The sequence below is a fragment of the Nosocomiicoccus ampullae genome (genome assembly GCF_001696685.1).
GTDB lineage: Bacteria > Bacillota > Bacilli > Staphylococcales > Salinicoccaceae > Nosocomiicoccus > Nosocomiicoccus ampullae_A.
The window spans coordinates 239,391-297,061 of record NZ_MBFG01000001.1 but is presented as its reverse complement, the minus strand read 5'-3'; the positions used below and the strand labels follow the sequence as shown (position 1 = coordinate 297,061).

Sequence of the window (57,671 nt, the reverse complement as noted above, 5' to 3'; positions counted from 1 at the left end):
AGTCTAATACGATTAAATGAATTCTTTTAAACATAATTAACCTTCTTCCTTTATTTTCGCGGATGAAATTTGTCATACATTTCTTTCACTGATTTTTTAGAAAGATGTGTATATACTTGTGTTGTTGAAATGTCTGTATGACCAAGTAGTTCTTGAACAATTCTTAAGTCTGCACCATTTTCAATTAAATGTGTTGCAAAAGTATGTCTGAATGTATGTGGTGTGACATTTTTTGAAATACCACTCAGTAAATTATACTTTTTAATCATCTTCCATACGCCTTGCCTTGTAAAACTATTACCACGATTTGTTAAAAATAATGCATCCGTATCTTTATCTTTTAGTAGATTGATTCGTATATCGACTATATATTCTTGTAATAACTCTGCGACGTAATCCGTAATTGGGATAATACGTTCCTTTTGGCCTTTACCGACAACAGTAATAAAACCCATTTCACTATTTACATTGATCGTATTCATTGAAATGAGTTCTGAAACACGGATACCTGTTGCATAGAGTAGTTCCATCATAACTTTATCTCTAATGCCTGATGTCGTAGGTTCCGGTGTATCTAGTAGCTGTTCCATCTCTTCAATCGTTAAACTGTCAGGAAGTGATTGTTCGATTTTTATACTACTCAAAAGTGCAGCAGGATTTTTATCTGTTTTCCCGTCATTAATTAAATATTGATGGAAATTTCTTAACGTTGACTGGAGTCGTGCAAGTGTTTTCGAGCGTTTGCCTTTTTCTTTTTCTTCTTTTAAAAAGTTAATGATATCAGTAGAAGAAACTGTACTAAAAGTAAGGTCTAATTTATCTAAAAAATCGCGATATAAATTAAGGTCTTGTGCGTAAGAGTCTAAAGTACTGTTAGAAAGACCGCGTTCTATTCTTAAAAACGACAGATAATCTTCTATATCTCTTTCGTTATTTTTCATTAATGTCTTCCTTCATTTGGCATTCGTGACATACACCGTGAAATGTCAAACGATGATTCAGTACTTTAAAATTAAACTCGTGTTCGACGATTTGTTCAACGTCATATAAAAGATCATCTTCAACTTCAATAATCTTTCCACACTTTACGCAAATTAAATGATGATTAAAGTGCTTTGCACCAGGCTCTTTAAAATCATACCTTGAGACACCGTCGCCGAAATTTGCTTTAACAATAATTTTTAGATCACATAGTAATTCTAATGTACGATATACAGTTGCAAGACCAATTTCAGGATACTTTTCTTTAACGCGTTGAAACACATCTTCTGCACTTAAATGTTTACTGTTATTTTCAAGTAATACGCGTAACGTGACTTCCCTTTGAGGTGTCAGTTTATAACCTGATTGTTGTAACTGTTCTTTAACTGTTTTCAATTTAGTTTCCACTTGCACCACTCCGATTTTCATAGTTAATTATACTAGAAATGGTGCTTATTTAAAATAGTTTAAATAAAAACGACTGTTTTATGTTCTTATTTATAATTGTTTGAATATAAAACGTGTTGAACTGCGATTAACGTTTTCGCATCTCTAAACACGTTTTCTTTCATTAAGTGTTCTAGATCAGTTATTTTAATTTTTTCAATTTCTAAAAATTCATCTTCATCTAATTTTTGTTCTTCAAGCTCTAATTGATCTGCTTCAAATAAATAGATGATTTCATTAGAAAATCCTGGAGATACATAAAACTCTTGTAAATATTGAACCTCTTTAGCGACTAGACCCGTTTCTTCTTTTAACTCTTTTATAGCTGTTTGTTCAGGTGTATCTTTCGGTTCTATCTTACCAGCAGGAATCTCTAATAAAACTTCTTCTGCCGCAATTCTATACTGTTTTACAAAATACATATATTCATCGTGCACAGCGATAATTCCTACTGCACCTTGATGATACACAACTTCTCTACTACTCGTTTCTCCGTTTGGTAATTCAACATCGTACACAGTAACATCAATAATTTTTCCTTTATAAATATCTTTATGCGATAGTTTCTTTTCAACTAATTGATCATCATTTTGATTCATCTTGTATTACCTCACTATATTCAGTAGTTAAATTGAGTTATACTTATATATATATAATATTGTAAACGTTAGGAGTGACATTTTGAAACATTTTGTTACTAAAGATAAGCAATCCATTTCACAATTTGCACTAGGTACGATGAATTTACCACTAGATGACCGTGAAGAGTTAAGTGAGATTATTAGATTAGCATTTGAGTCCGGTATTAACTACTTCGATACTGCGGACTTATATCAATATGGGAAAAATGAAGCTGTTATTGGTTCAATTTTATTCGATTACGGACAGTTTTTTGATTATAATATCGGAACAAAAGTAGGTAATGAATTTGATGCAGCACTTCGTGAAAAAATTAAATGGAATCCAAGTGCAGAATATATTAAACATGCTGTTAGTCAGTCAAAACTTCGTTTATCACGCGATGTGATTGACTTATTAATGTTACACGGTGGAACTGTTCACGATAATATGGATGAAACAATCCGTGAGTTTGAATCATTAAAAAGAAAAGGCGACATTAAAAGTTACGGTATCTCAACTACGCGTAAAAATGTCATTGACTACTACACTGAAAATAGTGATATATCAGTACTGATGGCACCACTAAACATTATCGATAATCGAAGTGAAGAATATCTATCTGACGACTATGTATTTTTAGCCAGAGGTCCGTTAATGCAAGGACTCCTCACTGAAAATTATGATGTAGCACTTAAAACAAAGTTTAAACATGGTTATATGGGATATTCACAGGATGAATTAAGAGAAATTATATTAATGATCAAAGAATATGGCTACCCTCTTGAAGCTATCGCTTATAAATATTTAATGAATAAAAATGTCGTAATCGTACAAGGTGTAAGTACTGTTTCTCAGCTCAAGAAAAACTTACGCCATTATGAAACAGCAAAAACTATACGAGACGAAGTAATTGAAGACATTTGTTCTAAAGTTGAGAAGAAACATTACAAAGAACATAGAGATCCAAAAACAGTAACACATCAAGAAGATAACGATAAAAAGAATGTTTTGAAGAAATTACGTAAAAAAATAAGTCAGCCATAAAAAAATGGCTGACTTATTTTTTTCTAGCAATTTCATATTTAAAATAATCGTGTGCAATCGACACATTTGAAGGTAACGTTTTAATAAAGTTCGAAATAAATTCCTCCTCATATCGATTACTAATATGTGTGAATATATAGTGTTTCACACGTAAATCTTTTTGAATACTTAACACGTCATGTATTTCAGAATGATAGTAACTATACGCCTTTTCGTATTCATGATCTAAAAATGTCGCTTCATGAACAACGCAGTCCGCGTCTTTTAGTAAATCGAAATATACTTCACTTTGAAGCGGTCGTGTATCTCCATGAATACATACTTTTCTCCCTTTTATTACAGGCCCTAAAAAGTCGTTCGTATCATAAATAACACCATCATGTACAAACGTATCACTATCTTTTATTTCACTATAAATTGGGCCAGGACGTATACCAATTTCTTTTAACTTTAGAACGTTTAACGCACCTTTTTGATCATTTTCTTTAAATACATATAAAAAACTTTCTATATTATGATCAAGTGTTTTTACCTCTATAGTAACATCTTTAATCGAGATAAAAGATCCATCTTCAATTTCCACTATTTCAACTGGATAATTCAATATTGTCTCACTTACTTGAAACGTCGTTGTTAACCATTCAGAAAGTCCTTTTGGTCCGTAAATTTTTAGTGGTTTACCTTCTCCACCTTGATGCGCACGGCTCGATAAAAAACCTGGTAAACCGTAAATGTGGTCACCATGTAAATGCGTAATAAATATATGGTTAATTTTAGATGGTTTAATAGACGTATTTAGTAAACGATGTTGAAATGCTTCTCCAACATCAATTAAAAAATATTCGTTGAGCTCATCAACCATATCTAAAATTATCGCTTGAGTATGTCGTTTTTTTGAAGGTAAGCCTGCCGCAGAACCTAATATATTAATATACATAGTAACCTCCATATAAAAGTAATCTAATTATATCATAGTCATCTTGTCTTTTAGACCCCTTCGTGGAATAATATATAAAGGAAAGTAAGGTGACATTATGGACTCTATTCAATTTATAGAACAGTTTATTGTATTCATAGAAGATCATTTACGTGAAGACATAGATTTCGATGAAGTGTTAATGGAAATGGATGTTGAATCGAAAAGTTTTTTAACGCTATTTACTGCTCTCGTTGGGATGTCTCCAGCAGACTATCAAAAACGCCGTCAATTAACTGAAATTGCTTTAGAGGTTTATGATGGTCATCGACGTTTAACAGATATTATAAAATACTATAACCATAAAGATTTAGCGCAGTTTAAAGATGATTATCAAAAATTCTTTGGTATAAGCGTGTATGATACTGATAAATTTATCGAAGAAATGCCTCTACAATACCGTATTTCATTTGAAATAAACCCTACGACAAAACGTGAACCTTTTTCTGAAACACGTTCACTTGATGGGTATCGATTAATTGGTGTCGAAGAATTTTTCAATATGAATAGTTATAATGAGAAAAAGAAAACTCGATACTTAAACTACTTACTAAATAGCGGTATTATTAGCGAAATATTAAAGCATAATAACGGACCAATTAAAGGGTTATTCGTAATGGAACGATATAGTTACGGAGAAATTCAAGTATTCGTCGGCACAGCATCAGATATGAATACACCTTTTACAACGACGTATACACCTAGTGGTTTATATCAAATTTTTGAGTCGGACGGTCAATTAGACGTCGAAACAAAAAAACTTTACGAGTATATATTTAGAAGATGGCTCGTAAAAGAGCACGTTGAGCTAGACTTAACATTTTCAATAGAATTAATAAAAGGACTTACACACTCGATTGACGATTCAGTCATTGTACAAGTATGGCAGTCCATAATTGATTAAAAAAGGCGACATATGTCGCCTTTTATTATTTAGTTGCTTGTATCTCAACCATTTTAATAATAAGTTCTGTGATTTTATATAATTCTTCGAGTGGCATTCTTTCTGATGTCGTATGAATCTCTTCATATCCTAAGCCTAAAATGACTGTGTCGATTCCTTGGCCTGCAAAGATGTTACCGTCACTGCCTCCACCTAAAGAAATAATATTGGGTTCACGACCAATTTTTACGGAAGCATCGCTTGCGAGTTTTACAGCTTCTGATTCTTCCTCTGAATGCAGTGCTGGATACATTAAGTCAATGTCAACATCGACTTCTCCACCGAGTTTATGCGCTGCTTTTTTAAATTCAGATTCAATATGTGCTGTTTGTTTTGCAAGACGATCCTCTTCTAAACTTCTTGCTTCAAGTAACACATATGCATAGTCTGATACGATGTTCGTCGCTTCCCCACCTTTAATAATACCAACGTTTGATGTCGTCATTTCATCGACGCGACCAAGTGTCATATTACTTATCGCTAGCGCTGCGATATTAATTGCAGATACACCGACTTCTGGTTCGATTCCCGCGTGAGCTTTTTTACCATGAATGTGTGCTTCAATTTTATTTTGTGCAGGTGCACGGTTTACAATTGTACCCACTTGACCTGTTCCGTCTACTGCGTAACCGATTTTACTTTTAACAACTGAAGTATCAAAAGCTTTTGCTCCGACAAGACCAGTTTCTTCTCCAACTGTTACGATAACTTCAATATCACCATGTGGGATATTATTTTCTTTAATTGATCGAATTGCTTCAATTACTGCAGCGACTCCTGCTTTATCATCCGAACCGAGAATTGTCGTACCATCAGAGTACATATATCCGTCGCGAACTTCGGGTTTAACTCCGTTACCTGGTTTAACAGTGTCCATATGAACCATAAAACAAATCGGTTCTATTTCTTTATTTCCTTCAAGCGTAAAGAATAAGTTCCCCGCACCGTAACCTGTTTCAGACTGTGTATCATCTTCAAAACCTTTTAATTCTAACGCATCGAACTCTTTAAATAAACGATTAGCTATCTCTCTTTCATCACCAGATTCTGAATCGATCATTACGAGTTCTTTTAATAGTTCTACTAATCTTTCTTTGTTCATTAATTACACTCCTAGTTGAAAATTATTACTTGAACAAGTAATATAAAATTATATAATTTGAGAAAATGAGGGTTCACAATATGCCGAAAAAAGCACAAAACATTATCATTTGGGCAATGATTATCCTAATCGTTGTTTCAGGTTTATTAATGGGATTAAGCTATCTCACAGCACTATAAGAAAAAGTGGTCCATCAATGGACCACTTTTTTAAATGTCATCGCCGTGTTCCATAAACCATGCTTGCAGATCTGTAATGACACTCATGACATCGTGACCTTCAATTTCATGTCTCTCTATCATATCTACCACTTTTCCGTCTTTGAAAAACGCAAAACTTGGAGATGACGGTAAAAAGTCTGGTGTACGTTCACGAACTGCTTCAGTTGCATCTTTTTCTTGTCCGGCAAAAACTGTATATAAATGTGTTGGTTTTTTGTCGAAGTTTAGTGAGTGAATCGCTGCTGGACGTGCGATACCACCTGCACATCCACATACTGAGTTAATCATCACAAGTGCAGTACCTTCTTTGTCTAACGCTTCATTAACTTCTTCTGGCGTTAAAAGTTGTTCGTATCCAACATCTGTGAGTTCTTTTCTCGCATTTTCCACTAAATCTTCCATATATATTTTAAAATCTAAATCCATAGATAGCACCTCTTTACTGTAATAATTAAAGTGTAATGTTAAATATTTTATTTGTAAAGATTAAAGCGTTGTTTCACTATCAATAGACTCAATATTTTTCTTAACATCTTGTAAAAATTTACCTGCATCTACACCGTTCAGTACTCTATGATCGATAGATAAACAAAGGTTTACCATATATCTTGCTGCGAGCATTTCATCGATAAAAACAGGTTTTTTAACGATAGATTCAACTTGTAATATAGCAGCTTGTGGGTGGTTAATGACGCCTAGTGACTGAATAGAACCAAATGCGCCTGTGTTATTAATTGTAAATGTCCCACCGTGCATATCTTCCGAAGTTAGCGCATGTGTTCTACCTTTTTCAGCAAGTTGTGCAAGTTTTTTTGCGATTCCTCGAATCGACAACATATCTGCATTATGAATGACCGGAACGTATAAGTCGTCATCAGCGGATACTGCGATATTTAAATTGATTGAATCGTGGATTTGAATAGAATCCCCTTGCCAACTGCTATTGAGTATTTTATTTGTATTTAGGGCTTTTGCTACTGCTTCTATAAAGAATGCAAAATAAGTTAATTTAATACCTTCAGATTTAAATGCATTTTTATATTTATTTCTTAAATGAACGAGCTCTGTTGCATCTACTTCTATCATCATCCAAGCATGTGGAATTTCAGTTTTAGATTTCACCATATTATTTGCGATTGCTTTTTTAACACCGGTTAATTCTAGTCTAGAAGTGTCACTAGTAGTTTTAATACCGATCGATGATTTATCTGTTTTTGGTGCTTCATTTTTCACAGGATTATCGATATACGATAAAATATCCTTTTTTGTAACACGTCCAAATTGTCCTGTACCTTCAACATCATCTAGATTAACGTTATGTTCTGATGCTAATCTCATCACGACAGGTGATATTCTTTTAATCTCTTTTTGTGTGTCTGTACTATTATTATCTTTTTTATTAGTTTGTGGTTGAGATTTTTGTTCTGGTTCTTTTTCATGAACTTTGTTAGATACCTTAATTTCACAAATTGGTGTTCCGACTTCTATTGTTTCACCAACATCTACGAGTATTTTTTCTATCACTCCTTCAAAACTAGAAGGGACTTCAGCTGTTACTTTATCGGTTAAAATTTCACATAACGGATCATATTCATTTACTTTACTACCAGGCTCAACAAGCCACGCTTCTACTGTTCCTTCATGCACACTTTCTCCGAGTTTTGGCATTTTAATGACTTCTATCAATCGTTTCACCTCTTTTAATGTTCTGCAAGTTCTTTCATCTTTTCATAGATTTTATCTGGATTCACCATAAAATAGTCTTCCATTGGTGGTGCATATGGCATCGCTGGTACGTTAGGTGCGGCAAGTCTCATAACTGGTGCGTCTAAATCGTAAAATGCATGTTCAGATATAATCGCAGATACCTCACTCATTACACTACCTTCTAAATTATCTTCAGTGACGAGTAATACTTTACTTGTGTCTTTAACAGATTCTATAATCGTCTCTTGATCGAGCGGGTAAATTGTTCTTAAATCAACAACTTTAGCACTGTATCCATCATTCTCTAATCGTTCAGCCGCTTCAATGGCCATATGAACACATAACCCGTAAGTTATTACCGTGATATCTTTACCTTCACGTTTAATATCTGCCTTACCAATAGGTACAACATGTTCACCTGTCGGTACGTCTTCTTTAAGTAAACGATATGCTTTTTTATGCTCGAAAAATAAAACAGGATCGTTATCGCGTATTGCAGAAATAAGTAATCCTTTTGCATCACTTGGTGTAGAAGGTATAACAACTTTTAAACCAGGTGTTGAACTAAATACACTTTCAATCGATTGTGAATGATAAAGTGCCCCGTGTATCCCTCCACCAAATGGTGCACGAATTACAATTGGACAATGCCATCCATTATTAGAGCGATATCTAATTTTAGCTGCTTCACTCATAATCTGGTTTGTCGCAGGTAATATATACTCTGCAAACTGTATTTCAGCAACTGGTCTTTTACCAGCGAGTGACGCGCCAATTGCTGTACCGACAATTAATGATTCTGCGAGTGGCGTGTCGAGCACTCGCATTTTTCCGTACTTCTCTTGGAGTCCAGCCGTTACTTTAAACACGCCACCTTTTTGACCGACATCTTCTCCTAGAACGAATACATTCTCATCTTTTCCCATCTCATAGTCTAATCCGTCATGGATTGCTTCTAACAATGTCATCGTTTTTGTCATTATAATTCCTCCTCATACACGTGTTTTAACGCATAAGAAGGTTCTGCATATGGTGCATGTTCTGCTTCTTTTGTCGCGTCGTTAATAATATTTTTAACTTCTTCATCGATTGCTTCGAACCACTCTTCTTCTATCGTTGTATTTTTTAATATATAATCTTTAAACGTGATTAAGCAGTCCGTGTCTTTTAATGTTTGTACATGTGCTTTATCTCTATAAGAATCATCGTCATCTGAAGAGTGTGCCCCAATTCTCGAAACTAGCGCATCGATTATCGTAGGACCTTCCCCGTTGATAGCACGTGTTCGAGCAACTTTTACAGATTGAAATACTTCAAGTGGATCATTGCCGTTAATTTGTTCTCCGTGTATTCCATATGCATGTTTTCGCTCTGATAAGTCATCAATATTGTATTGAAGTGATTTTGGGACACTAATCGCGTAACCATTATTTTCAATAAAGCATATATACGGTAATTGATGAACACTCGCAAAGTTTAGCGCTTCATGAAAATCGCCTTGAGACGTAGAACCTTCACCGAGTGAAGTAAATGATACAGCTTCTTTACCATCCATTTTTAATGCATACGCAATACCTGCTGCGTGAAGTACTTGAGTTGTTACAGTTGATCCTTGAGTCACAATATTTAACTCGTAATCGCTAAAGTGACCGGGCATTTGTCTACCTCCACTTGACGTATCATCTCGCTTCGCAAATGCTGCAAGCATACTTTCTAAGGGTGTTGTACCAAGTGTTGTTACCATTCCTAAATCTCTATAATATGGGTTTAAATAGTCAACTTTTTTCTTTAAAGCATAAGCTGCACCGACTTGTGCCGCTTCTTTACCCTGACACGATACGACAAATGGAATTTTTCCCGCACGGTTTAATAACATCATACGTTCATCAATTTTTCGTGTCGTTAACATTAAACGATACATTTCTTTTAAGTCGTCTTCTGTTAAATCTAATGTTTTATAATCTATCATTCGAATCTCTCCTTAAAAATGAATCCCTCTTTCGTCAATAAGTAATGCAGATTCCATAATTCCTTCACTTATTGACGGATGCGCATGTACTGAATTATATAGTTCTTCTACCGAACTATTTAAAAACGATGCAAGCGATAATTCGTTAATAATTTCAGTCGCATTTGGTCCAACAATCGATGCGCCTAATAACATATTATCTTTATCAGTAATTAACTTAACAAAACCTTCTCCGCCATTTTCAATAATCGCCTTACCAACTGCTTGAAGTGGTAATACGCTCACATTATATTCGATCCCTTTTTGTTTTAACTGTTCTTCTGTAGGACCGACTACCCCAACTTCTAAATTCGTATATATACATCTCGGTACAGTGTCATAATTTAGTGTGATTGGATTTAAACCTTTAATATGCTCAACCGCTATTATGCCTTCTTTTGAAGCAACATGTGCGAGTTGATATGTATTTAATACATCTCCAATCGCATATATATGGCTGTCTGCTGTTTGGTAAAATTCATTCGTTTCAATATAAGTAGTGAATTTTGCTTTCGTGTTGTTTAAGCCAATATCATCGATATTGGCTTTACGCCCAATCGCAACAATTACTTGCTCGAAATTCAATGTTTCGTCGTTATACTTTATAGAAACACCGTCATCAACTGTAACGGTCTGATTACTAATTTTAAAGTCAGTTGTAATTTTTACATTACTCTGTTCTAAATGCTTTTTAAGCGTACGAATAACGTCTTTATCTTCATTAGGAATTATATTTTGACTACCTTCAATTATCGTCACGTCGACATTTAAATTAGATAATATAGATGCAAGTTCTAATCCAATGACTCCACCGCCGATAATACCTACAGATTTAGGTAATTTTTTTTGAGATAAAAATTCTTTACTCGACAATACAAATTCCCCATCAAATGGTAAAAAGTCAAGTTCGATCGGTTTAGACCCAGTCGCTATAATGACATAATCATTTTTAATAATAATAGAATCGTTTTCAGTTTCTACAGCGATTGTGCCTGCCATCGGTGAGAAAATTGACGGCCCTAATATCCTCCCATGACCATAGTAAACGTCAATTTGATGTTTTTTCATGAGTGATGACACACCGTTATATAACGTGTCTACAGTTTTATTTTTTTTATCAATTATTTTTTCATAATTAAAATTCAATACTTCAGAAATTCCGAATTCAGATAACTGATTGGCAGTTTTTATTAAATTTGAAGTGTTCAGCAAACTTTTCGTTGGTATACAACCGTTATGTAAGCACGTGCCACCGAGTTTATCTTTTTCAATGAGTGCGACAGTAAAGCCGAGTTGTCTTGCACGTATCGCAGCTACATAGCCGCCTGTACCTCCACCGATTATCGCGATGTCATATGACTTTTCCATAAAACCCTCCATAAGTTACTGGTCAGACCAGTGAAAGTTGTAAAAAAATATACCACTTGCTCGCATTTTCTATATAGACTAGAATAAATACGATGAAACAAATGTATTATCTCCTATTATACATTAACAAACGATGATTTCATTAACAGACTATATAATTATGTTGAGTAAGGTGTTTGATTACATGAAAAAAATAATTGCACTATTAATATTAGTGATTCCTGTCTTTATTGCAGGATATGGCGTAAAATTAATTCGCGACAGTATATTCGGTATCACAATTGATCCATTTAGTTCTCTTGTCCTTCAATTTATTGTAGGGTTAGTACTCTTAGTGTTCGGAGTTTGGTTCGTTGCAGGATACGTCCTTCATAGAGAGCGAAAAAATAAACGAGTTCAAGAGCGATTTAAAGCAAAAGACGAGTAAACAAATTACTGTTTACTCGTCTTTATTAATTCTTTCGCGTTTTTAATTGCTGCATCATTAATCGTAGACCCACTTAACATACGTGCAATCTCTTCAATATGTTCATTTTCATCTAAATATTCAGCTTTCGAAACAGTACGATCATTAACAACTGTTTTATACACGTGTAAATGATGGTCTGCCACCGCTGCTGCTTGAGGTAAATGAGATATCGCAAATACTTGTCTCGTCTTTGCGAGTAGTTTCATTTTTTCTGCCATTTTAGTCGCGACTTTACCACTGACTCCTGAATCGATTTCATCTAAAATTACGAGGGCTTGATTTTCAAACATTGAAAAGATCGATCTGAGCCCTAAATTAATACGTGAAACTTCTCCCCCTGAAGCCACTTTGTTTAATGGTTTCAACGGTTCACCTTTATTTGTCGTAATAAAAAATTCAACGTTAGAAAATCCGAGTGTATTAAATTGAGTTTCCTTTACATCGATTTTAAACTGAACATCTTTCATATCGAGGTCTTCTAGTTCTTTCACAATCGCAGATTCTAAAAAGTCTTTACGGTCAAGACGAATGTCATGTAGCTTTTTAGCATATACATTTAATTGTTTAAACACTTTTTCTTTTTCATTTATTAATTCTTCATATGATTGACTAAAGTTTTTTAAATCATTAATATCCGTCTCTAGTTTACGCTCTAAACGTAATAAACCTTCAAATGTCTCATTAAATTTACGTTTTAACTGATTAATACTATTTAAACGGTCTTGGATTTCGTTTAAACGCGCTTCATCGTATTCAAGCGTACTCAAATCATTCGTAACTTGACTATTTAGCTCAGTTAATAAATGATAACTCTCTTCGAGTTTTTCAGTATATATAGAATACTTTTCATCAAATGGTGTAATCCCCTCAAGTTGATGCACGACGTCATATAAAAGAGACTGAACACTAATTTCACCGTCTAAAATCGATTTAATTTGTTCGAACTTCTCATTGACGTTTTCAAAATTCATTAAGTATTCGAGTTCTTTTTCTAAATCATCTTCTTCAGTTTCTGTCGTGAAATTCATTAATTGAAGTTCATTATATTGGTGTTCTAGTAGTTCTAGTTGTTCTAATCGATTGCGATCTTTATATTCGAGTTCTGCGATACGTTTTTGTATAGAGTCATATTGATAAAATAACTGCTGATACTGTTTAAAATCTACTTCATCATAGAGTTCAATATATCGATCGAGATAATCGATTTGACGGCTTGTTTCTAATAATTCATCGTTTTTGTGTTGCGTATGAATAGTAAATACTTCTTGCATAATTTCTTGAAGTTGGCCAAGAGTAATCATTTGGTTATTGATTTTAACGATACTTTTTTTGTTATGCATTATCTCTCTTTTAACGATAAAAACTTCATCAACTGGGATGTTATATTGTTCAAGTAAGGCGTTTAGTGTAGCGGTATTTGGAAAATCAAACACACCTTCTAATACGAGCCCACTCGTATCATAACGAATGTCATCCATTGAAGCACGCTTACCCGCTAAGTATGACAACGCATCAATTAACATCGACTTACCGGCTCCGGATTCACCAGAAATAATCGTTAAATGGTTGTAAAAATCAAGCTCTACATTTTCTAGTACCGCAAAGTTATTGATATTTAGACGGAGTAAAATAGTGCTCAGCTCCTTAAATCAGATTAAAAATTTTCTCTTTAACGCTATCTCTTGCTTCTTCTCCTCTACAGATTATAAGACACGTATCATCTCCACAAATTGTACCGATAATTTCTTCCCATTCGAGTTGATCAATAATCGCTCCGATTGACTGTGCGTTACCAGGTAACGTTTTTAATACTATTAAACTGTCTTGATAATCTAGCTTTACAAAGCTATCCATTAAATAGCGACCGAGTTTTTCAAGAGTATGATAACGTCTATCTTCAGGCATGCTGTAAATATACGTACCATCAGCTTTTGGAACTTTAAATAATTGTAATTCTTTAATATCACGTGACACCGTTGCTTGAGTTACATCGAAATTATTTTCGCGTAATTTTTGGACAAGTTCTTCTTGCGTTTCAATGTCGTTACTCGTAATAATTTCTCTAATTTTAATTTGCCTTACTACTTTACTAGACATAATTGTCACCTCAATGTATATCATTAATATTTATTCAATAATATCATGTTTTCGTGTAGTATAACAAACTAAAAGAAAAGAAAAACTATCCGAAAACGGATAGTTTAAAATAATTGGTCGATTTTTTGTTGTTCGATCACTGAATTTTCCCCATCATTTTTTATGTGAAGTAAAAATTCTTCGTTACCTTTTGTACCAGTAATTGGTGAACGAATAATATCATACGTTGATAATCCAAGAGAAGTACATACTTCAACAACGCGCTCTATTACGTTTCTCTTCGTCACGTCGCTTTGAATAATCAGTGTATCCTCTTTTTCTTCTAAATAGCTTTCAAATTGTGGTTTAATTAATGCAATGACTGTGTATTCGTGATTGAAAAGTTCAGTGATGTGTCTAATAATCGGGACGATAGAAGTAAAACTCACATCAATCGTCATGACGTTTGGTAAATTTTTAAAATCATCAATTGCCGTATGCTTAAAATTCGTTTGCTCCATCACTGTGACACGTGAATCTGTTCTAAGTTTATAGTCGAGTTGGTTTGTACCGACATCAACTGCGTAAACAGACTCTGCACCATGCTGTAAACTACAATCTGTGAAACCACCTGTTGAACTTCCAATATCAAGAACGATACAATTTTCTAAGTTTAAATTAAATTCATTAATCGCAGCTTTTAATTTGATACCGCCTCTTGAAACGTAAGTTTTCACTTTTTTAAAGCGAATATCAACCTTCTTCGTATCGATAATATCAGATGGTTTATACACTGGTTCATTATTATTTAACACTTTTCCTGCCATAATTAGACGTCTGACGTCTTCTATTGTGCCAAGACTAAAATGTTCAAATATATATTGATCTGCACGGATCTTAGCCATTATGTTTTACCATTTTTTGAATTGTATTTACAATATTATCTGAAGTAATTCCTGCTTCTATAAGTAACTGTTCAACGTCACCTTGTTCAATATATACATCAGGAATAGCGATTGTTTTAACATCATTTGTAAAGTCATGTTGCGACATAAACCCTTGAATAAATTGGCCAAGACCACCGGCTTCGATGACTTCTTCGACAATTAACATCGGTACATTCTCTTTACCATATTCATGTAACATTTCTTCATCTACCGGCTTTATAAATCGCGCATTGACGATTTCAACATTAATATTCGTTTCAGATAGCATGTCTTTTGCCTCTTCAGCAATATCTAACGTTGGACCGTAACTGATGATTACAACGTCCTTCTTATCTTCTTTATGGACGACTTCCCATTTGCCTTTTTCAATTGGCTGACGTTCAGTGACTTCAATACCTTTAACATTTCCTCTAGGATAACGTAATGCAATTGGACCATCGTATTCGACAGCGTAGTCAATCATTAACTTCGCTTCAACTTCGTCTCGAGGCATCATAATCGTCATGTTAGGAAGTGGTAGTAAGAAACTCACATCAAAAATACCGTGATGTGTTTCACCATCAGCACCGACTAATCCACTACGATCAATTCCAAAAAATACATTTAAGTTTGGACGATCTACGTCATGTAACACTTGGTCATATCCACGTTGTAAAAATGTCGAATAAATAGCAAGATATGGTTTCATACCTGAAGCTGCGAGTCCAGCAGACATCGTGACGGCATGTTGTTCCGCGATTCCAACATCAAAAAATCTTTCTGGTAGCTCGTTTTGGAACTTAGTTAATTTCGAACCTACCGGCATTGCTGGTGTTAACGCGACGATACGTTCATCTTTCAATGCATGGTCAAATACTGAATTCGATACGAATTCACTCCACGACTGTGTACCACTGCCACCAATTGTTTCACCAGTTTCAATTTTATAAGGTCCGAGTCCATGCCAAGTACCTACCTCATCATTTTCAGCGTGGTAATACCCTTTACCTTTTTTTGTGATGACATGAATAATTGCTGGTCCGTCATAATTTTTTGTTGATTCTAAAGCTTTAGTAATGTCTTTAAAATTGTGTCCATCTACTGGACCGATATATTTAATACCGAGTTCTTCGAAAAATACACCGTCTACGACTAAATATTTTAAACTGTCTTTAACTTTATCAGCTAAATCTCTTAAAGACGGTCCAAATGACGGAATTCTTTCGAGTAATTCTTCAGCATCATATTTAAATTTGTTATAGCTTGAATTCGTTCGAATACGTCCAAACATATTGTGTATTGCACCGACGTTTGGTGCGATACTCATTTCATTATCATTTAAAATAATCGTCATTTTCGTTTTTTCAGATCCGATATGGTTTAACGCCTCTAGGGCCATTCCACCTGTTAATGCACCGTCACCGATAATCGGAACGACATCATATTTCTCATTTCTGATATCTCGTGCTTTCGCCATACCTAATGCAGCTGAAAGCGAAGTAGATGAATGGCCTGCTTCCCATACATCATGCTCTGATTCCGACATTTTAGGAAATCCGGACAGACCTTTATATTGACGTAGCGTTTTAAAATCTGTCGTTCTTCCAGTTAATATTTTATGGATATACGCTTGATGACCAACGTCAAATAAAAGTTTGTCTTCTGGTGAATTATAAAAACGATGTAATGATAAAGTGAGCTCGACGACACCTAAGTTAGCACCGATATGCCCACCTGTTACTGCACATGATTCTATTAAAAAGTCTCGAATTTGTTGTGCTAATTGTTCAAGCTCTTCATCACTTTTATCTCTTAAAAATGATGGATTTTCTATTTCTTCAAGTTTCATATAGCACCCACCTATCTTTTTCTAATTATATCATTTAAAAAAGATTATAAAAATAGAAATGATATCCATATGTATGAATATCATTTCGTACGATTTACAACAATGGTAATGATATCTTCTAAATGAATAATATCAATTTCATCTTTTAATCGATATAATAATTCAGTCGTCTCTTTCTCTTTTTTCTTTAGAAGATCTGTCGCACCTTCAATACCGAATAAAGAGACATATGTCGTCGTATTGTTTTTTTCGTCTGTGCCGACTTCTTTACCGATTTCTTCTTTAGTACCTTGTACATCTAAAAGATCGTCTTTAATTTGGAATAATAATCCTAGTTCTTCCGCAAATCGCTGTAATGTCGCAATAACATCTTCATTTTGGTTTGCAATAATTGCTGCTGATATTACTGGTGCAACCATTAGTTTTCCAGTTTTATGACGATGAATTTGTTCTAACGTTTCATAATCAATCGATGCATTTGTGCTTAAAATATCGTTCATCTGGCCACTGATCATTCCATTTTGACCTGCTGCAGAAGTAAGAGTTTCAATAAGTTTAACTTTAACATCGTTACTATAATCCGCGAGAGTTAATAGATGAATGCTTTCTGTTAATAAGTTATCACCAGCTAGAATTGCAGTTGCTTCACCATACACTTTGTGGTTTGTCAGTTTTCCACGTCTATAATCATCATTATCCATCGCAGGTAAATCATCATGTATTAATGAATACGTATGGACCATTTCTATAGCAGCAGCCATAGGTACTCCGTTACTTAATTCGTGATTAAGTGCTCTCAACGTTTTAAAGAGAAGGAGTGGACGTATTTTTTTACCACCTGCGGAAATTGAATATAACGAAGATTCTTTAATACGATCAGACACATCATTTAAACTTAAATGATGTTTAATATGTTTATCGACATCGTCTAAATATTTTTGATAGCTATTAATCATCTGTATTACCTTCTAAAGCTTCGACTTCAAGTTGCGCATTTTTTAATATCTCATCACACTGTTTAGAAAGTTCGATACCTTTTTTATATAAATCTAAAGACTCTTCTAATTGAACATCTTCACGATCTAATTGTTCAATGATTGACTCTAGTGTTTTCATTTTTTCTTCAAAGCTTTGTGTTTCCTTTACTGATTCACTCATCTTTATACACCTCAGTAATTTTTGTTTCTAAGCGACCATCACTTAATTTCACTTGGATTACATCTCCGACATCCACATCATTTGTACTCTTTAAGACGTGTCCATCTAAACTAACAAATGAGTATCCACGTTTTAGAATTTCTAGTGGATTTAAACTATCTAAAATTTCAAGTTTGATTTTTACTTGCAATTTAGAATGTTCTATCTTATATTGCATTAATTTAGTTAATGACTGTCGATATTGCTTATTTTGTGTTTGTCCGTTTTCAATAATATGTCGTGGACTGAGCGTATTGATTTTATAATTCAAATGACTAAATTGATGGTGTCTTTCATTATACTTTTTATTATACAACGACTCTAATTGATCTTTTTTATAGACGAGTTGTTGTAAATGTTGGTCATACAACCGTGTTGGCATTCTAAATTTATAATAGCTTTTATGGCTTTCAAGTTTTGATTGTTTGTTGAGAAGTGTATCTTGTATTTTCTTTTTCAATACTAATTGTGATTCGATAACTCTCTCTTTTAAATATCGTTGATCAGGCAAAGCATGCTCCATTGCTTGCGTTGGTGTTGTCGCTCTTTTATCAGATACAAAGTCCACGAGTGTCGTATCTGTTTCGTGTCCAATTGCAGTGATAATTGGTGTTTTCATATTAAATACTTTTTTGGCAACTTCTAACTCATTAAATGTCCATAAGTCTTCAATTGAACCACCACCACGCGCTAAAATAACAACATCAGCATGTAACTGATCTACATAATCTAAGTTGTTAATGACAGAATCGATACTCTTTTCACCTTGCATTAACGTATTAATGACTTTTATTTTTGTAAGTGGGAAACGCTTTTCAGCAGCATGTATCATGTCTTCATATGCAGCACTTGTCGCACTTGTGACTAAAATAATTGTTTTTGGAAAATAAGGAAGTTGTTTTTTATGTGCTGGATCAAAATACCCCTGCGCTTGAAGCATCTTTTTATTTTGTTCTAACTTTTCATATAACTGTCCTTGACCATCGAGTACAATATCGTTTGCGATAACTTGATAATATCCTCCGGGTTTGTAGACAGATATCCTACCTTCTACGATGACTCCGTCCCCATCACTCGGAACTTTTTTTAGTCGCTTCACACTATTACTAAACATAATACCGCGTAGTGTTGTCGATTCATCTTTCAAAGTGAAATATAAAATACCTGAACTATGTAATTTACTATTAGATATCTCACCTTTAATAAAGACCCGTTCTAAGTACGGGTCTCTAACAAATTTTTCTTCAATATATGATGATAAAGCACTCACAGTTAGCACTTGCTCGTTCGTCATAATATCACTCGTTTTTAAAGTTTTTTAACACACCGTTTACGAATTTAAAACTGTTTACGTCACTATAGACTTTTGTGATTTTTACAGCTTCGTTAATAATCACTTTTTTCGGTATATCTGTAGAAATAATCTCTGTTACAGATACACGTAAGACATTTCTGTCGACTTTACTAATACGATCTAACGTATAGTTTTTTAGTAAACTACCAATTTTATCATCAATATCATTTTGATGTTCAATATAATAGTCGACTAATTGCTTAATATAATCATATTTACTATACATTTCTTTAAATTTCACATCTTTTAATGACACTGCGTCATTATCGATTTGAAACAGTATTTGAAATGCTTTAATTCTTTGTTCATGTCTATTCATAAAAACACCTAATACTTCGCAATATTTACGATGTGAACATTAATTTCATCAATTACATTAATATCGAGCATCGTTGAGATAGATTGTTTAATATTCTCTTGGATATTTTCTGCAATCTTATGCACATTTTTACCGTCAGATAGATTGACGTACGCAGAAATTTTTAAATATCCGTTTGACTCATCTACACGGATACCTTTGCCGCGATATTTCTTACCAATTTTTTCAATTGTTCCACTCGCTAAGTTATTTTGTAAAGATGAAACACCCTTTGTTTCTAAAACAGCGATACTTGAAATAACTTCAAGTACTTCTGTTGAAATCTTAATTTTACCAATGGATTCATCGTGTCCTAATACTTCCACTATAATCACCTCATTCACTCATTATATCATGGTTTTCTAGCATATTCGTATTATAATCGTTATTAATAAACGCTTCATTATTAATAATTTTTTGATGGAATGGTATCGTCGTATTAATACCTTCAACGATGAATTCATCTAACGCGCGACGTGCAATCTGTAATGCGTCGTCTCTGTCTTTTCCATATACGATAAGTTTTGCAATCATCGAATCGTAATATGGTGGAATTGTATATCCTTGATAACAAGCTGTTTCTAAACGTACACCGAATCCACCTGGTTCTTTAAACTTCGTAATTTTACCAGCAGAAGGCATAAAGTTCTTATAAGGATTTTCTGCGTTAATTCTGAATTCAAACGCATGTCCATTAAACTCAATGTCTTCTTGAGTAAATGGTATTTCTTCTCTCATTGCAATTTTTATTTGCATTTTAACTAAATCTATCCCTGTAATCATTTCTGTAACAGGATGTTCGACTTGAATTCTCGTATTCATTTCCATAAAGTAATACGTTTCTTCATCGAGATCATATATAAATTCAATCGTCCCTGCGTTGACATAGTCGATAAATTTCGCTGCACGAACTGCTGCTTGCCCCATTTCTTCTCGAACTTCTTCAGAAATAATTGGACTTTTAGCTTCTTCAACTAACTTTTGCATACGGCGTTGAACAGTACAATCTCTTTCTCCAAGATGAACGACATTTCCGTGATAATCACCAAGTACTTGGATTTCAATATGTCTAAAATTGCTAATATATTTTTCGATATATAAATCTTTGTTCCCAAACGCACTTTCGGCTTCTTGTTCAGTTAACTTGTAGTTTTGAATTAACTCTTTCTCGTTACGTGCAACTCGAATACCTTTACCGCCACCACCGTAGCTTGCTTTAATAATGACAGGATATCCGATTTCTTCTGAAATTTTCTTTGCATCGTCTAGTGATTTTACAACACCATCAGATCCTGGAACTGTCGGGACATTTGCTTTTTGCATCGTATCCTTTGCAACGTCCTTAACACCCATTAAAGCGATTGTTTTATAATGTGGACCGATAAAGATTAAATTACTCGCATCACACATCTCTGCGAAATCGACGTTTTCAGCTAAAAAGCCATACCCTGGATGGATTGCATCACAGTTTGTATTTTGAGCGATTGTTATGATACTAATCATATCTAAGTAACTGTCTTTAGATAATTTAGGGCCGATACAATACGACTCAGTTGCGAGTTTCCGGTGTAAGCTATCTTTATCCGCTTCTGAGTATACGCTCACTGTTTCAATACCGAGTTCATGACACGCACGAATAATACGTACTGCAATTTCTCCTCGGTTTGCGATTAATACTTTTTTTATCATTTAACTTTGAATAATGGTTGGTTATATTCAACCATTTCTCCATCTTCAACTAAAATCTCTACAATTTCACCGGAAACTTCTGCTTCAATTTCGTTGAATAGTTTCATCGCTTCTAAAATACATACGATCGTATCGTTTTCAATCTTATCGCCGACTTGAACATAAGGATCTGCTTCAGGTGATGGACTCTTATAAAATGTTCCAACCATCGGCGCTTTAATCGTATGAATGTTTGAAGTATCAGCAGCAGGAACGCTAGTTTCTGGAACACTTGCTACTGGCGCTGGTGGAATAGGTGCTTCGACAGACTGTACTGGTTGTACAGGTTGCGCTTGATATTGTGGCACTTTTGATTCACGCTTAAGTTTAATATCCACTTCTTTGTCTTTATATGTGAGTTCAACTAAATTAGCTGTTTCCATTTTTTCAATGAGTTGGTCTATATATTCTAATTTCATAATCAAATCTCCTAAACTGTTTATAATAGTATTTTACTTTAGTGGTATGACCAATTCAAATGGTAATTAAAAAAAGCAGATAAAATATCTGCTTTTAAAAAGATTATGCTCTTGAAACGTATGAACTTTCTTCAGTATTTACTACAAGTACGTCACCATTATTGACAAATAGTGGTACTTGAATAGATAAACCTGTTTCGAGTTTCGCTTCTTTTGTCGCACCAGAAACAGTATCCCCTTTAATGCTTGGTTCTGTTTCTACTACTTCAAGCTCTACAGTTTTTGGTAGTTCAACACCTAAAGTTTCGCCTTCATACGTCATAATAGACACGTTCATATTTTCTTTTAAGAAATTAATTTCATGTTCTAATTGTTCTTTTGGAATCGTTACTTGTTCAAACGTGTTATTGTCCATGAACACATATCCGTCACCATCGTTATATAAGAATTGCATCTTATTGTTATCGATATGTGCTGTCCCGACTTTTTCACCTGCTCTAAACGTCTTTTCTTGAATTGCACCTGTACGTAAGTTTCTTAATTTAGAACGTACAAACGCCGCACCTTTTCCTGGCTTAACGTGTTGGAAATCAATAACTCTCCAAATACCGTTATCAAATTCAATTGTAAGTCCTGTTTTAAAATCGTTTACTGAAATCATTAAATTATCCTCCTACTTGATTATGAATAACTCTTTACTACTATGTGTCAGTTTTTGAAGTCCATCTTTAGTTACGAGCGCGTCATCTTCAATTCTAACGCCACCAAGTCCTTCAACATAAATACCTGGCTCGATCGTAATAATCATATTTTCTTCTAACACTGTATCGACAGTTTTTGCGAGTCCTGGACCTTCATGTACTTCTAGACCAATTCCGTGACCGAGTGAGTGACCAAAGTTTTCACCATATCCATTTTGATCAATAATATCTCTAGCTACCTTATCTGCCTCGCTACCAGTAAATCCAGCTTTAATTGTTTCTAAAGATTTTAACTGACTTTCTAATACAATATTATACACTTTTTTGAGTTCGTCTGAAACATTACCGACACCAAACGTACGTGTAATATCTGAAACATACCCTTTATAAGTTGCACCGAAGTCTAACGTCACAAGATCTCCATCTTCAATAACTTTTTCTGAAGGTGTTGCGTGAGGTAATGCCCCTCTATGACCACTCGCTACTATCGTATCGAAGCTCGGACCTTCTGAACCGAGTTGCGCCATAATATATTCTAGCTCAGCTTTAACTTCTAACTCTGTCATACCGACTTTTACAAATTTTAAAATACGTTCATATGCTTCGTCGACGATTTTACAAGCGACTTTAATTTTTTCAATTTCTTCATTTGATTTAACCATACGGAAAGTTTCAAACTCGTTGTTAATCGGTACGAGTTCAAAATGCTCATTTAATGTATTGTACTCATTATAATTCGTATAGGCTGCTTCAAATGCGAGTTTTTTAACGCCTTTTTCTTTTAAAAATTCGATGACAAACGACGTTAAACTTCCCTTTTGTAACACGAATTCAAAATCAGGTGCTTCTTCACGTCCTTGTACATTATATCTAAAATCAGATACTAAGTACTGTCCTTCATCAGTTACTATTACTACGCCACTTGATCCTGTGAACCCTGAGACGTATCTTCTGTTGTAAGTACTAGATACGATTAGCGCATCTATTTCATATTTCTTTAGTAACTCTTTTGTTTTTTCGATAATGCTCATTCATAATCACTCCTTAACCGTAGTTTACCGTATTTTAAAAGACTTTTCATTTTCTTTTTAATAATTTTAAAGAAATGGTAGAATAATAAAGTATCGAGAGGGATTCTAATGAAAAAATCATTATATATTGGAGCAATCTCACTTTGTTTAGTAGCTTGCTCACCAGAAAATTTAAATGAAAAATATGAAGAAAAATCTAATAGAGTTAAACAGCTTGAAGAGAAGCTACACTCTGTTGAAGTTGAAAATCAAAAATTGAAAGATGATTTTAAAAATATAGAAGAAGAAATTTCACGTATTAGTCGTGATAAGAAAGATACTAACATCTCTAAATATCAAAATGTCGTCCGTGTATATGCAAATGGTGTAAAAAAAGAGTTAGATGTTCTTTCAATAGAAGCGGAAAACTTTAAGGAAGAAGAGGATATTGACGGACGTACCGTTTCTAATATCGAATCTAATTTAAAAGAGATTATAAACACATATAACAGCGACGTAGATGAATTAAAACTTCAAGATATGTTAAGTCGTCAACATAATAAAATAGAAGTGTTTAATAGTAACTTACTTAAAGAGATTAACACTTTAAACGATGCGATTGGTAAAGATGATAAAAAGAATATCGAAAAACAGCTGAATAAAATCAAAGATCTCAATAAATATTTATAAAGGTTGATTCAATTGAAAAAAATATTATTTTATATCGTAATTATCATAGCAATTATTGGTCTTCTCACTAATTTAGATACTGTTTTTAATTTAATATTTAATATGGCTGTTTCTTTAGTCATTATTGGTTTAATTTTTTATGGTATATATTACTTCTTCATTTTATCTGAAGACGAAAGAAAATATAGACGTGCGGTCCGTAAAACGAAAAGAAAACGTAAGTTTAGAGATTAATTCTAAACTTACGTTTTTTATTATCGTTTATAATTCCATTCTTCAGATTTGTATTTCTCGATTAAGACGTCAAGTTGGTATAAATCGTCTTCTGTTAACATATATTCCGTCGTTGTCATTGATAGTCCTTTTTCAAATCCGTCTTTAAATGCTATGTATAATTCATCGACTGTTATATTTTTGTCTGTTAGATCATTAATCGGAACAGCCTTTGATTTAAAATCACTTTTCATTTTTTGTTTAAAACGTTCATTTGTAAATTTAAACATATCAAATAGATGATCAATATCAACATCTAGAAGTATTGAACCGTGTTGCATAATAACACCATCATTTCTTGTCTGTGCACTTCCTGCGATTTTTCTTCCTTCAACGACAAGTTCATACCAGCTCGGTGTATCAAAACATACGCTCGAACGTATTTCTGTTTTAGTTTTTTCCGGAATACTAAAATAAGCGTCTAAACCTAAATTTTTAAACCCTTCTAGTAATCCCATCGATAATACTTTATAACTTTCTGTTACAGTATGTGGCATTCCTTCGTAATTTTCAGGTAACACGAGACTGTACGTTAGTTCTTTATCGTGTAATACACCGCGACCACCCGTTTTACGCCTTACGAGCTGGTAGCCATACTCTTTTACTTTTTCAACATCGATTTCTCTATGTATCTTTTGAAAATAACCGATTGACAGAGTTGGGATTTCCCACTCATACAAACGTAATACTGGATTAATCTCACCCTTCTCAACTTTCTTCATGAGTAATTCGTCTAGCGCCATGTTATAAAACGCATCTTGTTTACCACTTTTAATGTAACTCCATTTTGCTGTCAAATTTCTCTCCCCCAGATTACACTTTTAAAAATGTGACAAACACACTATAATATATATATTGTATCTAAAAAGGAGCGATTGTGTGAGTACTACGACAATAATTTTATTAATTGTTTTAGCTATTTTAATAGTTTTATTTATAATTAATGCTGTATTAAGTGTTAGAGGCGTTAATATTGTAGGTGAAGAAGAATTTAGTCAAAACTTACGTAAAGTCCAACTCGTCGACTTACGAGAAAAAGATTCTTATAAGCACGGACATATATTAGGTGCACGTAACATCCCTCTAAGCACATTTAATACGAGAGCGAAATCACTACGTACAGACCAACCTGTACACTTATACGACCAAAATGGTCGTACAGCGCTAAGAGCTGCAAGAATTTTAAAGAAACAGGGTCATAAAGATATTTACGTATTAAAAAGTGGTATCGCTAAATGGACTGGTAAAATTAATTCTAAATAAAGAAAAAGCGATTCGAAAAATTCGAATCGCTTTTTTCAATTATTTTTTATCTTCGATAATATCTTCTTTTTCATAACGTAATACTGGATGACGTGCTGCAAGTGTTTCATCAAGTCTTCCGATTACTGTTGTATGTGGAGCCTCTAATACTAAGTCTAAATCTTCTTTGATTTCTTTATCAATATTTAGTAATGCATCGATAAATCCATCTAACGTTTCTTTCGATTCTGTTTCAGTAGGCTCGATCATTAAACCTTCTTCAACGTTAAGTGGGAAGTAGATTGTTGGTGGGTGATAACCGTAATCTAATAAACGTTTTGCTATATCTAGAGTACGTGCTCCTTCTTTCTTCTGATTCACACCGCTTAAAACAAATTCGTGTTTACAGTGTTGTGTGTATGGTAAATGATAAGTACCTTCAAGACGTCTCATCATGTAGTTCGCATTTAACACTGCATCTTCAGAAACCTTTTTAAGCCCCTCTGGCCCCATCGTTCTGATGTACGTGTATGCACGTAAGTAAATCGCAAAGTTACCAAAGTAAGGTTTTACGCGTCCAACACTTTGTGGAATATCGTTATCGAGTTTATACGTATCTCCCTCTTTTTTAACGTGAGGTTTTGGTAAGAATTTCGCTAAGTCCGCTTTAACTCCGATAGGACCTGAACCAGGACCACCACCACCGTGTGGACCGGTGAATGTTTTGTGTAAGTTTAAGTGTACTGCGTCAAAGCCCATGTCTCCAGGACGAACTTTAGCCATAATCGCGTTTAAGTTCGCGCCGTCATAGTATAACTTACCACCCGCACCGTGTACGATATCTCTAATTTCTAAAATATCTTTTTCGAATAGACCAAGAGTATTCGGGTTAGTTAACATGATTGCTGCAGTTTTATCACTTACAACACGTTTTAAGTCTTCGATATCTACAGTTCCGTCTTCGTTTGATTTCACTGTAACTGAATCGAATCCAGCAACTGTTGCTGAAGCTGGGTTTGTTCCGTGTGCTGAGTCTGGAACAATTACTTCTGTTCTTTGGAAGTCGCCGTTTGCTTCGTGGAATGCTTTAATCATAATTAAAGCTGTCCACTCACCTTGAGCTCCTGCTGCTGATTGTAATGAGATTTCATCCATCCCAGTAATTTCTTTTAATGATTCTTGTAAACGATAAGTTACTTCTAATGATCCTTGGATTGCTTTTTCGTTTTGTAATGGATGTGAATAAGCAAATCCAGCAAGACGAGCAACTTGTTCGTTAATTTTAGGGTTGTATTTCATCGTACAAGATCCTAATGGATAGAATCCTGAGTCGATTCCCCAGTTTTTGTTTGAGAGTTCAGTGTAGTGACGAATTAAATCAAGTTCACTAATTTCTGGTAACTCAGCTTTTTCTTTACGGATAAATTTATCATCTAATAAACTAGAAAGTTCTTTTTTCTCGATTTCAAGTTTAGGTAACGAATATGCATAACGATCTTCAATACTTCTTTCAAAAATTAATGGGCTTGAACCTTTTTTAGCCATTATAAGCACCTAACCTTTCAACAAACGCGTCAATTTCATCTTTTGTACGTAGTTCTGTAACAGCGATTAGCATATGATTTTTGAACGCTTCAAAGTCTAATCCTAAATCATAACCACCGATAAATCCGTCTTCATATAACTCATCATTAATTTCAGTGACATCTTTGTTTAACTTAACGACAAACTCGTTAAAGTTCATATCACCAAATACTTCAAATCCAGCTGATTTAAACGCTTCTTTTGCGTAATGTGCGTTTTGGATGTTGTTTTCTGCCATCTCTACCGCACCATACTTACCTAAAGCACTCATTGCAATTGATGATGCTAGAGCGTTTAACGCTTGGTTTGAACAGATGTTTGAAGTCGCTTTTTCACGACGAATATGTTGTTCACGTGCTTGTAAAGTTAATACGAAACCACGGTTACCTTCGTCATCTTTAGTTTGTCCGACAAGGCGTCCTGGCATTCTTCTCATTAATTTTTTAGTCGCTGCAAAGTATCCACAGTGTGGTCCACCGAATTGTGACGGGATACCGAATACTTGTGTGTCCCCAGTAACGATATCTGCACCGAATTCACCTGGAGGTGTAAGTAATGAAAGTGCAAGTGGGTTAGAGTTTACAATGAATAACCCTTTATGCTTATGTGCAATCTTTTCGATTGCTTCTAAATCTTCAATTGAACCAAAGAAGTTTGGATATTGTACCATTACTGCTGCTGTGTCTTCATCTGCTAATTCTTCAAGATGTTTTAAGTCAGTCTTAGTTCCGTCTAAATCAGCGACAACTACTTCTACATTTTGAGCGTTTGCATAAGTCTTGACGACTTCTAACGTTTGAGGATGAACTGCACCTGATACAACAACTTTTTTCTTTCTCGTTGCACCAGCAGCCATCGTTGCACCTTCAGCAAATGCAGTTGCTCCATCATACATTGATGAGTTTGCAATTGGTAAGCCTGTTAATTCTGAGATAATCGTTTGGAATTCAAAGATTGCTTGTAATTCACCTTGAGAAACTTCAGGTTGATATGGTGTGTATGCAGTATAGAATTCGGATCTAGAGATAATAGAATCTACAACCGAAGGAATATAATGATCATATACACCTGCACCTAAAAATGATGTGTGAGTAACTGACGTAATGTTTTTGTTAGCAATTTGCGTCATTTCTCTCACTAGTGAATGTTCATCTTTAGCTGGTTCAATATTTAAATCGCCTTTAAATCTTACTTCTTCAGGGATATCTGAAAATAGTTCATTAACATCTTTAATGCCAATGACATCTAGCATCTCTTGCTTGTCTTTTTCTGTTACTGGTAAATAACGATGACTCATATTTACACTCCTTAAAAGTTTAATGTTTTATTTAAAATTTTTAACAAACTGAGCTGGAATTTCACGTTTACGAACTTTAACGATAAATTCCTTACCGTCTTCATAGAAGTCAGTGTCTACTAAAGCAAATCCAATTGCTTTACCAGAGGATGGTGATTTTGTACCACTTGTAACGTATCCCACTTTGTTACCTTCAGTATCAAATACTTCATAGTCAGTTCTTGGAATACCTTTACCAGTCATTTCAAATGCGGATAAACGACGTGGAGCACCATTTGCTTTTTGATCTTTTAAGATATCACTACCAATAAATTTATCTTTGTTTGCATTTACAGCAAATCCGATTCTTGCTTCTATTGGAGTAATTTCTGGAGATAAATCTTGACCGTGAAGTGGTAAACCAGCTTCAAGTCTTAACGTATCTCTCGCACCAAGACCACATTCAGTTGCACCATCATCTTTGAATAGTTTCCATAATTCTTCTAATGAATCTGGCTTCATATAAATTTCAAAACCATCTTCTCCTGTATAACCACTTTGAGATAATAGTACGTCGTGTCCAGCAAGTGATACATTTTGTTTTGCGTCGAACATTTTCATCTCTGAAAGATCTTCGTCAACGTGTTTTTGTACCATCGCTCTTGAATTTGGCCCTTGAATTGCGATTACAGCGTAATCATCTGACTCATCTGATATTTCTACGTCATAGCCATCAATCTTAGTTAACCATTCATAATCTGTGTCTTTGTTTCCAGCATTCGGAACTAAGAAGAACGTATTGTCATCTAGACGATAAATTAATAAATCATCAATTACTCCACCGTCTTCGTTACAAATTGTCGTATACTGCGCACGATTAACTTTTAATTTAGATACGTCATTTGTTAATGCGTAGTTTAAAAAGTCAACTGCTTCACTACCTGTAACTTTGAATTCTCCCATATGAGAGACATCAAAAATACCAACGTCTTCGCGTACAGCGTTATGTTCATCAATAATACTCGTAAATTGAACAGGCATTTCCCAGCCGCCAAAATCTACAAGTTTTGCACCAACTTCACGATAATAATCATTAAGTGGTGTTTTCTTTAGTTCACTCATAATATCCCCCTTTTTATAAAAAAAGGACACTTTAATTAAAAAGTGCCCTGTTGAAATATCTTCAGGATTCGTCACGATATCGTCCTTTTGCCTGAGAGATTCACCTAAAAAGGCTTGCTCCTTCGGCGACGTAATTATACGTTCTCTCCGACATCGTTCAACCGAAAACATCAATTTTCAATGATTTTGTATCCGAATTCATTATATATACTATATTCACAAATTGCAACTTAAATACTGTTAACTCAATTATTCAACGATTAAAAGTTTGTGAATTAATTCATCTACCGTCGTTTCGTTCCTTATCGTAATATCAGCAATGCTCTTATATAGAGGTCTACGTTTTTCAAATAAATCTTGTAATTCTTCATATGATCTTAATGCATTGGGTCTACTGCTATCATTTTTAATACGTTTATATATTTCCTCAAACGGTACATCGATATAGATCACTAGTTGAGTAGATTCTTTTAAAAGATTGAGAGACGGTTCATATTCTACAATCCCACCACCAGTAGATAGTATGTCTACATCTAAACATTCTTTTAGTGCGTCATATTCGTATTTCCGAAATACACTTTCACCGTAATTTTTAAATATGTCAGATATTTTTTGATGCTTGTTTTCTATATATACGTCTAAGTCTATAAATTCCTTTTGTGTTATCTCACTTAACTTTTGACCAGCAGTTGTTTTACCAACACCCATAAATCCTATTAATATCATAGCTATGCTCCTAAAAACAATTTAACCTTACTTTCATAATAATAAATAAGATTCATTTTAATCTCAATGATCATATATAAGCGCATATAATATGTGTAGAAAACATTTGTTATAAAACCTAATATGATTAACGATGTGACACTTATAAATCCATCATTTTTTAATATACATTTCATATGTTTCATCGCCTTCTTCAATCATAATATATACATGATGTTTATCTTCTGTAACGTTGAATTCAAGGACGTTCGTCATCAAAGGAATAAAGCCTTTTTTGTCTATCGATTTGACAATACGATTATTAGATAGTCGATACGTAATCGTTCCGTGTTCATTATCAAAAGTAAGGCTGTTTTTTGTAATTACAATATCTTTCTTATTTGTTTCTACTTCAAAAATGTCTTCTATAAAAACATCGATATCAAAACTCTGTTCATTTAATTCAATCGAACCAAATAGTCGTATCGTTGGAATAGTTATAAATAAGATCATAGATAGAACAAATAGACTCAGTAACATTTCAATATATGTAAAACCTTCATTTAATTTTAATGCATCTATTTGCAGACGCTTCACAAATTTCATCACCTCTTATAAAATAACGTTCACTTTTTAAGAAATCATCTTGACCCTCACTATTTTGTATCTCTATATAAAGACTCCTTAACATTTCAAGTTTATTATCTGCTTGTTTGTCTACATGGTTTAAATGAATGATTGTTGGCACTAAAATCGTCGTAATTATAAGCATAATTTTCAACGAGATGACACTATCGATTAATAAAAAACCATCATCTTTCAATACGATACCTCCCCTTTTGAATTTGAAATATTATCTTAATAACATCGCCATCGCAATTTAATATCATCGTGCCAAATTTTGATGTATTTCCTGTTGGATAGTAAATGACGTCTTCTAATCCACCTTCAACGATAAAACAAGATGTAAGCTGATACCTTTTTTCATAATATTGTTTATAGTCTTTCAGAACAATTTCATTCGTCGAATGATAGATAATAACGTGTTGATATGTATCATACGTACGAGCTCTAATTTGCGCGTTTTGAAATATGTATTCTATATTTTTTAGTTCATCTTCATAATTGTTTTCGTTATATCTTGGGATGTAGGTAATTGTAGATAATAAAATGATACTTACAACAAATAATGTAAGTATCATTTCAATCATCGTAAATCCATCATTCTTTTGTAGCTTGTCCATTAACAATTGTGATCCCTGTTCCATTGGCACATGACGTTTGCTTATCTGTTAAGTAATTTGGCACTAATTGGTTAATGTTAGTTGGTGTTTCACCTTCATTTAACGTATATGCCTCAATCTGGCTTTGAACCATCTTAACTTGCGCGTCACAGCCAGTGTTTTGAACGTTTTTAGATTGTGCTGCAATATTTGGGATAATTAAGATGATAAGCACGGAGATGACGAGTAGTACGAGTAACATTTCTATTAACGTAAATCCTTCTGATTGTTTACTTTTTTGAATTAGTTTTTTAATATTAAATTTCATTGTTTTCCTCCTAATTTAAGTCAGACATCATTTGAAATACAGGTAATACAATAACGAGATATAGACAAATAACGAGTAAACCGAGTATGACGAATATGATCGGTTGAATACGCTTTGTTAATTTTTCAAGTTTAAAAATAATTCCTTCTAAGACATATTCACTATATAGACTTAATTCTTTACCGACGTTTGAATTATATTCTCCGTGCTGAATGAATGGGATTATACGTTGATCGATGAGTGGAATTTGTTTAACCGCTTCACTCATCGAAAAACCTGACAATAATAACTTCTCTATAGTTTGTCCTAAATACTTTAATTCATTATCCAAGTTTTGATTTTTTAATATATTTACAATTTCTTTTGATTCAATGCCGTTACTTAGCATGAGCCCTAATTCTCTTGAGAACTTGTACGTCACATTATATTTATAGTAAGTGCTAATAATTGGTAGTTTTAATAAGTGAGATTGTTTTAACTCTATATTATTAGACCTCAATATGATTGATATATACATTAGAAAAATCATAGCAATTGATATGATAACGAGTACGATTTTCGGTAATACGTTCAGCATGAATGTAAGTATTGTCATCAAATTACTTTTATGTGTACCCATCGCTTCGTATAGTGTATTGAACTGTGGAATAACAGTGTAATTTAATACGATTAAAATCACTATAAATATAGAGATTAAAATAATCGGATATTGAAGTGACTTCATTAAATTTTTAATCGTTTGTCTACGCTTGGTAATATATGAGTAACACGATTCTAAAATATTAATTAAATCACCGTGTACAGCAGAAAATCTAATTTGAGCAAGTATTGCAGGGCTATAACCAATATATGTGAGTATTTCTTCTAAATTTTTACCATCTCGTATGAGCTCTAACAGCTTTGTTTTATCTTTGATATTTAGAACTTCATATTGTTCTACTAAAAAAATTAATGCTTGTTTTTGAGTAAAACCATTACTTAATAGATGCGCGAGCTTTTTAAGAAATTCTGCGTCGTACTGTTTTAATTTATTTTTCAAACGCTTTATATGCTTCATACGTATTCGCCTCTATCAAGTTGTTTTCATATAGTTGTTTAAGTTTATCTTGTATCGTGTCATAACGTATCGATTCACCACTCAATATCTTTTTAATATCGTTTTTTGTAATATATTCATATAGAATAAAAGATTGTTTTTTATTATGAATAATTCTCTGATTTATAATTGCTTGTATCGATTCAGCAAGCTCTTCATTGTAAATTCCGTATTCTTTAAGTCGAAGTATCGCACTATATGCACTATTACTATGAAACGTTGAATAAACTAAATGACCCGAAAGACTCGCTTTAACTAGTTCTGTCGCAATTGTTGAATCTCTAATTTCACCGAACATAATAACATCAGGGTCGCAGCGCATTACTCCCCTTAGAATCGGTGCGTAGTCTAGTTTTGCTTTTTCATTAATTTCAACTTGTATAATGTTTGGTAAATCAAATTCGATTGGATCCTCAATCGTAATAATTTGTTTGTCACCAACGTTTCTAATATCATTTAACAATCGAAACATCACAGTCGATTTACCAGATCCAGTTGGTCCAGTAAATAGTACTAATCCATCTTTTTTCAGACACAATTCCTTTAAATGACTATATTCATCAGGCCTCCTAAATAACTTTTCAGAAGGGATGTCTTTTGCACTATTTAAAATTCGAATCACGACGATCTCATTCATTAAAGAGGTAGGCAACGTTGAAATTCTAATATTCACTGTTACGTCATCTACATCTTTTTCAATTCGGCCACTTTGGGGGACTCTATGTTCATTCGTATCGAGTTCAGCAATAAATTTTAAATAATTAACGAACTGTTTGTACGTATGCGTATTACAACAAGCGAAATTTTTCATTTTGCCAAATTGTCTTATTTTAATTAAACCGTGTGAGTGTTCTAATGTAATATGTATATCTGTATAAGAATCAGATATACTTTGTTTTAATAAATGGTGTAAAAGATTCTCCATTTCATCCCTCCTATACACATATGCTCAAAAAGTCGGTATTATCTTTTTTTATTTTTAAAAGTTTTAAGAATTTACAATTCCTGATTTGGTATTTACTTATCGATTAGAGTTGATTATAATTAAGTTAATAGATTATGGTTTGGTGGGAGGATTACGATGGATAAAGTATTTAAAACGCTCGGTTTTTGGACAGCAATCTTTGCGATTTTATTCTATGTCGGTGATATGACAGAAATGGCGTTTTTCTTCATCGGTCAAACTGGTTTCTTTATATTACTTGGATATATGAAACTGACTGAAAGAATGTATATGTATGTATTCGCAGCTTACCTCATGCTATTCTTTGTTGGATTTACTTACTATTCAACTTTCCTTATGGAACCAGCATTTGGTAACCAGTAAAAAAATAAAAGAGAGTTCAGACGTTTGTCTGAACTCTCTTTTTTTTATTTACCATATTATGTTAGGATTTTCGTATTTTTCTTCGAGCAATGTCGTTGGCATACCGTGACCAGGATAGACGTCATACTCTAAATTTAAATTAAATAACTTCTCTTTAATTGAATGCATAACCGCTTCTGTGTTACCACCATATAAATCTGTACGGCCAACACCTTTGTTAAAGAGCACATCTCCAGAAATAATAAACATATCGTCTTCAAATATATAACTCAAACTCCCTGGAGAATGACCTGGCGTATGAAGTATTTTTAAGTCAAATTCTCCAATTGAAAGCTCCCCTTCACCAACATAAACTCTCTCAACGTCAGCAGTAATCACTTCGATAAAACGAATCGAACCGTTTTTAGTCGGATCAAGTAACCAGTCTGACTCTTGTTCACTCATATATACAGGCAAATTAAAGTGTTTTGATACTTCCTCTAACGCACCGATATGATCATAATGTGAATGAGTAAGTAAAATTCCTTTGACGGTTAGGTCGTGTTCCTCAACTGTACGAATAATTTCATCACTATTATCTGCTGGGTCAAAAATCAAACAATCTTTCTTCTCATTATAAACAATATAGCAATTTGTATTTAACGCTCCAAGTGGTAATGTAATGATTTCCATAGTGTCACCTCAAAATAGTCTAGACATTTACATGTATCAATTATACAATAGAGTTAACGTAATGTTAAAAGTATTGGGGGATTAAAAATGCCTTTTATTAATACAGGTGAACTGTTTAAAATTGGTGGTACATCGATTCACATTGGTGTAAACACGATGTCACTATTAATGTTACTTATTGCAGTTTTAAGTGTATACGCATTAATAAACGCGGTAAGATCTAAAAACATTCTAGGTATTATTTTTAGTATCGCAGGAATCGCAACATTCGGATTCTTCTCACTCGCAACAATCTTTACATTTGGTTATCCAGACCTTTAAAACAAAAGCTCGCGAATATTCGCGAGCTTTTTAATATCCTCTAAAACTTAATTCTTCAAGTATGACTGAAAGTTCTTCATCTTTTACTTTATTTACATTAACATCCTCACTAAGTTTTACCATCGCTTCAAAGTCTTGGTTTTTACGTAATTCTAACAATTTACGTTTTAATACATACTCATTCTTTGGATCGAGCTCAAAAGCGACATTAAAGTTTTCCTCAGCGGCTGCATCATCCCCTGCAACTTCATAAAGTTTACCGAGTATATAATAACTCATACTCGTCTCGTTTCCATATTTAAATGTTTCGTTCACTTTTTCGAGAGCATGAGCGTAATCCTTTTCATAAAAATAACGGAGTGCTTCCTCATCATACGGTTGATATGATACATGATCTCGTTGGATCATCCACATAGACACCGGTAAAACAATCATTAAGATAAATGCTCCGATAGCAATTTTGAAATCTACTTTTTTAAAGTTATAAATAACACCTAATATAAGCCCATATATAAACCCACCTGCATGCGCATAGTGATTGATGTTACTAAAGAAGCTCGTTAAAATACCAATGACAACAAAGGCAACGAGTACTTGAAATATGAGTTTCTTTTGAACTTTTTTATAAACAAGTAGATGTATAACGAGTAGCCCCATCATACCGTAAGTTGCCCCGCTTGCACCTAGAGAAAGTGCATTTGTAATAAACACAAGAGAAACAATATTTGCTACGATTGCTGTTAAAACATAAGTTATAAGCATTTTCGTAGAGCCGTATATCGATTCAACAAATTTACCTAGGACGTATATCGCAAATATATTAAATAAAAAGTGTTCGACATCTGCATGTAAAAACGCACTCGAAATGAGTCGATAAAACTCCGTATCTTGATTGACTCCGTGATGTGTTAAACCTAAGTTGTTCGTGATGTTGACTGAATCACGTATATGAATATAAAATAAATTCGTTAAAAAGATGAGTGTGTTGATCATTATAAGTATCAACGTCATCGGTGTAAATTTAATTAGATACGTTTCAAGCGGGTTACTTGATAAAACACGCTTCTTATACCAATCTAGCGGTTTAGATTTTTTATATTTCGTATCTATTTTATAGAATGGATTTAATATGACATTTGCAATACTATCCGTACCTGTGTGAATAACTTTTAGAGCTTTAGACTTAAATTGACGTTTAAATGGTTCACAATCGATATAGTGGACATATATTTTACTTACATTAAAATCGACAGCTGCATCGATATTCGCTTTATTGTCATATAATATTTTAGTTGTAGTTTCAATTTCTTCATCCTCAAATTGACCATCAACTAAAATCATTAGTGAACGATTTTTTCTGTTTTTTAACCAAATCGTGTCTGCAACTTCGTCATAACGTGAAAATACATATTTTGTATATCGTACAATTTCATACGCTGCTTGCCATTTGTTAATCATAGTCTATTCTCTCTTGCGTTAATATTTTTTGTCGGCGTGATTAAATAATCGACAGGCATGTCGTGTGATTCAACGATCACCTCACCGAACTGTTCATCGAATAAAATTGACACAGTTTTTCCTTGATAACCCTTTAAAAATCTATCGTAAAAGCCACCACCATAGCCCGTACGATAACCTTTATCATTAAATATAACTCCTGGGACGACTAGTAAATCGACGTCGTTATTTAATTCGTTTGATGTTGGTATAAAAATCCCTTTTTCATCTTTGAAAATTTCATCAGCACTATTCACTCTATAAAAGTCCATTTCTTTTGTTTTATAGTTCGATTTTGGACCATATACAGCAATATTATTATCGTTTAAGTATTCAATAATCGGAAGCGTATCAATTTCATGTGGCATCGATAAAACAATCCCAACAGAGTTTATACTGTGTTCGTGTATAAATTTCTTTAAAGATTGATATATATTCTGTTCTTTTTGTCTTTTATCCGTTGGATTAAGTGACTTTAACTTTACAATCATCTCGTGACGTAGTTCTTTTTTACTCATGGAGACATCCTTTCTCTCTCCATTTTAACAGATATTATTATAATAGTTTAAATAAAAAAACCACTTTTATAAAGTGGTTTTATTGATACTGTCTACCAGTCAAGTAATAGTATAGATGTTCACTTATATTTTCTAAGTGATCACCGATACGTTCAATATATTTAGCGATTAACACAACTTGACTCATAATGACTTTATCTTCAATTTTTTCGATTGCTTCTGACGTCGTATCGATATAAAGCATATCGATATCTTCGTCTCTAGATAATAGTTCTTTAATTAAAGCTAAATCTTTTGTTTCCATGGCAACGGTCGCATCTGAAAGCATGAGTTTTGACAGCTGTAACATCGACTTAAATTTGTTGATAATTTCTTCTGAACCGATATTATATTCAGCACTTACGTTTGCAATATTTACAACGTTATCTGCCACTCGCTCTAAATCTTCTGCGATTTTAATATAAGAGATTAACATTCTTAAATCAGAGGCAACTGGTGCTTCTAATGTAATTAAAGATATAATCTTTTCATTAATTAGAAGCTCTAAGTCATTGACAACAATATCTTCTTTAGAAATATCTTTTAGCGCATCTACATTTCTATGTTCTATACAGTGAATGAGTTTATCAATTCTTTTTTCTACTTCGTTTGATAATCTAAAAACATATGAAGTGACTTCATCTAAATTATTAATAAAATTTTGTCTCGGCTTCATTATCCAAACCTACCTGTTACATAATCTTCTGTACGTTGATCACGAGGGTTTTCAAAGATGACTTTAGTATCATCATATTCGATTACCGATCCGTTATAGAAAAATGCCGTTTTATCTGAAACACGAGCTGCTTGTTGCATGTTGTGTGTCACGATAATAATCGAATATTTTTCTTTTAACTCTTGCATTAAATCTTCGATTTTAATTGTAGAGATTGGATCTAGTGCACTTGTCGGTTCGTCCATTAATATAACATCTGGTTCAATCGCGAGTGTTCTAGCAATACATAAACGTTGTTGCTGTCCGCCTGATAGACCATATGCATTATCTTTAAGACGATCTTTTACTTCGTCCCAAAGTGCTGCTTGTTTTAAACTTCTCTCAACGATTTCATCGAGTGTCTTTTTATCTTTAATACCATGTACTCTTGGACCGTACACGATATTCTCATAGATAGATTTTGGGAATGGGTTCGGCTTTTGGAACACCATTCCAACTTTTGTTCTTAACGATTCAAGAGACATTTTTTTATCTAAAATATCTTGTTCTCTATATAAAATATCTCCTTCAATTCTAACGTTAGGAACGAGCTCGACCATTCGGTTTAACGTCTTAATGAAAGTCGATTTACCACAACCAGATGGTCCGATAATCGCACTAATTTCTTTTTCGTTAAATGCTAAGTTTACATCTTTTAATGCATGCGTGTCTCCGTACCAAAGATTTAAATTATTTGTCATAAATACTTCTTTATCAGAAGTTTTATCTAAAGTTTGATCTTGAGTTAATATATCTTTTACTTTATTGTCTTCTTTTACTTTTACTTCCATCTTATTTCACCTAAAATCTTTTTGAATATTTATTTCTTATGAGTACTGCGACAAGGTTCATGAGTAATAACATCGCGAGTAATACGATAATTCCAGCTGATGTTAAACTAACAAACGCTTCTTGTGGCATTTTTACCCAGTTATATATTTGCATTGGAAGTGCTTGGAATGAATCAAAAACACTTTTTGGAGTCGCTAATAATGCAACTGGAATTCCAATTACAACGAGTGGCGCTGTTTCACCTATTGCACGAGATACCGCTAGTATAATACCCGTTATAATACCAGGTACTGCTGCAGGTAAAACGATTCTATAAATCGTTTGCCATTTAGATGCACCAAGTCCGATTGAACCTTCTCGAATAGAATTTGGCACACTACGTAATGCTTCTTTACTCGATACGATAATTACCGGCATTATCATTAGCGCTAACGTTAAACTCGCAGCGAGAACTGAATTCCCTAAGCCAAATTGTCTTACAAATATTGTTAAACCAAGTAAACCAAATACGACAGATGGTACTCCGGCTAAGTTCGAAATATTCACTTCGATAAAGTGAGTGAGTTTGTTTTTCGGCGCATATTCTTCTAAATAAATAGCTGTTCCGACAGATAATATAACTGCTATAGGTGTCGTTAGAGCCATTAACCATAAAGTACCAATTAAGGCACCCTTAATTCCTGCTCTTTCTGGTCGACTTGAACTAAAGTTAGTAAAGAAATCAATAGATAACGCACCGACACCTTGTTTTAAAATCGATGCTAAAAGAATAATTAACACAACAATACCGATCATCGTTGATAAGAAGAATACTTTGCTCATAATAGAATTCAGCATTCGACGCTTTGATTGTCTTTTGACTAATACTGCTTCATCCATAGCCATTAGTATTCCTCCCTAAATCTTTTTGCAATCCACATTGCTAATACGTTCATAATTAAAGTAAATATAAATAGCGTGATACCAACAGCATATAAACTGTAATACACTTGAGAACCAAATGCTGCATCACCAGACGTCACTTGTACGATAAACCCTGTCATCGTTTGAAGTGACTCAAATAAGTTGAAACTGCTATTTGGTGTTGACCCTGCTGCAATTGAAACGATCATCGTCTCACCGATAGCTCGACTTGTTGCAAGTACGATTGACGCTAAAATCCCTGATAAAGCAGCCGGTAAGACTACTTTAAAAACAGTTTCTAACTGCGTTGCACCGAGTCCATAAGACCCTTCTCTAACTGCATCAGGTACACTCGTAATCGCGTCATCAGTTAAACTTGTAATCATTGGTAAAATCATAATTCCAACAACAAGTCCCGGACTAATTGCATTAAAGTGGCCCATCGATGAAAAAATAGATTGTAACATCGGTGTGACCACTGTGATCGCAAATGCTCCATATACAACTGTTGGAATACCAGCTAACACTTCTAATGTTGGCTTTAATACTTTACGCACTGATTTTGGTGCGTATTCAGATAAATAAATTGCTGAAAATACACCTGTTGGAACAGCAAACAATGTCGCAATAACAACTATTTTTAACGTTCCTAAGACTAATGGGAATATACCGAATGTTGGCGTGCTACTAAAAGCGTTCCATGTTTTACTCGTTAAAAATTCCACAATTGATACTTCTCTTAAAAAATGGAATGTTTCAGAAATTAATGTATATAAAATACCTATTGTTGTTAATACTGAAACAATAGTAATAGAAAACAGTACGATAGGTACTGCTTTCTCAAGAGTTTTTGAACGTTTTTTTCGTTCTATTTGTTGTTGTATACTTAAATCCTTCATATAAACCCCTACTTAATTAGTTCCCAATAATCTCTTTGAACTTATCCTTTTGCTCATTAAGCTTCTCTTCGTCTAATGCTACGTAACCAGAATCTTCAGCAGCTACTGATGCATTATCTAATAAGAACTCAATGAATTGACTTAACGATTCGTTTTCTTTCACTTTCTCATCCGCAACATACACGTATAATGCTCTTGAAAGTGGATATTTATAACTCTTAACGTTTTCTTCTGTTGGTTCAACAGCTTCTGTGCTATCTTCACCTTGGATCGCTACTGCTTGTAACTTATCTTTGTTGTTTAAGTAGAAGTTATATCCGAAGAAACCAATTGCATTTTTATCAGATGTAACTGCGTTTACTACTTGGTTTGTATCTTGGATTAACTCACCTTGAATGTCTTCATCATCCATTACTTCTTCTTTAAAGAAGTCATGTGTTCCGTGAGATTGGTCTGGACCATATACAACAATTTTTTCATCTGGGAAGTCACTACGAACATCCGCCCATGTTTCAGCTTGACCTGAGTAGATTTTGTATAACTCTTCAAATGTTAAGTCTTTTACAAAATCGTTGTCTTTGTTAACTGCTACAGTTAAACCGTCGATCGCGACTTCTAATTCAGTGTATTCAATACCTGCGTCTTCTAACGCTTGTTTTTCTTCATCTTTAATTGGACGTGAAGCGTTTTGGAAATCTGTTTCACCTGCGATAAATCTGTCAAACCCAGCACCTGTACCAGATACTCCAATTTCTGCTGCACTTCCGTATTCAGCATTGTAGTCTTCATTGACGATTTCTAAGATAGGGAACACTGTGCTTGAACCGTCACCAACAATCGCTTGTTCAGTGACTGAAGATTTTTCTTCGTTCGTTTCTGTGCTTGTTTCATTTGATGCATTGTTGTCATCATTTTCAGCATCATTATTACATGCTGCAAGTGTACCTCCTAGAACTAACATCATTGCTACGCTTAAAGTTTGCTTTTTCAATTTAATTCCTCCAAATGGTTTTGATTATGATTACATAGTACAGGTCGTTTTTAAATTTAAAATAAACGTATTGTAAAGAATATGTAAAATCAAAAAAAGACTACTGAAAATTTTCAGTAGTCTAACTATCATACGTGCCTGCTTTAATTCGTCTGTAAAATTCATCTAAATTATATTTGTAGTAATCTTTTTTAGGCGCACCATATTCAAGCTCATAATATTTTTGGATAACATCTCTTCCCATATATTGGGCTGGGAAGAATGGAATCGTCATCGGTGTCGTTGGCCATATAATAGAGAATGCCATATCTGGATTGTCATATGGTGCATATCCGATATACGTTTGGTTTAAAACTGAAACTCCTTCACGATACGCTTCTGCAGTTCCTGTTTTACCAGCAGCTTTTGGTTCTAATTCATGATACGCATCCCATCCTGTTCCGTATCTATCCGTCGATTGATGATGTGTATTAAATACATCATATAACCCTTTAGAAATTTGTTCTTTTTCAGCGTCAGTCATCATGACAGTATTTAAAACATTACCATTGAACGAGCGTATTACTTTTCCTGGTTCATTTGGATTATGCTCTCTAATTTCTTTTGCAAGGTGTGATTGCATTCTATTACCACCGTTCGCAACTGTAGAAATATATTGTGAAAGCTGTAGTGTAGAGTACGTGTCATATTGTCCAATCGCTAAGTCTAAATAGTTCCCAGGGTTATTAGTTAGTGGTGGAGAAATACCTGTCTCTTCATTAGGTAAGTCAATACCTGTTGACACACCAAGTCCAAATTGATTTAACCCATTTCTTAGTTTATATGCATCGTTAGAAATATCACTTGGCAGTGGCATATTACGATCGTATTCTAAGCCGAGTAAACGAAGTGCGATTTTAATCATGTAAACGTTCGAAGATACCATTAAAGCGTGTTGATCGTCTACGTTGTAACTATTGTCACGGTTAAAGAATGAAGATTTGTTCGTACCATCTGCAAATACGAGTGGTTCATCGACTTGTGATTCTCCAGGTTGTAGAACATCGTTTTGATAACCTGTAACAACCGTACCAATTTTAACGGATGAACCTGATACATAACTCACAGCAAATGTACCATAATCAAAATCTTCAATATCTCCGTCTTTATTAATATGTTTACCAACCATCGCTAAAATATCACCATTATATGGATCTTGTACGACAAGAGTCACAGTATCTAAAAACTCTGGTCGAATGTCCCATTCGATATCGCCATTTAAATCCGCACGTTGTTTTGCAGCTTCTGCTAAATTACGCATTTCTTTTAAATGATGCTCTGCAATTTTTTCTAGTTCTTGCTGTAATTTGATATCGATTGTTAAATATAAATCGTTACCAGGTTTACCATCTTTTACAACTTCTTGATTGATAATACGACCTGCTCGATCTGTTGAATATTTAACCTCTTCTTTTTCACCACGTAAAATATCCTCATATTGAAACTCTAAATATGATTTACCGACACGGTCGTTTTGAGAGTATCCAAGTGATTTATAATAATCAGAGAGTTCTTTAGGTAGTCCTTCTTTCGGTGAACTCACGTCTCCAAGAATTGTACGTAGTGTTGAACCATAAGGATATTCTCTTTTCCAGTCCATTCCAGTTGTAATTCCTTCTAACTTATCGAGATCTTCATTAATTGTAGCGAACTCTTTTTCTGTGACGTTACTTCCTTTAATAGTAACGGGATCTAATTCTGTTGCGACGATCATTCTCGTATATATAGATATGATGTTTTTATCTTCCTCAGTAAGTAATGAGTCTAAATATTCATTACTAATGTTCTCATATACCGCTTCATTAAAATCATTTCTAGATATATTACCGTCATCAAGTAATGTTGCCTCATTAGGCATTTCTTTTAGTAACTCATCAAAATAATTGTTTAATGCATAGTCTTGCTTATCACGTAACGTTAAATTTTCTTCATCCATCTCCAAATAATTAGATAGCTTATTGGCTAGTTCCATAATTTCACTATTAGACATGTTGCGATGTCTCGTAAAGAAAATTGCACGTTCGGATTTATTTTTAACGAGTACGTTACCGTTTCGATCATAAATCTCACCACGTGGTACGTTTTGATTGATCTTAACGTATTGTGCGTTTTCAACGCGTTCGTGGTAAGACTCACCCTGAATGACTTGTAACTGTCCGAGGCGAAGAATTAAAATTATAAATGATATAAAAACAATAAATACTAAAGTATTTGCTCTCGACTTAAATAACTGATATTTAATCGCTTCAGAGCTTTTTTTCCTAACACGTCTCACACGCTTCAACCTAACTTTCTTTCGTAAAAATTCACATTCTATTTTAACATATTATCACGATAATCATTAAAAAAAGCCATGAGTTTTTAAACTCATGGCTTGAAAGGAAGTTATTATTTAGCTTCTTGGTATAACTCGTTGACTTTTTCCCAGTTTACAACGTTCCAAATTGCACCTAAGTACTCTGGACGTTTGTTTTGGTATTTAAGGTAGTACGCATGCTCCCATACATCCACACCAAACACAGGTGTTTTATCTTCCATTAATGGGTTATCTTGGTTAGGAGTAGAAATAATTTCTAAACCATCATTCCCAACAACTAACCATGCCCAACCAGATCCAAAACGACCTGCAGCTGCAGCTTCAAATTTCTCTTTGAATGAATCTAAAGAACCGAATTTATCTTCGATAGCTTCTTTAAGTTCAGCTGGTACGTCTTTTTGTTCTGGAGTTAATAATTGCCAGAATAATGAGTGGTTGTAGTGTCCACCACCGTTGTTTCTTACAGCAGTACGAATATCTTCAGGTAATGAATCGATATCTTTTACTAATTCTTCTAAAGATTTGTTTTCGAATTCTGTACCTTCAACTGCGTTGTTTAAGTTTGTTACGTAAGTGTTATGATGTCTAGAGTAGTGAATCTCCATAGTTTCTTTGTCGATTGTAGGCTCTAACGCATCATATGCATAGTCTAACTCAGGTAGTTCAAATGCCATAACTAAAATCTCCTCCTAATGATGTTTACATCCCAAATATACCAAATTAAGTGCTACAATAAAAGGTATTAGTTTCTACCTATCAGTAAATCAGTCAAATGTCTGACTAAAATAGAACTTGGATGTGTTGAATTCATGGATTATTTAAAATATTTCAAACGACTACTGAAGTTTGAAAAGTATCCTCTATTTAGAACTGTACCCTTTAAGTATCTGTTATTAAACATATTAATTATAGGTATACTTCTTTCAGTCCCTTATATGTTATCTTTTTTTAATACAAATCAATTTGCAAATGCTCTAAGCGAAGTAAAAGACGAAATTCCTCATTTTGAAATTAAAGATGGCTATTACGTTGGAGATGAAAAAACCTTAACTACCTCTAAAGGTCGAATTGTCTTTACAGAAGAGTCTTTACCATTAGAAGATGCCTTTATAATATTTCAACATCAAGGCATTCAAATTCATAATATGACTGAAGATTATTTACCTTACTCAATTTTTAATAAATTTAATAACGAAAACGAGTTAAAGCAATATATTGATACACATACGAAGAGTACTGGATTCTTTTTTGCAGTGTATTCAATCATACAAATTMTAGTGATGGCTGCATTTTCATTTACATTATTATTACTACTATCATTTATATTAAATAAAATTGCATCAATGAGAAATAAACGTACGGATTATATGAWCTGGTTTAAAATCATTTCTTATAGTTTCGTCATTCCGACGATACTCTTTACAATTTTAAAACTGATAACGGGTAAAGAACTTTGGTTCATATATATTATCGTATTAATCTTCTTAATATATTACGACAAGAAACTACCCGTATTCAAAAAGAAGCAGACGATAAAATAGTTTGTTCATCATTACAATATAATAGATTTGTTGTATAATTGAACATACAAAAAATAAATCACATTGTTTCAAGGAGATATATTAAATGTCAGAAATTACACATCGTAAAAACACTCGTCCTGTACGAGTTGGCGATCTAGTGATTGGTGGCTCAGACGAGATTATCATTCAAAGTATGACAACGACGAAAACCCATGACGTTGAGGCGACAGTCGCTGAAATTAAACGTTTAGAAGAAGCAGGTTGCCAAATCGTGCGCGTCGCTTGTCCACGTGAAGAAGATGCGCTAGCAATTAAAGAAATTAAAAAACAAATTAACATACCATTAGTCGTCGATATTCACTTCGACTATAGACTTGCACTACTCGCTATTGAAGGCGGTGCAGATAAAATTCGTATCAATCCGGGTAACATCGGTAAACGTGAACGCGTTGAAGCGGTTGTTAATGCGTGTAAAGAAAAAGGGATACCGATTCGTATCGGTGTAAACGCAGGAAGCTTAGAGCGTCACATTATCGAAAAATATGGTTATCCGACAGCTGACGGAATGTTAGAAAGTGCGTTACACCATATTAAAATATTAGAAGACTTAGATTTCCACGATATTATCGTATCTATGAAAGCTTCTGACGTTCATTTAGCAATCGAAGCGTACGAGAAAGCATCTAAAGCATTCGACTACCCGCTTCATATCGGTATCACTGAAAGTGGTACGTTATTTGCTGGGACAGTTAAAAGTGCTGCAGGGCTTGGGGTGCTCATCAATAAAGGAATTGGTAATACGATGAGAATCTCATTATCCGCAGATCCTGTTGAAGAAGTAAAAGTTCAAAAAGAATTATTAAAAACATTTGGACTCGCTTCAAACGCAGCAACACTTATCGCGTGTCCGACATGTGGACGTATTGAAATCGACTTAATTGCGATCGCAAATGAAGTCGAAGAATACATTTCAAATATTAAAGCACCGATAAAAGTAGCCGTTCTTGGATGTGCAGTAAACGGTCCAGGAGAAGCACGTGAAGCGGACATTGGAATTGCAGGGGCGCGCGGAGAAGGATTACTATTTATGCACGGAAAAACAGTGCGAAAAGTACCTGAAGAAACGATGGTCGAGGAACTTAAAAAAGAAATCGACATTTTAGCTGAAGCACATTACGAAAAAGAAAGACAACGTAAAAAAGAGCTTGCAAATGAAAATAAATAAGCATTAAATGACAACACCCCTAAAGTTAGATTTTATTTCTAACTTTAGGGGTGATTTTTTAATCATTTTGACAACTCGAACATAAACCGTATAGCTCTATTTTATGTCCTTTTATTTTAGCGCCTGGTATTTCTTTTTGCCATTCATCTACTGGACAGTAATGGATGACTTTTACCATGCCACAATTGTCGCATATAAAGTGGTGATGATGGTGATCGCTACAAGCGATCATATACTGCATCTCACCGTCTAATGTCGTCTCCTCTACTACGCCAATTTCATGTAGCGTATATAAATTTCTATATATTGTATCGTAACTAATACCGTCGTATATTTCTGACATTTTATTATAGACATATGTCGCTGTGACGTATCTATCTTCTTCCAGTAATATTTCTATTAAAGATAATCTTTGTTTTGTTAGTTTAAACCCATGATCTTTTAGGGTTGTTTTAATTCTTTCTTTTTCATTATTCGGCATTCATCTTCACTCCTAATCGATTTACGATAAATGTCATAGATAATATAAAAATCGCAACTAATACGATCATACCACCAGGAGCGATATTTAAGTAAAATCCTAATATGAGTCCAAGTATGACCGAAATTTCACCAAATAATATACTCACTGCAATAAGTGCTTTAAAGCTTGACGTCACTCGAATTGCGGCAGCGACCGGTAATGTCATCATCGCACTGACGAGTAGCGTTCCGACAATTCTCATAGATGCACTAATAACTAACGCAACGAGTACGATAAAAATAAAATGTATAAATCCACTAATTTTCATCACTTCGCTATACTCTTCATCAAAGGATAATAAAAACATCTCTTTATATAAAAAGTAAACGAACGTAATGACGATAACTCCAATACAGCTAATTAAAAATAAATCATTTTTAGTTACTGCACTGATGCTTCCGAATAAGTAGCCAAATAAGTCTTGGTTAAAACCATTTGCTAGTGATAAAAATATAACAGATAATGCAATCCCAAGGCTCATAATTATTGGTATCGATATTTCAGAAAAGTGTTTATAAACAGTTCTCATCTTTTCTATACCTACTGCACCGATAATTGAAAATAGCGTTGCAGTAATGAGTGGGTTAATTGTAAATGAGAGTATGCTCGATAAATACACACCGAGCGTAATCCCACCAAGTGAAATATGTGAGAGTGCATCTGCAATTAAACTCAGTCTTCGAACGACGATAAATGTTCCGAGAAGTGGCGCGATACACCCTACAATTAAACCACTAATAAACGAGTATCTCATAAATGCATAGTTTTGTAGCGCATCAATTAACATAAGGCACCTCACAGCAACTTCTCGTATGATCGTGATTTACGAGTTGTAACGGAAACCCGTATACTTTTGATAACTCCGCTTCATCAAGTTTTAAGAAGTCTTGTTTTGAACCGTGGAAATGTAGATGCTCATTTAAGCATGCAACGGTGTCCGCTTGATCGACGACGACGCCAATATCATGTGTGACGAGTAAAATCGTCGTTCCACTTTCTTTTAATCGTGTTAACACCTCATAAAAACTATAGACATTTTTTGCGTCGATGCCTTCTGTAGGTTCATCTAATACTAGGATCTCTGGTTTGTTAATTAGAGCACGAGCGATAAATACGCGCTGTGTTTGTCCTCCTGAAAGACTCGCAATGTTTTTATTTTTTAAATCTTCTATGTCGAGTAAATCTAACACTTCATCGAGTGCTTTAAAATCTTCTTTGTTAAACTTTTTAAATAGTCCACGCTTTTTTGTTAGACCACTTAATACGACTTCTTTTACAGTCGCAGGAAACCCTTTAGCAAATGATGCCGCTTTTTGAGATACATAACCAATTTTTGTTTCTCGATTTCTACGATTCATTCGCTTACCATTAATTAAAATCTCGCCTTCTTGTAACTTCTTAATACCGAGAATTAGTTTTATTAATGTAGATTTACCGGAACCATTCGGTCCAACAATTGCCATAAATTCTCCACGCTCTATTTTGAGATTTATGTCTTTTAATGCCACTGTCGTTTCCATTTTTTCATAATATTTGTATGATACATTTCTTATTTCGAAAACGGGCGTTGACATGACAACACCTCCAACATGCTTTTAGTCGTATAATTATAACGTAACTGTTACGAATTGTAAATAAAACGAGCACTTTTACAGTGCTCGTTTTAATATTATGATTTTATATTTGGATTTATTTTTTCAAGTAGTTGTGGATCAAACACACCGCTTTTAATCATTTCAATTTCATGCTTATATGGGGGTTGTTTATCTTTTTTGTCTAAACCAACAAATGGTGTCTCTAAAATTTTCGGTAAATCTTTAAACGTTTCGTGATTGACGATATATTGTAATGCGTCAAATCCGATATGACCGAAACCATAGTTCTCATGACGGTCTTTTTTCGCGCCGACTTCGTTTTTAGAATCGTTCACGTGAACGACTTTAATACGATCGACTCCGATTGTTTTATCAAATTCATTGAGTACACCGTCAAAGTCATTTTTAATGTCATATCCTGAGTCGTGAACGTGACACGTATCAAACGTAACGCTTAAACGCTCGTTGTGAGTGACCCCGTCAATTATACGCGCGATTTCTTCAAAGTTACGACCGATTTCTGATCCTTTACCAGCCATCGTCTCTAAAGCGATTTGTACGTCGTGTTTTTCTTCTAAAACGATGTTTAAACCTTTAATAATCGATTCTATTCCAGCGTCTACACCCGCACCAACGTGTGCTCCAGGGTGAAGTACAATTTGTTTTGAACCAATTGCTTCAGTACGCGCGATTTCATTAATTAAAAACTCAACACCTAAGTCAAACACGCCTTCACGAGTAGTGTTTGCGATGTTTATGATATATGGTGCGTGTACGACGATGTCTTTCATACCGTACGCTTTAATGAGTTCTTGTCCTCTTTCGATATTTAACTCTTCAATCGGTTTTCTTCTCGTGTTTTGTGGTGCACCTGTATAAATCATAAATGTATTTTCACCGTAAGAATGTGCAGTTTCAACTGCGCCTTCTAACATTTTTTTACCATTCATCGGTACGTGTGATCCGATTAACATATTATCTTACCTCTTTTTATTTCTTCTTTTTTGATTTTGCGCATATTGTTTACGCTTGTCTTTTTTCAGTTGTTCTAGTTGTTGTTTCATTTTCTTTTTATAACCTGGTTTTACTTTTTTTGGTTTACGTACTTTATATGAAACATCCTCATCTAAGCGAACTTCTTTACGACGTCTCGTATCACGTTTGTTTCGCTTTTTAATCGGTTTAAGTTGACCGTTTATTAAGTCTTCATGTTCAAAAGTGAATCCTTTTGCTTCAATTTGATCGATTAAGTCTTCTTCGTTTGGATCATACAGTGTTATTGCAACACCTGTATACTCTCCTCGACCAACACGACCTACTCTATGAGTGAAGAATTCAATTTCTCTCGGGATATCATAATTAATAACGTGTGACGCTCCGTCAAAATCTAAACCACGTGCAGCTAAATCACTTGCTACGACGTAGTGATAATCTAGATTATGGATTTGATGAATCATCTGCTTACGTTCTCTCGGCTTTAAACCACCGTGGAATAACCCAACGTTTACCCCATTTTCTAAAAGAAATTCATATAACTCATCTGCACGTTCGCGTGTATTTGCGAAAATAAATCCTAAATACGGTGTAATCGATTGTGTCAGTTCTAATACTTTATTGTTCTTATCTTTACTACGAACTGGAATTAAACTGTAATGGATATTAGTTTTTTGACGTGTATTGTCAATTTCTAACACTTCTGTATGCGTTAAATACTTTTGTAAAAAGTGACGCAACTCATTTGGAATTGTCGCTGAAAACACTAAAAATTGTGCGGACGGATCCATTGCATTAGAAATTTGGTCAATCGTTTCTAAAAATCCTAAATCAATACTTAAATCTGCTTCATCAATGACGATTGACTTTGCTTCTGACACTTTTAAACTCGATGAATGAATGAGTTCTATTAATCTATTCGGAGTACCAATCGCAATATGCGGACTATTTTCAGCACGTGTTTTATCTCTTTCGAAATCTTTACCACCGATAAATAATTTCGCTTCAATTTTAGGGAAAGATTCTAATATATCCGTTGTCATATTATAAAGCTGACGTGCTAACTCTCTTGTTGGTGCGACTATAATTGACTGTACTTTCTTTTCATCCACTTGAATGTTATTAATAATCGGTAATAAAAACGCATGGCTTTTACCACTACCCGTTGAGCTTTGAACGATAACATTACTTCCTTTTAAAATTCTTGGAATAACTCTTTCTTGAACGAGAGTCGGATGAGTAAAGTGAATGTTATCAATTGCTTCAAGCATACCTTCTTTAAAATTAAATCTTTTGAATGCGTTCATATTCTCACCTATTTCTATTTTAACTCGCACTATATTATACATGAACATCGACTTTTAAGATACCACTAGTGATTCATTTGAATTCAATTAATAATGATATATAATCAATGAAGAGGAGGCATCTGAATGGATATAATTAAAATTTCACCACGTGGATATTGTTACGGTGTCGTCGATGCAATGGTTATTGCCAAAAATGCATCTCTAGATAAGACATTACCTAGACCGATTTATATATTAGGGATGATCGTTCACAATAAACACGTGACTGATGCATTTGAAGATGAAGGGATTATCACATTAGATGGTGAGAATCGCTTAGAAATATTAGAACAAATCGAAGAAGGTACCGTAATCTTTACTGCACATGGTGTGTCACCAGAAGTAAAAAGACGCGCAAAAGAAAAGGGATTAACGTGTATTGATGCGACGTGTCCAGATGTTCAATTTACCCACGATTTAATTTCGAACAAAACAAAAGAAGGTTACGAAGTGATATATATCGGTAAAAAAGGACATCCAGAACCAGAAGGTGCAGTCGGTGTTGCACCAGAAGAGGTCCACTTAATCGAAACGATTGAAGACATTCAATTACTTCCAGATCATTTACATGATAAAAAACTAATCGTCACAAACCAAACGACGATGAGTCAGTGGGATGTTCAGCATATTATGAATGCATTAAAAGAAGAATTCCCACATATCGAAGTTCATAGAGAAATATGTATGGCAACACAAGTTCGTCAAGAAGCGGTTGCAGAACAAGCAAAAGACGCAGATCTTTTAATTGTCGTTGGAGATCCAAAGAGTAATAACTCTAACCGACTCGCTCAAGTTTCAAAAGAAATTGCTCATACGAATGCGTACCGTATCTCGTCACTCTCTGATTTAAAACTCGAGTGGTTAGATGGAGTTGAAACAGTAGCGGTGACTGCGGGTGCTTCAACACCAACACAAATTGTTAAAGAAGTCATTGACTACTTATCAAACTACGATAAAGAAAATGTAGTAGAGCCAACTTCTACTGTGCCTAGAGAGAAAATATTACCAAATATTAAAAATCCAAAACCAGTAAAAATATTAGACTAACTTAAACGGCTGTATTGTTACAGCCGTATTTTATTTTTAATGAACAGATGAACTAGAATTAAACATTGCATTATTCAACACTATTTCTGTATAATTATAACCATCATTAACTAACGAGGTGAATTTATGGAGAAACAAGATAAGAAACAAAAGTTTCAAATGCCACACATTTACGTTATTCTATTTATTATTATCTTGCTTGCATCAGTAGCGTCTTACATTATTCCAGCAGGTACATTCGATCGTGAAGAAGTAAATGGAATTAACGTAATTATTGCAGATACGTTCCACTATATCGACCAAGCACCGGTTACTTTCATGGAATTTATGACAGCGATTCCAAGAGGAATTCAAGAAACTGTTATTATCATATTCGGTATTTTAGCAATTGGTGCGATGTTTGGTGTCATTGAAAAAGCTGGAATTATCGATGTTATTTTAAACTTCCTAATTAAAACATTTGGAAACAAAGGTTTACTTATCGTTCCTGTAATTTCCTTTGTACTTGCACTATTCGTTGCGATGACAGGAATGATTGAAGCATCACTCATTTTCTTACCAGCATTGCTACCCCTATTTTTAAAATTTGGGTATGACCGTATTGCATCAACAGCAATTATATTAATATCAACTGTCATTGGATTTGCTTGTGGTTTAACAACTGCTGCAAACGTCGGTACAGCACATACGATTGCTGAGCTTCCATTATTCTCTGGTCTATGGTACCGTGCAATCGCATTAGTAATTATGCTCACTGTTGGTATTATCTTTGTAAGTCGTTATATTAAAAAAGTACAAAAAAATCCAGAGGCTTCACTTGTTACAGATAACGTTGACAATAGTGAATTTGTAAAAGAAAAAGTCGAATATCCAAAATCAGAGATAAGAACAGTTATTGCAACATTCGTATTAATTGTTTTACTCGTTTTAATGGCATTTATGATTTTCCAATATAAATGGTACTTCTTAGAATTAGGTGGTTACTATATCTTTAGTGGTATTTTAATCGGTCTAATTGCAGGATTAAAGCCATCTAAAATAGCTGAATATATGAACGACGGTATGCGTATGATCTTACTCGGAGCATTCATCGTTGGGGTTGCGAGAGCAATTTCTGTCGTCTTAGCAGATGGTATGATTATGGACACAATTGTATACGGATTAAGTAAAGTTGTAGTACTTTTACCTGAATCAATAATTCCAGTTGCAATGATGGTTGTCCAAGGGTTAATTAACTTCTTAATCCCTTCAGGTAGTGGACAAGCAGCTGCGACGATGCCTATTATTATCGGAATTGTCGACTTAACAGAAATGACAAGACAAACTGCCGTACTTGCATTCCTATTTGGTGATGGGTTCTCAAATATTTTCTACCCAACATCAGGATACTTCATGGCAGCATTAGCAATTGCAAAAATTAAATATACAGACTGGATCAAATTCATTTGGCCGTTAATCCTTGTTTGGTACACAATCGGTGCGGTATTACTCGTCATCGCGTACTTCATCAACTACGGTCCAATGTAAAGGGCTGACTGTAAAACAGTTACAATGAAAAAAGCAGATGCTGACGCATCTGCTTCTTTTATTACATAAACGGATTCGTATTGATGTTTGTTGATACGACTTTTAAAGCAATTTTTTCAGCTAATATATTTTTTAATCCGTCGATCATCATATATTCTAAATAATGACCCGCATCGATTAAATTAAATCCTTGTTCTTTTGCATCGAATGCTTCGTGGTATTTAATGTCTCCAGTTATGAGGCAATCTGCTTGTCTCATCGCTTGAGAGATAAAGCTCGCACCACTGCCACCAACTATCGCAACACGCGCTAATTTTTCGTCATTACCTTTTACGACATTAACGATTGGTGTCTTTGATGATGTCTTTATTTGTTTAACTAAAGCATCCATTGTGCCGTTAAATTCAGCAACTACACCGAGACCGTTACTTGTTGGTTTTGTAATCGTAAATACGTCATATGCTGGCTCTTCATATGGATGTGCCTCGATCATTTTTAATATTTTATCCGTACTTCCGTCGAATATTGCTTCAATGATGACCTCATCTACGTACTCTAATTCATTATGCGTTCCAATTGTAGGATTAGCATGTTCATTTGGTCTAAATTGACCTTGAACGTCATATTCAAAGAAACATTCACTATAGTCTCCTTGATTACCAAATCCAATGTCGCTTAACTCTTTTTTAAACGTTTCTTTATCTTCTTTAGGAATATTCACGCGTAACTTGTATGATACCTCATCATGTCGAATTAAAGGAGATATGACTTTTAGACCAAGAGTTTCTGCAATCATAACACTTACCCCGTCATCTTGATGGTCAAGGTTTGTGTGCATTACGATTAAATTCATATCATTTTTTATAAGGGTTTTTATAATTTTTGATTGATAACTATCATCGAGTTTTGAAATTTTTGGAAAAATGATTGGATGATGCGCGATAATTGTATTCACATTTTCATTAAGTGCCTCATCAATAACGTCTAAATTACAGTCGAGTGTCGTCATAACTCCAGTGACTGTATTATCATTTGAACCAACGAGAAGACCGACGTTATCCCAGTCCTCAGCGTCTTTAAACGGTGCAACTGTATTAAGAACTGCCATTAACTCTTTAATATTCATGATTAATCACCTGATTAATTAAATTTATGTCGTTCGTAATCTCTTCTAACTTATCTGTTTTTTTACTCGATTGTTCAATTTGACTTTTAATATGCTGTAGGTGTTCTTTATCTTTTTGTAATTTTAATAAAAAAAGATCTGTTCTATCTTTTAAATTGATAGGTCCAAATTTAAACTCTAAATCACTCAAATCGTCTTCACCATATTCAAATACGATGAGTTCATAAAATTTATTATTATAGAAGTTTATTTCTTCAGAGATAATTTTATAGTTTAAATTGGCCATCTCACGCCTAACAGATTCACCATAAACATTTGAGCTTACTACAAACCTCGGCGTATTATTTAAATAACTTATGCCTTCTTTTATAATAGACGCGATTAAAGGACCGCCCATACCACAAATCGTAATAGTATCAAACTGTTCATCTTTTTGAATCACAGATAAACCAGACCCTAGTCTCACATCGATTTTGTCGTCAAATTTATATCCTTTAACATTCGATTTTGAGTTTTCAAACGGTCCTTTAACAACTTCACCTGCTACGGCATATTTAATTTTGTTTTGTTCTATTAAATAAATAGGTAAATACGCATGGTCACTACCGACGTCTAACAATCTTTCTCCAACAACGTATTTACTTACTGCTTTTAGTCTCGTGTCAATCATTATGTTCACCTAATTTAAAAAAACTCCTACATCAAATGTAGGAGTTATAATTTCAATTATTTATTACTTAGTAAAGAATTCATAAATTGCGTCGATTTCTTCATCTGAAATTTGACTTTCAGAGAACGCTGGCATTGCAGTTCCTTCAATACCATTTCTAACATCTTTAACAAATGTTTCTTTGTCAACGCCAGTTCCAGCTAAAGCAGGACCCATACCACCAGAGAAGTCTTGACCGTGACAAGACGAACAGTTATCTTTTGCTACGCTTTCACCATCAGCATCTCCAGAAGATGCGTTATCTCCGTCTTGTTGTTCAGTTCCGTTATCAGCAGTATCTTCACCATCATCAGTAGCTCCGTACGAAGAAAGTAAGAATACAAGTCCGACACCTAGGAAGATGATCAGTAAGAATGGGATAATTGGATTCTTGTTCATTAAATTTCCCTCCCCTTATAATTAGCATATTCTTATTCAATTGTATACTACTTGCAAGTAAATTCCAACGAGTTTTTTTAGTAATTATACACTTTGTTCACAATTAATCCATAAAATCTTTAAGTTTTTTAGATCGAGATGGGTGACGAAGTTTTCTTAACGCTTTCGCTTCGATTTGACGAATACGTTCGCGTGTGACTCCGAACACTTTACCAACCTCTTCTAACGTACGAGTACGACCATCATCTAAACCAAAGCGAAGACGTAATACATTCTCTTCACGGTCCGTTAACGTATCTAAAACATCTTCTAGTTGATCTTTAAGCATTTCATATGCTGCGTGGTCTGATGGACTTTGTGCTTCAACGTCTTCGATGAAATCACCAAGGTGAGAGTCATCTTCTTCACCAATTGGAGTTTCAAGTGAAACAGGTTCTTGTGAAATTTTTAAAATTTCTCTTACGCGGTCAGCTGTAATATCCATTTCTTCTCCAATTTCTTCAGGTGTTGGTTCACGCCCTAAATCTTGAAGTAATTGTCTTTGAATACGAATGAGTTTGTTAATCGTTTCAACCATATGAACAGGGATACGAATTGTTCTCGCTTGGTCAGCAATCGCACGTGTAATTGCTTGACGAATCCACCACGTTGCATACGTTGAGAATTTAAACCCTTTCGTAAAGTCGAACTTTTCAACAGCTTTAATAAGACCCATATTCCCTTCCTGAATAAGATCTAAGAATAGCATCCCACGACCAACATAACGTTTTGCAATACTGACTACGAGACGTAAGTTTGCTTCAGCTAATTTATTTTTCGCCTCTAAGTCTCCCGCTTCAATACGCTTAGCGAGTTCGACTTCTTCTTGAGCCGTTAATAAATCTACGCGTCCGATTTCTTTTAAATACATACGTACTGGGTCGTTAATTTTAATACCGACCGGTGCAGACATATCACGTACGTCTAATTTCTCATCTTTATCATCTGCGTCTTTTTCGTTCACAAGTTCAATCTCTGCAGTATGAATTTGCTCAAAAAATTCATCCATTGCATCAGAGTCTAAGTCAAAATTTTGTAACTTATCGGCAATTTCTTCGTGAGATAACTCACCTTCTTGTTTTCCTTTTTCTAATAGGAACTGTTTTACAGACTCAATATTTGTCATATCTATTTCATTTTCATCTAATGATAGCGTCTTTTTAACTGACATTGAAATCCCCCTAATTTATTTTGACTTTGGAAATTTTTGGAGTTCTATTAATTGATTAAAGAGTTCTAACGCTCGCTCATCATCTCCAATGAGTTCAGCTTGCTCAATTTCTTTGATCAGATTATTTTTCTTCCCACTACTTGAACTTATACCACAAATCGCCTGTACATAATCATTTAATTCTTGCTCTTCTAAGACAGGTAAATCAGTCGCGATAATGTTTTCTAAGCAAGTGATTAATTCGGGGTCAATATAAGATAAAAACATCTGTTTATCAAATGTATCGAATTCGCTAAAATATTCCACTAATTTATTTATTATATCATGATAACCACTTGTTTGAAATAAATCTAAGTCAAAATTTGAGGTAA

General features: G+C 34.1%; 67 protein-coding genes and 1 riboswitch (2 of these 68 cut by a window edge). Of the genes, 12 read left to right on the top strand and 55 right to left on the bottom strand.

Translation table 11 applies throughout. The annotated features are described in order from the left end of the window. The 4 genes from deoB to BBS29_RS01495 all read right to left on the bottom strand — a co-directional run. On the bottom strand, positions 1-34 hold the start of the coding sequence (gene deoB / locus BBS29_RS01510) for a phosphopentomutase (protein ID WP_068128389.1). Its footprint begins 1,139 nt before the window's first position; only the first 34 of its 1,173 coding nucleotides appear in the window; its start codon is at positions 32-34; its stop codon lies beyond the left edge, outside the window. Between the two features lie 16 nt (positions 35-50). Further along, on the bottom strand, positions 51-941 hold the full coding sequence (xerD, locus tag BBS29_RS01505) for a site-specific tyrosine recombinase XerD (protein ID WP_068128387.1): 891 nt from the start codon (positions 939-941) through the stop codon (positions 51-53). Then, complete coding sequence (fur, locus tag BBS29_RS01500; RefSeq protein WP_373554028.1) at positions 931-1,410, bottom strand: ferric iron uptake transcriptional regulator; 480 nt, start codon at positions 1,408-1,410, stop codon at positions 931-933. The genes xerD and fur overlap by 11 nt, the downstream gene beginning before the upstream one ends. Positions 1,411-1,475: 65 nt before the next feature. After that, positions 1,476-2,027 (bottom strand): NUDIX hydrolase, encoded by a 552-nt coding sequence (locus BBS29_RS01495; RefSeq protein WP_068128382.1) that lies wholly within the window; start codon positions 2,025-2,027, stop codon positions 1,476-1,478. Positions 2,028-2,109: 82 nt separating this feature from the next. On the opposite strand from BBS29_RS01495, the gene BBS29_RS01490 reads away from it, so the two are divergent. After that, positions 2,110-3,093: an aldo/keto reductase gene (locus BBS29_RS01490; RefSeq protein WP_068128379.1), complete on the top strand. Its 984-nt coding sequence runs from the start codon at positions 2,110-2,112 to the stop codon at positions 3,091-3,093. Positions 3,094-3,106: 13 nt separating this feature from the next. Here the strand turns inward: BBS29_RS01490 and rnz are convergent, their stop codons facing one another. Then, complete coding sequence (gene rnz / locus BBS29_RS01485; protein WP_068128378.1) at positions 3,107-4,030, bottom strand: ribonuclease Z; 924 nt, start codon at positions 4,028-4,030, stop codon at positions 3,107-3,109. A gap of 97 nt (positions 4,031-4,127) precedes the next feature. On the opposite strand from rnz, the gene BBS29_RS01480 reads away from it, so the two are divergent. Next, positions 4,128-4,973, top strand: coding sequence for a helix-turn-helix transcriptional regulator (locus BBS29_RS01480; RefSeq protein WP_068128376.1), 846 nt, complete (start codon positions 4,128-4,130; stop codon positions 4,971-4,973). Between the two features lie 25 nt (positions 4,974-4,998). Here BBS29_RS01480 and BBS29_RS01475 read toward each other — a convergent pair whose 3' ends face one another. From BBS29_RS01475 to lpdA, 6 genes are all read right to left on the bottom strand, one after another. After that, positions 4,999-6,114: a M20/M25/M40 family metallo-hydrolase gene (locus tag BBS29_RS01475; protein ID WP_068128375.1), complete on the bottom strand. Its 1,116-nt coding sequence runs from the start codon at positions 6,112-6,114 to the stop codon at positions 4,999-5,001. Between the two features lie 209 nt (positions 6,115-6,323). Further along, a complete protein-coding gene (locus BBS29_RS01470; protein ID WP_040928324.1) occupies positions 6,324-6,761 on the bottom strand; it encodes a BrxA/BrxB family bacilliredoxin in 438 nt (145 codons plus the stop codon). Between the two features lie 60 nt (positions 6,762-6,821). After that, on the bottom strand, positions 6,822-8,003 hold the full coding sequence (locus BBS29_RS01465; protein WP_068128498.1) for a dihydrolipoamide acetyltransferase family protein: 1,182 nt from the start codon (positions 8,001-8,003) through the stop codon (positions 6,822-6,824). Between the two features lie 32 nt (positions 8,004-8,035). Further along, the gene (locus BBS29_RS01460; RefSeq protein ID WP_068128373.1) at positions 8,036-9,022 is read right to left on the bottom strand and encodes an alpha-ketoacid dehydrogenase subunit beta; all 987 of its coding nucleotides are present in this window, start codon (positions 9,020-9,022) and stop codon (positions 8,036-8,038) included. Next, positions 9,022-10,011 (bottom strand): thiamine pyrophosphate-dependent dehydrogenase E1 component subunit alpha, encoded by a 990-nt coding sequence (locus BBS29_RS01455; RefSeq protein WP_068128371.1) that lies wholly within the window; start codon positions 10,009-10,011, stop codon positions 9,022-9,024. The genes BBS29_RS01460 and BBS29_RS01455 overlap by 1 nt, the downstream gene beginning before the upstream one ends. 12 nt (positions 10,012-10,023) lie before the next feature. Then, positions 10,024-11,418: a dihydrolipoyl dehydrogenase gene (gene lpdA, locus BBS29_RS01450; protein WP_068128369.1), complete on the bottom strand. Its 1,395-nt coding sequence runs from the start codon at positions 11,416-11,418 to the stop codon at positions 10,024-10,026. Between the two features lie 184 nt (positions 11,419-11,602). Between lpdA and BBS29_RS01445 the strand changes: the two genes are divergently transcribed. Beyond that, positions 11,603-11,845 carry a DUF2627 domain-containing protein gene (locus BBS29_RS01445; protein WP_040928330.1) on the top strand — a complete coding sequence of 81 codons (243 nt, stop codon included), beginning with the start codon at positions 11,603-11,605 and terminating at the stop codon, positions 11,843-11,845. A gap of 5 nt (positions 11,846-11,850) precedes the next feature. On the opposite strand, the gene recN is transcribed toward BBS29_RS01445, so the two are convergent. The 13 genes from recN to BBS29_RS01380 all read right to left on the bottom strand — a co-directional run bounded on the left by recN (position 11,851) and on the right by BBS29_RS01380 (position 23,526). Beyond that, a complete protein-coding gene (recN, locus tag BBS29_RS01440) occupies positions 11,851-13,518 on the bottom strand; it encodes a DNA repair protein RecN (protein WP_068128366.1) in 1,668 nt (555 codons plus the stop codon). 13 nt (positions 13,519-13,531) lie between these two features. Then, positions 13,532-13,984 carry a transcriptional regulator AhrC/ArgR gene (gene ahrC, locus BBS29_RS01435; protein ID WP_068128364.1) on the bottom strand — a complete coding sequence of 151 codons (453 nt, stop codon included), beginning with the start codon at positions 13,982-13,984 and terminating at the stop codon, positions 13,532-13,534. Between the two features lie 104 nt (positions 13,985-14,088). Further along, entirely contained in the window at positions 14,089-14,868 is a 780-nt protein-coding gene (locus BBS29_RS01430; RefSeq protein ID WP_068128361.1) for a TlyA family RNA methyltransferase, read from the bottom strand. Further along, complete coding sequence (gene dxs / locus BBS29_RS01425; protein ID WP_068128358.1) at positions 14,861-16,738, bottom strand: 1-deoxy-D-xylulose-5-phosphate synthase; 1,878 nt, start codon at positions 16,736-16,738, stop codon at positions 14,861-14,863. The genes BBS29_RS01430 and dxs overlap by 8 nt, the downstream gene beginning before the upstream one ends. Positions 16,739-16,818: 80 nt before the next feature. Beyond that, a complete protein-coding gene (locus BBS29_RS01420; RefSeq protein WP_068128357.1) occupies positions 16,819-17,694 on the bottom strand; it encodes a polyprenyl synthetase family protein in 876 nt (291 codons plus the stop codon). After that, on the bottom strand, positions 17,687-17,896 hold the full coding sequence (gene xseB, locus BBS29_RS01415; protein WP_068128354.1) for an exodeoxyribonuclease VII small subunit: 210 nt from the start codon (positions 17,894-17,896) through the stop codon (positions 17,687-17,689). The genes BBS29_RS01420 and xseB overlap by 8 nt, the downstream gene beginning before the upstream one ends. Then, on the bottom strand, positions 17,889-19,229 hold the full coding sequence (xseA, locus tag BBS29_RS01410) for an exodeoxyribonuclease VII large subunit (protein ID WP_068128353.1): 1,341 nt from the start codon (positions 19,227-19,229) through the stop codon (positions 17,889-17,891). The genes xseB and xseA overlap by 8 nt, the downstream gene beginning before the upstream one ends. A 4-nt stretch (positions 19,230-19,233) precedes the next feature. Beyond that, entirely contained in the window at positions 19,234-19,608 is a 375-nt protein-coding gene (gene nusB, locus BBS29_RS01405; protein ID WP_068128349.1) for a transcription antitermination factor NusB, read from the bottom strand. 8 nt (positions 19,609-19,616) lie between these two features. Continuing rightward, positions 19,617-19,973: an Asp23/Gls24 family envelope stress response protein gene (locus BBS29_RS01400; protein ID WP_083286817.1), complete on the bottom strand. Its 357-nt coding sequence runs from the start codon at positions 19,971-19,973 to the stop codon at positions 19,617-19,619. 10 nt (positions 19,974-19,983) lie between these two features. Beyond that, positions 19,984-21,333, bottom strand: coding sequence for an acetyl-CoA carboxylase biotin carboxylase subunit (accC, locus tag BBS29_RS01395; protein ID WP_068128496.1), 1,350 nt, complete (start codon positions 21,331-21,333; stop codon positions 19,984-19,986). Then, positions 21,333-21,794, bottom strand: a complete 462-nt coding sequence (gene accB, locus BBS29_RS01390) for an acetyl-CoA carboxylase biotin carboxyl carrier protein (RefSeq protein ID WP_068128344.1) — start codon at positions 21,792-21,794, stop codon at positions 21,333-21,335. Before accB ends, accC begins: the two co-directional genes overlap by 1 nt. Before the next feature lie 103 nt (positions 21,795-21,897). After that, complete coding sequence (gene efp / locus BBS29_RS01385) at positions 21,898-22,455, bottom strand: elongation factor P (protein WP_040928337.1); 558 nt, start codon at positions 22,453-22,455, stop codon at positions 21,898-21,900. Between the two features lie 12 nt (positions 22,456-22,467). Continuing rightward, positions 22,468-23,526, bottom strand: coding sequence for a M24 family metallopeptidase (locus BBS29_RS01380; RefSeq protein WP_068128341.1), 1,059 nt, complete (start codon positions 23,524-23,526; stop codon positions 22,468-22,470). Positions 23,527-23,634: 108 nt separating this feature from the next. Here BBS29_RS01380 and BBS29_RS01375 point away from each other — a divergent pair, with 108 nt between their 5' ends. Together BBS29_RS01375 and BBS29_RS01370 are read left to right on the top strand one after the other, a co-directional pair. After that, positions 23,635-24,195, top strand: coding sequence for a hypothetical protein (locus BBS29_RS01375; protein WP_068128338.1), 561 nt, complete (start codon positions 23,635-23,637; stop codon positions 24,193-24,195). A 12-nt stretch (positions 24,196-24,207) separates the two neighbouring features. Next, on the top strand, positions 24,208-24,429 hold the full coding sequence (locus tag BBS29_RS01370) for an SA1362 family protein (RefSeq protein WP_068128337.1): 222 nt from the start codon (positions 24,208-24,210) through the stop codon (positions 24,427-24,429). A 20-nt stretch (positions 24,430-24,449) separates the two neighbouring features. On the opposite strand, the gene BBS29_RS01365 is transcribed toward BBS29_RS01370, so the two are convergent. Further along, a complete protein-coding gene (locus BBS29_RS01365; protein ID WP_068128334.1) occupies positions 24,450-25,265 on the bottom strand; it encodes a lipoate--protein ligase family protein in 816 nt (271 codons plus the stop codon). An 82-nt stretch (positions 25,266-25,347) separates the two neighbouring features. On the opposite strand from BBS29_RS01365, the gene BBS29_RS01360 reads away from it, so the two are divergent. Further along, positions 25,348-25,731: a rhodanese-like domain-containing protein gene (locus BBS29_RS01360; protein WP_068128333.1), complete on the top strand. Its 384-nt coding sequence runs from the start codon at positions 25,348-25,350 to the stop codon at positions 25,729-25,731. A 39-nt stretch (positions 25,732-25,770) separates the two neighbouring features. Here BBS29_RS01360 and gcvPB read toward each other — a convergent pair whose 3' ends face one another. The 10 genes from gcvPB to BBS29_RS01310 form a co-directional block, all read right to left on the bottom strand. Next, the gene (gcvPB, locus tag BBS29_RS01355) at positions 25,771-27,255 is read right to left on the bottom strand and encodes an aminomethyl-transferring glycine dehydrogenase subunit GcvPB (RefSeq protein WP_068128329.1); all 1,485 of its coding nucleotides are present in this window, start codon (positions 27,253-27,255) and stop codon (positions 25,771-25,773) included. Further along, positions 27,248-28,591: an aminomethyl-transferring glycine dehydrogenase subunit GcvPA gene (gene gcvPA, locus BBS29_RS01350; protein ID WP_068128328.1), complete on the bottom strand. Its 1,344-nt coding sequence runs from the start codon at positions 28,589-28,591 to the stop codon at positions 27,248-27,250. Before gcvPA ends, gcvPB begins: the two co-directional genes overlap by 8 nt. Before the next feature lie 27 nt (positions 28,592-28,618). Beyond that, complete coding sequence (gcvT, locus tag BBS29_RS01345) at positions 28,619-29,695, bottom strand: glycine cleavage system aminomethyltransferase GcvT (RefSeq protein ID WP_068128494.1); 1,077 nt, start codon at positions 29,693-29,695, stop codon at positions 28,619-28,621. Between the two features lie 66 nt (positions 29,696-29,761). Then, positions 29,762-29,853, bottom strand: a riboswitch (glycine riboswitch). 88 nt (positions 29,854-29,941) lie between these two features. Continuing rightward, complete coding sequence (locus BBS29_RS01340) at positions 29,942-30,418, bottom strand: shikimate kinase (protein WP_068128325.1); 477 nt, start codon at positions 30,416-30,418, stop codon at positions 29,942-29,944. Positions 30,419-30,571: 153 nt separating this feature from the next. Then, entirely contained in the window at positions 30,572-30,994 is a 423-nt protein-coding gene (locus BBS29_RS01335; RefSeq protein ID WP_068128324.1) for a competence type IV pilus minor pilin ComGF, read from the bottom strand. Next, positions 30,957-31,220: a hypothetical protein gene (locus BBS29_RS01330; RefSeq protein WP_068128322.1), complete on the bottom strand. Its 264-nt coding sequence runs from the start codon at positions 31,218-31,220 to the stop codon at positions 30,957-30,959. The genes BBS29_RS01335 and BBS29_RS01330 overlap by 38 nt, the downstream gene beginning before the upstream one ends. Next, the gene (locus tag BBS29_RS01325; protein WP_179853819.1) at positions 31,210-31,641 is read right to left on the bottom strand and encodes a type II secretion system protein; all 432 of its coding nucleotides are present in this window, start codon (positions 31,639-31,641) and stop codon (positions 31,210-31,212) included. Before BBS29_RS01325 ends, BBS29_RS01330 begins: the two co-directional genes overlap by 11 nt. Further along, positions 31,619-31,948 (bottom strand): competence type IV pilus major pilin ComGC, encoded by a 330-nt coding sequence (gene comGC / locus BBS29_RS01320; protein ID WP_068128320.1) that lies wholly within the window; start codon positions 31,946-31,948, stop codon positions 31,619-31,621. The genes BBS29_RS01325 and comGC overlap by 23 nt, the downstream gene beginning before the upstream one ends. Before the next feature lie 10 nt (positions 31,949-31,958). Beyond that, complete coding sequence (comGB, locus tag BBS29_RS01315; RefSeq protein ID WP_083302002.1) at positions 31,959-33,005, bottom strand: competence type IV pilus assembly protein ComGB; 1,047 nt, start codon at positions 33,003-33,005, stop codon at positions 31,959-31,961. Next, positions 32,977-33,969, bottom strand: coding sequence for an ATPase, T2SS/T4P/T4SS family (locus tag BBS29_RS01310; RefSeq protein WP_068128316.1), 993 nt, complete (start codon positions 33,967-33,969; stop codon positions 32,977-32,979). The genes comGB and BBS29_RS01310 overlap by 29 nt, the downstream gene beginning before the upstream one ends. Positions 33,970-34,125: 156 nt before the next feature. On the opposite strand from BBS29_RS01310, the gene BBS29_RS01305 reads away from it, so the two are divergent. Then, positions 34,126-34,371 (top strand): DUF2626 family protein, encoded by a 246-nt coding sequence (locus tag BBS29_RS01305; RefSeq protein WP_040928347.1) that lies wholly within the window; start codon positions 34,126-34,128, stop codon positions 34,369-34,371. Positions 34,372-34,419: 48 nt separating this feature from the next. On the opposite strand, the gene BBS29_RS01300 is transcribed toward BBS29_RS01305, so the two are convergent. Next, positions 34,420-35,043 (bottom strand): MBL fold metallo-hydrolase, encoded by a 624-nt coding sequence (locus tag BBS29_RS01300; protein ID WP_068128314.1) that lies wholly within the window; start codon positions 35,041-35,043, stop codon positions 34,420-34,422. Between the two features lie 87 nt (positions 35,044-35,130). Between BBS29_RS01300 and BBS29_RS01295 the strand changes: the two genes are divergently transcribed. Continuing rightward, positions 35,131-35,364 carry a DUF2759 domain-containing protein gene (locus BBS29_RS01295; RefSeq protein ID WP_040928349.1) on the top strand — a complete coding sequence of 78 codons (234 nt, stop codon included), beginning with the start codon at positions 35,131-35,133 and terminating at the stop codon, positions 35,362-35,364. A 30-nt stretch (positions 35,365-35,394) separates the two neighbouring features. Here BBS29_RS01295 and BBS29_RS01290 read toward each other — a convergent pair whose 3' ends face one another. The 9 genes from BBS29_RS01290 to BBS29_RS01250 all read right to left on the bottom strand — a co-directional run bounded on the left by BBS29_RS01290 (position 35,395) and on the right by BBS29_RS01250 (position 44,748). Continuing rightward, positions 35,395-36,822, bottom strand: coding sequence for a rhomboid family protein (locus BBS29_RS01290; protein ID WP_068128312.1), 1,428 nt, complete (start codon positions 36,820-36,822; stop codon positions 35,395-35,397). Then, complete coding sequence (locus BBS29_RS01285; protein ID WP_068128310.1) at positions 36,819-37,379, bottom strand: 5-formyltetrahydrofolate cyclo-ligase; 561 nt, start codon at positions 37,377-37,379, stop codon at positions 36,819-36,821. Before BBS29_RS01285 ends, BBS29_RS01290 begins: the two co-directional genes overlap by 4 nt. 79 nt (positions 37,380-37,458) lie before the next feature. After that, positions 37,459-38,094 (bottom strand): phosphate signaling complex protein PhoU, encoded by a 636-nt coding sequence (gene phoU / locus BBS29_RS01280; protein WP_068128308.1) that lies wholly within the window; start codon positions 38,092-38,094, stop codon positions 37,459-37,461. After that, positions 38,094-38,834 carry a phosphate ABC transporter ATP-binding protein PstB gene (gene pstB / locus BBS29_RS01275; RefSeq protein WP_257009071.1) on the bottom strand — a complete coding sequence of 247 codons (741 nt, stop codon included), beginning with the start codon at positions 38,832-38,834 and terminating at the stop codon, positions 38,094-38,096. Before pstB ends, phoU begins: the two co-directional genes overlap by 1 nt. A gap of 100 nt (positions 38,835-38,934) precedes the next feature. Next, positions 38,935-39,810, bottom strand: coding sequence for a phosphate ABC transporter permease PstA (gene pstA / locus BBS29_RS01270; protein WP_040928354.1), 876 nt, complete (start codon positions 39,808-39,810; stop codon positions 38,935-38,937). After that, the gene (gene pstC, locus BBS29_RS01265) at positions 39,810-40,727 is read right to left on the bottom strand and encodes a phosphate ABC transporter permease subunit PstC (RefSeq protein WP_068128307.1); all 918 of its coding nucleotides are present in this window, start codon (positions 40,725-40,727) and stop codon (positions 39,810-39,812) included. The genes pstA and pstC overlap by 1 nt, the downstream gene beginning before the upstream one ends. A gap of 16 nt (positions 40,728-40,743) precedes the next feature. Further along, positions 40,744-41,718, bottom strand: coding sequence for a PstS family phosphate ABC transporter substrate-binding protein (locus tag BBS29_RS01260; RefSeq protein WP_246827334.1), 975 nt, complete (start codon positions 41,716-41,718; stop codon positions 40,744-40,746). A 121-nt stretch (positions 41,719-41,839) separates the two neighbouring features. Continuing rightward, a complete protein-coding gene (locus tag BBS29_RS01255; protein ID WP_068128305.1) occupies positions 41,840-44,032 on the bottom strand; it encodes a peptidoglycan D,D-transpeptidase FtsI family protein in 2,193 nt (730 codons plus the stop codon). Between the two features lie 113 nt (positions 44,033-44,145). Next, positions 44,146-44,748, bottom strand: a complete 603-nt coding sequence (locus BBS29_RS01250) for a superoxide dismutase (RefSeq protein WP_068128303.1) — start codon at positions 44,746-44,748, stop codon at positions 44,146-44,148. A gap of 135 nt (positions 44,749-44,883) precedes the next feature. Between BBS29_RS01250 and BBS29_RS01245 the strand changes: the two genes are divergently transcribed. Next, positions 44,884-45,615, top strand: coding sequence for a DUF1189 family protein (locus BBS29_RS01245; protein WP_084778763.1), 732 nt, complete (start codon positions 44,884-44,886; stop codon positions 45,613-45,615). Positions 45,616-45,700: 85 nt separating this feature from the next. Then, entirely contained in the window at positions 45,701-46,822 is a 1,122-nt protein-coding gene (gene ispG, locus BBS29_RS01240) for a flavodoxin-dependent (E)-4-hydroxy-3-methylbut-2-enyl-diphosphate synthase (protein WP_068128299.1), read from the top strand. Positions 46,823-46,880: 58 nt separating this feature from the next. Here ispG and BBS29_RS01235 read toward each other — a convergent pair whose 3' ends face one another. From BBS29_RS01235 to BBS29_RS01215, 5 genes are all read right to left on the bottom strand, one after another. Continuing rightward, positions 46,881-47,303, bottom strand: a complete 423-nt coding sequence (locus tag BBS29_RS01235; RefSeq protein WP_068128297.1) for a Fur family transcriptional regulator — start codon at positions 47,301-47,303, stop codon at positions 46,881-46,883. After that, positions 47,293-48,132: a metal ABC transporter permease gene (locus BBS29_RS01230; protein WP_040928362.1), complete on the bottom strand. Its 840-nt coding sequence runs from the start codon at positions 48,130-48,132 to the stop codon at positions 47,293-47,295. The genes BBS29_RS01235 and BBS29_RS01230 overlap by 11 nt, the downstream gene beginning before the upstream one ends. Next, complete coding sequence (locus tag BBS29_RS01225) at positions 48,122-48,919, bottom strand: metal ABC transporter ATP-binding protein (protein ID WP_068128294.1); 798 nt, start codon at positions 48,917-48,919, stop codon at positions 48,122-48,124. Before BBS29_RS01225 ends, BBS29_RS01230 begins: the two co-directional genes overlap by 11 nt. Before the next feature lie 95 nt (positions 48,920-49,014). After that, complete coding sequence (locus tag BBS29_RS01220) at positions 49,015-49,914, bottom strand: deoxyribonuclease IV (RefSeq protein ID WP_068128293.1); 900 nt, start codon at positions 49,912-49,914, stop codon at positions 49,015-49,017. Positions 49,915-49,920: 6 nt separating this feature from the next. Then, entirely contained in the window at positions 49,921-51,240 is a 1,320-nt protein-coding gene (locus tag BBS29_RS01215) for a DEAD/DEAH box helicase (RefSeq protein WP_068128290.1), read from the bottom strand. Positions 51,241-51,366: 126 nt separating this feature from the next. On the opposite strand from BBS29_RS01215, the gene BBS29_RS01210 reads away from it, so the two are divergent. Further along, the gene (locus tag BBS29_RS01210; RefSeq protein ID WP_068128288.1) at positions 51,367-52,329 is read left to right on the top strand and encodes a 4-hydroxy-3-methylbut-2-enyl diphosphate reductase; all 963 of its coding nucleotides are present in this window, start codon (positions 51,367-51,369) and stop codon (positions 52,327-52,329) included. 126 nt (positions 52,330-52,455) lie between these two features. Then, entirely contained in the window at positions 52,456-53,856 is a 1,401-nt protein-coding gene (locus BBS29_RS01205) for a YfcC family protein (RefSeq protein WP_068128287.1), read from the top strand. Positions 53,857-53,917: 61 nt separating this feature from the next. On the opposite strand, the gene BBS29_RS01200 is transcribed toward BBS29_RS01205, so the two are convergent. From BBS29_RS01200 to dnaG, 5 genes are all read right to left on the bottom strand, one after another. Beyond that, complete coding sequence (locus tag BBS29_RS01200) at positions 53,918-54,982, bottom strand: Nif3-like dinuclear metal center hexameric protein (RefSeq protein WP_068128285.1); 1,065 nt, start codon at positions 54,980-54,982, stop codon at positions 53,918-53,920. Then, complete coding sequence (locus BBS29_RS01195) at positions 54,972-55,652, bottom strand: tRNA (adenine(22)-N(1))-methyltransferase (RefSeq protein ID WP_068128283.1); 681 nt, start codon at positions 55,650-55,652, stop codon at positions 54,972-54,974. The genes BBS29_RS01200 and BBS29_RS01195 overlap by 11 nt, the downstream gene beginning before the upstream one ends. Before the next feature lie 63 nt (positions 55,653-55,715). After that, positions 55,716-56,090 (bottom strand): c-type cytochrome, encoded by a 375-nt coding sequence (locus BBS29_RS01190; RefSeq protein WP_068128282.1) that lies wholly within the window; start codon positions 56,088-56,090, stop codon positions 55,716-55,718. 103 nt (positions 56,091-56,193) lie between these two features. Further along, complete coding sequence (gene rpoD / locus BBS29_RS01185; RefSeq protein ID WP_068128280.1) at positions 56,194-57,300, bottom strand: RNA polymerase sigma factor RpoD; 1,107 nt, start codon at positions 57,298-57,300, stop codon at positions 56,194-56,196. A gap of 15 nt (positions 57,301-57,315) precedes the next feature. Continuing rightward, on the bottom strand, positions 57,316-57,671 hold the end of the coding sequence (gene dnaG, locus BBS29_RS01180; protein WP_068128279.1) for a DNA primase. Its footprint extends 1,396 nt past the window's final position; the window shows 356 of its 1,752 coding nt (coding positions 1,397-1,752); its start codon lies beyond the right edge, outside the window; its stop codon occupies positions 57,316-57,318.

Coding starts and splice junctions, on each gene's coding strand:
- gcvPA (WP_068128328.1), bottom strand. CDS start 28,591: ATGAGTCATCGTTATTTACCAGTAACAGAAAAAGACAAGCAAGAGATG.
- BBS29_RS01300 (WP_068128314.1), bottom strand. CDS start 35,043: ATGGAAATCATTACATTACCACTTGGAGCGTTAAATACAAATTGCTAT.
- BBS29_RS01460 (WP_068128373.1), bottom strand. CDS start 9,022: ATGACAAAAACGATGACATTGTTAGAAGCAATCCATGACGGATTAGAC.
- efp (WP_040928337.1), bottom strand. CDS start 22,455: ATGATTTCAGTAAACGATTTTAAAACAGGACTTACAATTGAATTTGAT.
- ispG (WP_068128299.1), top strand. CDS start 45,701: ATGTCAGAAATTACACATCGTAAAAACACTCGTCCTGTACGAGTTGGC.
- BBS29_RS01375 (WP_068128338.1), top strand. CDS start 23,635: ATGAAAAAATCATTATATATTGGAGCAATCTCACTTTGTTTAGTAGCT.
- BBS29_RS01285 (WP_068128310.1), bottom strand. CDS start 37,379: ATGAGTAAAAAAGAACTACGTCACGAGATGATTGTAAAGTTAAAGTCA.
- BBS29_RS01340 (WP_068128325.1), bottom strand. CDS start 30,418: ATGATATTAATAGGATTTATGGGTGTTGGTAAAACAACTGCTGGTCAA.
- dxs (WP_068128358.1), bottom strand. CDS start 16,738: ATGAAACTTGAAGAAATAGAAAATCCATCATTTTTAAGAGATAAAAGT.
- BBS29_RS01220 (WP_068128293.1), bottom strand. CDS start 49,914: ATGTTAATCGGATCACACGTACCGATGAATGGTAAAAAAATGTTAGAA.
- comGB (WP_083302002.1), bottom strand. CDS start 33,005: ATGAAGCATATAAAGCGTTTGAAAAATAAATTAAAACAGTACGACGCA.
- rnz (WP_068128378.1), bottom strand. CDS start 4,030: ATGTATATTAATATATTAGGTTCTGCGGCAGGCTTACCTTCAAAAAAA.
- comGC (WP_068128320.1), bottom strand. CDS start 31,948: ATGAAATTTAATATTAAAAAACTAATTCAAAAAAGTAAACAATCAGAA.
- ahrC (WP_068128364.1), bottom strand. CDS start 13,984: ATGTCTAGTAAAGTAGTAAGGCAAATTAAAATTAGAGAAATTATTACG.
- BBS29_RS01475 (WP_068128375.1), bottom strand. CDS start 6,114: ATGAACAAAGAAAGATTAGTAGAACTATTAAAAGAACTCGTAATGATC.
- BBS29_RS01210 (WP_068128288.1), top strand. CDS start 51,367: ATGGATATAATTAAAATTTCACCACGTGGATATTGTTACGGTGTCGTC.
- BBS29_RS01325 (WP_179853819.1), bottom strand. CDS start 31,641: ATGGACAAGCTACAAAAGAATGATGGATTTACGATGATTGAAATGATA.
- phoU (WP_068128308.1), bottom strand. CDS start 38,094: ATGAAGCCGAGACAAAATTTTATTAATAATTTAGATGAAGTCACTTCA.
- xerD (WP_068128387.1), bottom strand. CDS start 941: ATGAAAAATAACGAAAGAGATATAGAAGATTATCTGTCGTTTTTAAGA.
- BBS29_RS01420 (WP_068128357.1), bottom strand. CDS start 17,694: ATGATTAATAGCTATCAAAAATATTTAGACGATGTCGATAAACATATT.
- gcvPB (WP_068128329.1), bottom strand. CDS start 27,255: ATGGCTAAAAAAGGTTCAAGCCCATTAATTTTTGAAAGAAGTATTGAA.
- BBS29_RS01205 (WP_068128287.1), top strand. CDS start 52,456: ATGGAGAAACAAGATAAGAAACAAAAGTTTCAAATGCCACACATTTAC.
- BBS29_RS01380 (WP_068128341.1), bottom strand. CDS start 23,526: ATGAGCATTATCGAAAAAACAAAAGAGTTACTAAAGAAATATGAAATA.
- BBS29_RS01455 (WP_068128371.1), bottom strand. CDS start 10,011: ATGATAGATTATAAAACATTAGATTTAACAGAAGACGACTTAAAAGAA.
- BBS29_RS01230 (WP_040928362.1), bottom strand. CDS start 48,132: ATGTTAATTGATGCGCTACAAAACTATGCATTTATGAGATACTCGTTT.
- BBS29_RS01445 (WP_040928330.1), top strand. CDS start 11,603: ATGAAAAAAATAATTGCACTATTAATATTAGTGATTCCTGTCTTTATT.
- BBS29_RS01250 (WP_068128303.1), bottom strand. CDS start 44,748: ATGGCATTTGAACTACCTGAGTTAGACTATGCATATGATGCGTTAGAG.
- BBS29_RS01215 (WP_068128290.1), bottom strand. CDS start 51,240: ATGAACGCATTCAAAAGATTTAATTTTAAAGAAGGTATGCTTGAAGCA.
- rpoD (WP_068128280.1), bottom strand. CDS start 57,300: ATGTCAGTTAAAAAGACGCTATCATTAGATGAAAATGAAATAGATATG.
- BBS29_RS01465 (WP_068128498.1), bottom strand. CDS start 8,003: ATGCCAAAACTCGGAGAAAGTGTGCATGAAGGAACAGTAGAAGCGTGG.
- xseB (WP_068128354.1), bottom strand. CDS start 17,896: ATGAGTGAATCAGTAAAGGAAACACAAAGCTTTGAAGAAAAAATGAAA.
- BBS29_RS01195 (WP_068128283.1), bottom strand. CDS start 55,652: ATGATTGACACGAGACTAAAAGCAGTAAGTAAATACGTTGTTGGAGAA.
- accB (WP_068128344.1), bottom strand. CDS start 21,794: ATGAAATTAGAATATATAGACCAACTCATTGAAAAAATGGAAACAGCT.
- pstB (WP_257009071.1), bottom strand. CDS start 38,834: ATGACAAATAATTTAAATCTTTGGTACGGAGACACGCATGCATTAAAA.
- BBS29_RS01200 (WP_068128285.1), bottom strand. CDS start 54,982: ATGAATATTAAAGAGTTAATGGCAGTTCTTAATACAGTTGCACCGTTT.
- BBS29_RS01190 (WP_068128282.1), bottom strand. CDS start 56,090: ATGAACAAGAATCCAATTATCCCATTCTTACTGATCATCTTCCTAGGT.
- BBS29_RS01305 (WP_040928347.1), top strand. CDS start 34,126: ATGGATAAAGTATTTAAAACGCTCGGTTTTTGGACAGCAATCTTTGCG.
- BBS29_RS01225 (WP_068128294.1), bottom strand. CDS start 48,919: ATGTCAACGCCCGTTTTCGAAATAAGAAATGTATCATACAAATATTAT.
- BBS29_RS01310 (WP_068128316.1), bottom strand. CDS start 33,969: ATGGAGAATCTTTTACACCATTTATTAAAACAAAGTATATCTGATTCT.
- lpdA (WP_068128369.1), bottom strand. CDS start 11,418: ATGGAAAAGTCATATGACATCGCGATAATCGGTGGAGGTACAGGCGGC.
- BBS29_RS01495 (WP_068128382.1), bottom strand. CDS start 2,027: ATGAATCAAAATGATGATCAATTAGTTGAAAAGAAACTATCGCATAAA.
- BBS29_RS01235 (WP_068128297.1), bottom strand. CDS start 47,303: ATGCCGAATAATGAAAAAGAAAGAATTAAAACAACCCTAAAAGATCAT.
- BBS29_RS01480 (WP_068128376.1), top strand. CDS start 4,128: ATGGACTCTATTCAATTTATAGAACAGTTTATTGTATTCATAGAAGAT.
- pstA (WP_040928354.1), bottom strand. CDS start 39,810: ATGGCTATGGATGAAGCAGTATTAGTCAAAAGACAATCAAAGCGTCGA.
- pstC (WP_068128307.1), bottom strand. CDS start 40,727: ATGAAGGATTTAAGTATACAACAACAAATAGAACGAAAAAAACGTTCA.
- BBS29_RS01470 (WP_040928324.1), bottom strand. CDS start 6,761: ATGGATTTAGATTTTAAAATATATATGGAAGATTTAGTGGAAAATGCG.
- fur (WP_373554028.1), bottom strand. CDS start 1,410: ATGAAAATCGGAGTGGTGCAAGTGGAAACTAAATTGAAAACAGTTAAA.
- nusB (WP_068128349.1), bottom strand. CDS start 19,608: ATGAATAGACATGAACAAAGAATTAAAGCATTTCAAATACTGTTTCAA.
- BBS29_RS01290 (WP_068128312.1), bottom strand. CDS start 36,822: ATGATTAACAAATGGCAAGCAGCGTATGAAATTGTACGATATACAAAA.
- xseA (WP_068128353.1), bottom strand. CDS start 19,229: ATGACGAACGAGCAAGTGCTAACTGTGAGTGCTTTATCATCATATATT.
- BBS29_RS01430 (WP_068128361.1), bottom strand. CDS start 14,868: ATGGCTAAGATCCGTGCAGATCAATATATATTTGAACATTTTAGTCTT.
- BBS29_RS01295 (WP_040928349.1), top strand. CDS start 35,131: ATGCCTTTTATTAATACAGGTGAACTGTTTAAAATTGGTGGTACATCG.